The sequence below is a fragment of the Vibrio sp. B1Z05 genome, assembly GCF_052955985.1.
Window position 1 is genome coordinate 1,384,114 of sequence record NZ_CP130463.1, and the last position, 57,671, is coordinate 1,441,784.

General features: G+C 42.9%; 40 protein-coding genes and 1 pseudogene (1 of these 41 running past the window's edge). 18 read left to right on the plus strand and 23 right to left on the minus strand.

The features are described from left to right. The first annotated feature begins 413 nt into the window (after window positions 1-413). Window positions 414-1,782 (plus strand): annotated as a pseudogene (locus QV280_RS06425) (ISNCY family transposase). A gap of 227 nt (window positions 1,783-2,009) precedes the next feature. Here the strand turns inward: QV280_RS06425 and QV280_RS06430 are convergent. Both QV280_RS06430 and matP read right to left on the minus strand, forming a co-directional pair. Next, a complete protein-coding gene (locus tag QV280_RS06430; protein ID WP_152819912.1) occupies window positions 2,010-2,309 on the minus strand; it encodes a DUF3634 family protein in 300 nt (99 codons plus the stop codon). A gap of 27 nt (window positions 2,310-2,336) precedes the next feature. After that, window positions 2,337-2,786 carry a macrodomain Ter protein MatP gene (gene matP, locus QV280_RS06435; RefSeq protein ID WP_023404668.1) on the minus strand — a complete coding sequence of 150 codons (450 nt, stop codon included), beginning with the start codon at window positions 2,784-2,786 and terminating at the stop codon, window positions 2,337-2,339. A 220-nt stretch (window positions 2,787-3,006) separates the two neighbouring features. Here matP and QV280_RS06440 point away from each other — a divergent pair, with 220 nt between their 5' ends. Beyond that, window positions 3,007-4,644, plus strand: coding sequence for a S16 family serine protease (locus tag QV280_RS06440; protein ID WP_152819911.1), 1,638 nt, complete (start codon window positions 3,007-3,009; stop codon window positions 4,642-4,644). Window positions 4,645-4,711: 67 nt separating this feature from the next. Then, window positions 4,712-5,242 (plus strand): bifunctional 3-hydroxydecanoyl-ACP dehydratase/trans-2-decenoyl-ACP isomerase, encoded by a 531-nt coding sequence (gene fabA, locus QV280_RS06445; RefSeq protein WP_152819910.1) that lies wholly within the window; start codon window positions 4,712-4,714, stop codon window positions 5,240-5,242. 181 nt (window positions 5,243-5,423) lie between these two features. On the opposite strand, the gene rmf is transcribed toward fabA, so the two are convergent. The 11 genes from rmf to QV280_RS06500 all read right to left on the minus strand — a co-directional run bounded on the left by rmf (window position 5,424) and on the right by QV280_RS06500 (window position 24,465). Then, window positions 5,424-5,597 (minus strand): ribosome modulation factor, encoded by a 174-nt coding sequence (rmf, locus tag QV280_RS06450; protein WP_023404671.1) that lies wholly within the window; start codon window positions 5,595-5,597, stop codon window positions 5,424-5,426. Window positions 5,598-5,820: 223 nt separating this feature from the next. Beyond that, window positions 5,821-7,818, minus strand: coding sequence for a DUF3466 family protein (locus QV280_RS06455; protein ID WP_152819909.1), 1,998 nt, complete (start codon window positions 7,816-7,818; stop codon window positions 5,821-5,823). Window positions 7,819-7,824: 6 nt separating this feature from the next. Continuing rightward, the gene (locus QV280_RS06460; protein WP_152819908.1) at window positions 7,825-9,750 is read right to left on the minus strand and encodes an ABC transporter ATP-binding protein; all 1,926 of its coding nucleotides are present in this window, start codon (window positions 9,748-9,750) and stop codon (window positions 7,825-7,827) included. After that, entirely contained in the window at window positions 9,728-9,967 is a 240-nt protein-coding gene (locus QV280_RS06465; RefSeq protein ID WP_367869536.1) for a glutaredoxin family protein, read from the minus strand. The genes QV280_RS06460 and QV280_RS06465 overlap by 23 nt, the downstream gene beginning before the upstream one ends. Beyond that, window positions 9,964-12,105, minus strand: coding sequence for a bifunctional 23S rRNA (guanine(2069)-N(7))-methyltransferase RlmK/23S rRNA (guanine(2445)-N(2))-methyltransferase RlmL (gene rlmKL / locus QV280_RS06470; RefSeq protein WP_152819907.1), 2,142 nt, complete (start codon window positions 12,103-12,105; stop codon window positions 9,964-9,966). The genes QV280_RS06465 and rlmKL overlap by 4 nt, the downstream gene beginning before the upstream one ends. Before the next feature lie 565 nt (window positions 12,106-12,670). Beyond that, on the minus strand, window positions 12,671-13,213 hold the full coding sequence (locus QV280_RS06475) for a cell division protein ZapC (protein WP_023404676.1): 543 nt from the start codon (window positions 13,211-13,213) through the stop codon (window positions 12,671-12,673). Between the two features lie 163 nt (window positions 13,214-13,376). Next, the gene (gene pyrD / locus QV280_RS06480; protein ID WP_152819906.1) at window positions 13,377-14,387 is read right to left on the minus strand and encodes a quinone-dependent dihydroorotate dehydrogenase; all 1,011 of its coding nucleotides are present in this window, start codon (window positions 14,385-14,387) and stop codon (window positions 13,377-13,379) included. Window positions 14,388-14,432: 45 nt separating this feature from the next. After that, window positions 14,433-19,277, minus strand: a complete 4,845-nt coding sequence (locus QV280_RS06485) for an NAD-glutamate dehydrogenase (RefSeq protein ID WP_152819905.1) — start codon at window positions 19,275-19,277, stop codon at window positions 14,433-14,435. Window positions 19,278-19,619: 342 nt separating this feature from the next. Beyond that, window positions 19,620-22,223 (minus strand): aminopeptidase N, encoded by a 2,604-nt coding sequence (gene pepN / locus QV280_RS06490; protein WP_152819904.1) that lies wholly within the window; start codon window positions 22,221-22,223, stop codon window positions 19,620-19,622. A 536-nt stretch (window positions 22,224-22,759) separates the two neighbouring features. Further along, window positions 22,760-23,269: an RloB domain-containing protein gene (locus tag QV280_RS06495; protein WP_152819903.1), complete on the minus strand. Its 510-nt coding sequence runs from the start codon at window positions 23,267-23,269 to the stop codon at window positions 22,760-22,762. An 11-nt stretch (window positions 23,270-23,280) separates the two neighbouring features. Continuing rightward, complete coding sequence (locus QV280_RS06500) at window positions 23,281-24,465, minus strand: AAA family ATPase (RefSeq protein ID WP_152819902.1); 1,185 nt, start codon at window positions 24,463-24,465, stop codon at window positions 23,281-23,283. Window positions 24,466-25,015: 550 nt separating this feature from the next. On the opposite strand from QV280_RS06500, the gene QV280_RS06505 reads away from it, so the two are divergent. Both QV280_RS06505 and ltrA read left to right on the plus strand, forming a co-directional pair. Continuing rightward, complete coding sequence (locus QV280_RS06505; protein ID WP_152819901.1) at window positions 25,016-26,854, plus strand: hypothetical protein; 1,839 nt, start codon at window positions 25,016-25,018, stop codon at window positions 26,852-26,854. 774 nt (window positions 26,855-27,628) lie between these two features. After that, the gene (gene ltrA / locus QV280_RS06510; RefSeq protein ID WP_152819900.1) at window positions 27,629-29,101 is read left to right on the plus strand and encodes a group II intron reverse transcriptase/maturase; all 1,473 of its coding nucleotides are present in this window, start codon (window positions 27,629-27,631) and stop codon (window positions 29,099-29,101) included. Window positions 29,102-29,374: 273 nt separating this feature from the next. On the opposite strand, the gene QV280_RS06515 is transcribed toward ltrA, so the two are convergent. From QV280_RS06515 to QV280_RS06530, 4 genes are all read right to left on the minus strand, one after another. Further along, a complete protein-coding gene (locus QV280_RS06515; protein ID WP_023404682.1) occupies window positions 29,375-30,034 on the minus strand; it encodes a hypothetical protein in 660 nt (219 codons plus the stop codon). A 169-nt stretch (window positions 30,035-30,203) separates the two neighbouring features. After that, window positions 30,204-32,207, minus strand: coding sequence for a carboxy terminal-processing peptidase (gene prc / locus QV280_RS06520; protein ID WP_152819899.1), 2,004 nt, complete (start codon window positions 32,205-32,207; stop codon window positions 30,204-30,206). A gap of 18 nt (window positions 32,208-32,225) precedes the next feature. Beyond that, entirely contained in the window at window positions 32,226-32,855 is a 630-nt protein-coding gene (proQ, locus tag QV280_RS06525; protein WP_152819898.1) for an RNA chaperone ProQ, read from the minus strand. A 103-nt stretch (window positions 32,856-32,958) separates the two neighbouring features. Then, window positions 32,959-33,429 carry a GAF domain-containing protein gene (locus QV280_RS06530; RefSeq protein ID WP_261822417.1) on the minus strand — a complete coding sequence of 157 codons (471 nt, stop codon included), beginning with the start codon at window positions 33,427-33,429 and terminating at the stop codon, window positions 32,959-32,961. A 159-nt stretch (window positions 33,430-33,588) separates the two neighbouring features. Between QV280_RS06530 and QV280_RS06535 the strand changes: the two genes are divergently transcribed. The 3 genes from QV280_RS06535 to rsmF all read left to right on the plus strand — a co-directional run bounded on the left by QV280_RS06535 (window position 33,589) and on the right by rsmF (window position 39,161). After that, a complete protein-coding gene (locus QV280_RS06535) occupies window positions 33,589-34,965 on the plus strand; it encodes a paraquat-inducible protein A (RefSeq protein ID WP_152819897.1) in 1,377 nt (458 codons plus the stop codon). Beyond that, window positions 34,962-37,607, plus strand: coding sequence for an MlaD family protein (locus QV280_RS06540; RefSeq protein ID WP_152819896.1), 2,646 nt, complete (start codon window positions 34,962-34,964; stop codon window positions 37,605-37,607). Before QV280_RS06535 ends, QV280_RS06540 begins: the two co-directional genes overlap by 4 nt. Window positions 37,608-37,730: 123 nt before the next feature. Next, window positions 37,731-39,161, plus strand: a complete 1,431-nt coding sequence (gene rsmF, locus QV280_RS06545; protein WP_152819895.1) for a 16S rRNA (cytosine(1407)-C(5))-methyltransferase RsmF — start codon at window positions 37,731-37,733, stop codon at window positions 39,159-39,161. 201 nt (window positions 39,162-39,362) lie between these two features. Here the strand turns inward: rsmF and QV280_RS06550 are convergent, their stop codons facing one another. Together QV280_RS06550 and QV280_RS06555 are read right to left on the minus strand one after the other, a co-directional pair. Then, window positions 39,363-40,199, minus strand: a complete 837-nt coding sequence (locus QV280_RS06550; RefSeq protein ID WP_152819894.1) for a CvfB family protein — start codon at window positions 40,197-40,199, stop codon at window positions 39,363-39,365. A gap of 161 nt (window positions 40,200-40,360) precedes the next feature. Then, window positions 40,361-41,221, minus strand: coding sequence for a putative PEP-binding protein (locus QV280_RS06555; RefSeq protein ID WP_152819893.1), 861 nt, complete (start codon window positions 41,219-41,221; stop codon window positions 40,361-40,363). Between the two features lie 280 nt (window positions 41,222-41,501). On the opposite strand from QV280_RS06555, the gene QV280_RS06560 reads away from it, so the two are divergent. Both QV280_RS06560 and QV280_RS06565 read left to right on the plus strand, forming a co-directional pair. Then, window positions 41,502-42,554, plus strand: a complete 1,053-nt coding sequence (locus QV280_RS06560; RefSeq protein ID WP_152819892.1) for a 3-deoxy-7-phosphoheptulonate synthase — start codon at window positions 41,502-41,504, stop codon at window positions 42,552-42,554. A 10-nt stretch (window positions 42,555-42,564) separates the two neighbouring features. Next, window positions 42,565-43,047 carry a YajQ family cyclic di-GMP-binding protein gene (locus tag QV280_RS06565; protein ID WP_152819891.1) on the plus strand — a complete coding sequence of 161 codons (483 nt, stop codon included), beginning with the start codon at window positions 42,565-42,567 and terminating at the stop codon, window positions 43,045-43,047. Between the two features lie 112 nt (window positions 43,048-43,159). Here the strand turns inward: QV280_RS06565 and trxC are convergent, their stop codons facing one another. After that, complete coding sequence (trxC, locus tag QV280_RS06570) at window positions 43,160-43,594, minus strand: thioredoxin TrxC (protein WP_152819890.1); 435 nt, start codon at window positions 43,592-43,594, stop codon at window positions 43,160-43,162. 47 nt (window positions 43,595-43,641) lie between these two features. Next, window positions 43,642-44,604, minus strand: coding sequence for a precorrin-2 dehydrogenase/sirohydrochlorin ferrochelatase family protein (locus QV280_RS06575; protein ID WP_152819889.1), 963 nt, complete (start codon window positions 44,602-44,604; stop codon window positions 43,642-43,644). Between the two features lie 442 nt (window positions 44,605-45,046). Here QV280_RS06575 and QV280_RS06580 point away from each other — a divergent pair, with 442 nt between their 5' ends. The 6 genes from QV280_RS06580 (at window position 45,047) to QV280_RS06605 (ending at window position 50,511) form a co-directional block, all read left to right on the plus strand. Next, entirely contained in the window at window positions 45,047-46,075 is a 1,029-nt protein-coding gene (locus QV280_RS06580) for an amino acid ABC transporter substrate-binding protein (protein WP_152819888.1), read from the plus strand. A 71-nt stretch (window positions 46,076-46,146) separates the two neighbouring features. Further along, entirely contained in the window at window positions 46,147-47,349 is a 1,203-nt protein-coding gene (locus QV280_RS06585) for an amino acid ABC transporter permease (protein WP_152819887.1), read from the plus strand. A gap of 1 nt (window position 47,350) precedes the next feature. After that, on the plus strand, window positions 47,351-48,448 hold the full coding sequence (locus QV280_RS06590) for an amino acid ABC transporter permease (RefSeq protein ID WP_152819886.1): 1,098 nt from the start codon (window positions 47,351-47,353) through the stop codon (window positions 48,446-48,448). A gap of 16 nt (window positions 48,449-48,464) precedes the next feature. Further along, window positions 48,465-49,214: an amino acid ABC transporter ATP-binding protein gene (locus QV280_RS06595; RefSeq protein ID WP_023404698.1), complete on the plus strand. Its 750-nt coding sequence runs from the start codon at window positions 48,465-48,467 to the stop codon at window positions 49,212-49,214. 207 nt (window positions 49,215-49,421) lie between these two features. Beyond that, window positions 49,422-50,084, plus strand: coding sequence for a Bax inhibitor-1/YccA family protein (locus QV280_RS06600; protein WP_021713143.1), 663 nt, complete (start codon window positions 49,422-49,424; stop codon window positions 50,082-50,084). A gap of 97 nt (window positions 50,085-50,181) precedes the next feature. Further along, window positions 50,182-50,511: a TusE/DsrC/DsvC family sulfur relay protein gene (locus QV280_RS06605; protein ID WP_023404699.1), complete on the plus strand. Its 330-nt coding sequence runs from the start codon at window positions 50,182-50,184 to the stop codon at window positions 50,509-50,511. Window positions 50,512-50,572: 61 nt separating this feature from the next. On the opposite strand, the gene yccX is transcribed toward QV280_RS06605, so the two are convergent. Continuing rightward, the gene (yccX, locus tag QV280_RS06610; protein WP_023404700.1) at window positions 50,573-50,845 is read right to left on the minus strand and encodes an acylphosphatase; all 273 of its coding nucleotides are present in this window, start codon (window positions 50,843-50,845) and stop codon (window positions 50,573-50,575) included. A 151-nt stretch (window positions 50,846-50,996) separates the two neighbouring features. On the opposite strand from yccX, the gene QV280_RS06615 reads away from it, so the two are divergent. Next, window positions 50,997-52,184: a class I SAM-dependent methyltransferase gene (locus QV280_RS06615; RefSeq protein WP_023404701.1), complete on the plus strand. Its 1,188-nt coding sequence runs from the start codon at window positions 50,997-50,999 to the stop codon at window positions 52,182-52,184. 56 nt (window positions 52,185-52,240) lie between these two features. Here the strand turns inward: QV280_RS06615 and QV280_RS06620 are convergent, their stop codons facing one another. Next, complete coding sequence (locus QV280_RS06620) at window positions 52,241-57,271, minus strand: hypothetical protein (RefSeq protein ID WP_152819885.1); 5,031 nt, start codon at window positions 57,269-57,271, stop codon at window positions 52,241-52,243. Window positions 57,272-57,539: 268 nt separating this feature from the next. On the opposite strand from QV280_RS06620, the gene QV280_RS06625 reads away from it, so the two are divergent. Continuing rightward, window positions 57,540-57,671, plus strand: partial view of a TolC family outer membrane protein gene (locus QV280_RS06625; RefSeq protein ID WP_152819884.1) — the 5' portion only. 1,173 nt of this gene lie beyond the right edge of the window; only the first 132 of its 1,305 coding nucleotides appear in the window; the start codon lies at window positions 57,540-57,542; its stop codon lies beyond the right edge, outside the window.

Here is a 57,671-nt window from a genome sequence, read left to right on the forward strand (position 1 = left end):
GCAGCCAGGATTGAAGTTTGGCTCGATGACGCGTAAACGAAACATAATTAGCTTAGTGTATAAAACGCTAACACAGTGAACCAGATCAAAGGGTCACAAACAAATACCATGACTTGATAGTCAGGCCAGCTTTAAGAAAAACACATTGATATTGAATCAGTGAACCTAGTGTATAAAGAAATGACTGAGCAAACATTAAGAGAGGGGTTAAACAAGCCAAAGTCAAAGCTACAGAGATTAGATAACCGTTTCAATAAACCCTATTTAACATAATATACATAATGCGTACTTGAATTGTAAGTCCAAAGTTGTAATGTCACTTTTTATCAAAGTTAAAATGTCACTATAACTGAGTCTTGAACTATCGTTTTAATATCTGACTTAGTTTTGGAGGCTTAGGAATGTTGATAGCTATGAGTGATAATGAAATCGATCGTCTTAAAGTAATTCAAGATGTATGTGAACGCCGACTCCGCCGTATTGATGCGGCTGAACTTTTAAATCTTAGTGTTAGACAAGTTCAACGTCTGATGAATCGGCTACGCCAATATGGCGCAGCCGGTTTGTCTCATAAGTCACGAGGTAAACCCAGCAATAATAAACTCCCATCGGATTATCGAAGTTATATTTTAGATACTATTACTCAGTATTATCCTGATTTTGGTCCTTCGTTGGCTCATGAAAAATTATCTGAAATCCATAACCTCCGAGTATCTGTTGAAACTTTACGGCAATGGATGATAGCTGATGGCCTCTGGATCCCTCATTCTCAACGTAAGCCCCGAGTTTACCAACCACGTTATCGTCGAGATTGCCTTGGTGAACTAATTCAAATTGATGGCTCTCACCATGACTGGTTTGAAGGACGCAGTGATAAGTGTTGTCTTCTGGTGTTTATTGACGATGCCACTGGTCGCCTAATGAACCTTCGTTTCAGTGAACCTTCGTTTCAGTGAAACTGAGTCTGCATTTGACTATATGCTTGCGACTCGTGAATACCTGAATGAACACGGAAAACCAGTTGCGTTCTACAGCGATAAACACTCGATATTTCGTGTAAATCAAGAAAAACATAAACGTGTTGGTGAAACGCAATATGGCCGTATTCTTAGAGAGCTTGGCATTGAGTTAATATGTGCTAATAGCTCTCAAGCTAAAGGCCGTGTTGAGCGAGCTAATTTGACGCTTCAAGATCGTTTAGTTAAGGAAATGAGACTACAAGGTATTAATACCATTGAGGAAGCTAATACATGGTTGCCCTACTTTATTGACGACTTTAACCGCCGTTTTAGTAAGCCTGCAAACTACCCAAAAGACATGCACCGTAAGGTTCGCGAATCTTCTGAAGAACTTGATGATATCTTTAGTTGGCAAGAAACAAGAAAGCTCTCAAATGCACTGACATTCCAGTATGACAAGGTTGTTTACCTAATTGAAAACACTGAAGAAAACGCTCGATTGGTTCATGAAACAGTGAAAGTACTCGACTATCCAGATGGACATATTGCCATTTGTTATGGCTACAAAAAGCTTAACTTCAAAATCTTCGATAAGTTAGAAAATGTAAATCAAGCTCAAATAGTCGATAACAAACGTTTAGGCAATGTACTGAAGTTTGCTAAGCAAAAACAAGATGACTTTGATGAACAACAAAAACGCAGTAGAAGTAAAAAATCACCAAGACGAAAAGCCCAACAACGAGCTTTAAAAGAACAACTCAGGGCTATTAATCCAGTTCTAACCAATCCTGAGTTATTCAAATCCTCCAATACCAAAGAATAGTCAATCTTTAAAAAGTGACATTTCTAATTAGAAAAATAGAGGGACATTTTTAAATTGGATTGACATGAATATATTGGTTATAAATCAGTTATCTAGCTTATATCTGCCTTTGACTTATCTCTACCTTTGAAATGAACCTATTTGAGCTATGTTGTGCAGTACGTGTTATTTTTGCCTTAACTCTATACTGCACATTCGCTTCTCGTATTTTGTTCTTTTATATTCAACTAGCGTTTTTTGGTTTGAGCTTTTGCGTTTGGCAATGCGTTACGTAAAATGTGGCGCGTCTTGTTCGGTACGCTTTTTGAAAACTTCACTCGAAACTGTTTTCTTGTTTTGTAGATTTTAACTGTGCCATTAAATGGATGCTGTTTGGCTATGTCTTTGCATCTATGCAGAAACGTTTTATCTACTTCTCCGGAATGTGAAGTGACTTCACCGTCTTTAAAGACCAATTTCATTTTAGGTTTGTCGTAAAGAATGATCGCAAAAATTAATGCGGCCGCAACTAAAATGACGTACAACATGCTTATCTCCTACTTAATAGATAATGATTAGTCGGCTAAGAGTTTATTGAGATCTTCTTTAAGGAGATTCACTTTCTCGTTGGCTTTTTCGCTGCGTTGGGCTTCGCTGAGCAAGTATTCGATGGCATCTGATAAGGTGCAGCCTAATTCGTTAGCTCGATAAGAGAGTTTTTCCCAAACGCGGTAGTCTAAATCGATGGATTTCTTGCGTGTATGAACTTGCTCAGCGTTAAAATGACGCTTTCGCTTAGCTCGAATGGCTTGTTTGAGCTTATTATCAAGCTCGATGGACATATGTTTATCAATCCACTCTAAAACTTGAACCGGTTCGTGTTCAATTGCGCGCAGTAGTTCAACTGCGGCAGCATCAGCACTACTGTCAATATGGCGAGTGATTGTTTCTCCTTCTTTCCATTTTTTGACCAAGTAGTTCCATTTCCAACCACATTCTAGGTTTTCTAGCTGTTGATATTTCATGAGTCTAAAGTTAAGTCCATTCATTTAAAGGCATACGGTGACAGCGTAACCCTAGACGACGATTTTGACAATGCGATGACTTCTGATATTTGTGATAAAGCACAAAATGATGCAACGTGTCGTAAAATTGACCTTCAATAAAGCGCGAAAGCACTATTTTTCGGGTTATCTTTTATTACCTTAGGTATACTAGCGCCATAGTATATTTTAGTAAGCATTTATGAAATCCATAGATTGGCGACTCGCTACACCTCAACACGATATAGACTCAAGTCGTAGATTGTTTCAATACACTGAAACGCCTTTTATTGCATTGCAGCCACGCTTAGCGGCCACGTTAAAACGATTTGTCGTTCTCGGACAAAAAGCCCCATTGCTGGCTATCAACAGTTCAGATACTGTTTTATCACGTAAGGAAATCACATCGGTACTGTCTTCATTGACAGAATTACCTGTATTACACAGTGAAACTCTTGCAGCAGAAGAATTATTTGGTAGTTACATTGTAACAAGCTCTGGTGAGGTGCAATCGACCATAGGTTTGCTTGAGCAGCAACACAATGGTTACCTACTTATCTCAGCAAACGCTCTGTTGGTACAACCCACTACTCTACTTGCTATTCGTTCATTGCTAGCAGGCGAAGCTGTGTCACGGATCAACACTAGCAAAATGGGTTATGCACCAGATCAACGTTTTACTAGCTCAGTAAGAGTTGTGGTGGTTGGCGATCGCAGTCAACTAGCTGATCTTGATTATATAGACCCTGCGTTCTCATCTTCACACACTATGTATACTGAAGTGGAAATGGATGTACGTATTGATGCGACAACCGTTGCAGCTTATTTAGGTTATGTGGCCAGTGTAGCGCGCAGTGGCGGACTGCCTGACATGTCGGCTGGCGCTATTTATCATTTCCTGACTGCAGGTGCTCGAGTTTGTGAAGAGCAGCATTTTGTTCCACTGTCATCATCATGGATTCAATCATTACTAATTGAAGCCTCTATTGAATCCTCTTCTGATTGCATTGAATCAAAGCATATAGATGCTGCATTAGATGCGCGTTACTACCGTGAGTCGTATCTGCCTAATCGAGCGCTAGACGATATTCTCGACGGACAGGTATTGATTCAAACCGAAGGTAAACAAGTAGGTCAAGTTAATGGCCTGACCGTGGTTGATATGCCGGGACATCCGGTTTCTTACGGTGAACCTGCTCGAATTTCCTGTGTTATTCACTTTGGTGACGGCGACGTTTCAGACGTTGAGCGCAAAGCAGAACTCGGCGGCAATCTACATGCCAAAGGCATGATGATTATGCAGGCATTTCTCAGTAGCGCACTGGATTTAGATGAACCACTGCCATATTCAGCGTCAATTGTATTTGAACAATCGTATAGCGAAGTTGATGGAGATAGTGCTTCCTTGGCAGAGCTGTGTGCATTTGTCAGTGCGTTATCAGGTTATGAAATTAAGCAAAATATCGCTGTGACCGGTGCGGTTGATCAGTTTGGCCGTGTGCAAGCTGTCGGCGGACTTAATGAAAAAATTGAAGGTTTCTTCTATGTGTGCGCTCACCAAGGGTTAACGGGCGAGCAAGGTGTTATCTTACCCAAATCGAATCTACGTCATCTATCCTTACATAAAGACGTAGTTGAGGCGATAAAACAAGGCAAGTTCCATATTTGGAGCGTAGAGGATGTACATCAAGCTCTGCCTATTATCACCGGACAACAATTTAGCGGCGACTGCGAAGATACGATTCTCAACAAAATTGCAGAACGCATCGACAGGCTCAATCAGCATGATTTAGGCGAAAGTTTGCTTGAACGCTTAAAAAGAACGCTGTTTAGAGACTGATCGGAGTTGTAAGTACCATACTGCATCACATAAGATGCAGGTTCAAAAAATCTGGAGACTCAATACAATGCAACAAAAACCTTGCGATATCGCAAACTCATATGATCGTGACGACCTATTAGCATCAAGCCGTGGTGAACTATTTGGCCCTCAAGGTCCACAATTACCTGCGCCTAACATGCTGATGATGGACCGTGTGACTAAAATGTCACAAACCGAAGGTGAGTTTGGCAAAGGTCTTATTACTGCAGAATTAGATATTACTCCAGACCTATGGTTTTTCGATTGCCACTTCCCTGGTGACCCAGTAATGCCTGGTTGTCTTGGACTTGACGCTATGTGGCAACTGGTTGGTTTCTTCCTTGGCTGGATTGGTGGCGAAGGTAAAGGACGCGCACTGGGTGTTGGTGAAGTTAAATTCACTGGTCAAGTGTTGCCAGCAGCGAAAAAAGTAACGTACGAAATTCACATGAAGCGTGTTGTTAACCGTAAACTGGTTATGGGCATGGCTGACGGTCGTGTTCTGGTAGATGGCAAAGAAATCTACGTTGCAAAAGACCTTAAAGTGGGTCTATTCAAAGACACTTCTAAGTTTTAATCTCTTTAAAAAAGAGAACGTTTTGAAGCCACGATTTATATCGTGGCTTTTTTGTTTCAAGCCCTATTGAATCGTATGGTTACCGTAAGTAGTTGAAGTTGGATATTTTTTGTTTATAGTAATTTAGTTATAGTGCATTAGAGTTGTAAAAACAAACCCCAAACGGGGTCTGCTCTTCAGGTTATTTATAAAGACCGGACTCTAGGTCACCTTTCGCGTCTCTCCAACCTCCCAACCATTGTGATTTAGCGTCTGTCTGTTGATATGGGCAAGTATCACTTGAGCGACCATTAAGCCCCGCTTTGTAACCTTGGGACTGTGCTCTCTCAAGACGGTCGCGTTTTTGTCTCTTCATAGTTAAATCCTCTAACCTTTCGATAAACAAATGGGTGGATGGTTTCTTTGAACAACAAACGGCTGTTGAATTACGAAACGATTTATTGTCATACACAATGTGTGTATGCAATGCACCCTATATAAGATTCGTTCAAAAACGAGCTTTTCTCAAGGTCAAAAAAAGGACAATATCAAATTTGTGATATTGTCCTTCGATATTTATCTTAAAATCTGACGTAACGCTACTTCTTAACGCGACGACGCAAGCTTAATAATCCCAATAAGCCAATCATCCAAGGTCCTAAACTACCACCTTGGCGAGAGATCTGCTCTTCAGCTACGCTACGCGGAGTAATAGTTGCAGTTGCGGTATCATCATTAAGATCAACGGTAGGCTCTAATTTAACTGCAACAATGGTTTCAACACCTTTCCCTTCACCACAATAAGCATTATGTCCGGTATTGTCGTAACCACCGGCGCAATATAAAGCGGTGGCTGAAATCTCACCTTTGTCGTTAATATCTGATGCCGCTATGATGCGGTAATGGTTATTGGTGCCATCCACAACTTCGTCGTTGGTTAAATCATCTAACCACCAAGCGCGGTTTTCAAACAATTTACGACGAGCGTCATGGGTGCCATTAAAATCATAAGGGTTAATAAACCCACGGTGTCTACGCTGTTTACCGCCGTATTCACGCGCTGTTTCTGCATCGATAGTACCTACGATTTCATTGTAGTTATTTACCGCTTGCGCTTCACCACCAGAGCCTCTAAAGAAAATTGACTCTCCGGTATCGGCAAAGTATGTCGCCGTAGGCGTGTCTTGACTGGCATCAGCGATAAACATTCGGTTGGCTGCAGCACCGTTTTCCGGAATATAACCGCTGCGTTTTGATTCACCAATCACAAGCAAGTTGTTATTGATATCGGTCGCTTTGGTATTGGAATAGATGAAATCACTGCCGCTTTTCACTTTAGCGCCATTAATAAATACGGTTTTCCACGCTTCAGATTGCGTGATATCAAAGTCACCACTGTCTTCATCAGGAACAAAAATCGCAGCTTGCATCATTAGGTTGTTATCATCACGATCCGTGTTGTAACCCACTAAAACAGGCTTACCGTTATATTTAGTTTCTTCAGGATCGGTGCCGTCTTCATTTGCAATTAGAGTGTTATCTGGTACTACGGCGCCGCGAACACTAGACATATAAGACTTAGCATCGCGAATTCCTGAATCCTCTTCAGCCGCAGTCATATTAACCCAACTACTGACCGCAACACCTTTGTCTGGCGTAGATACATCCCAAACAAAACCTTTGGTAGAGAACGCAAAGTTCTGACAATAACTCTCCGCACCAGGATCATCGATCGCTGTACCACCAGGCATGCAGCGGCCTACATCACGACCATCAAAGTCTTTACCACCATCGTTATAATCAAATGGCGTAACTGACGCACTGCCGACTACATAGGTCTTACTATCATAAGTAAATGAATCAAATGCCATAGTACGGCCCATTTTAGTGACAATGTCACTAACAGGCTTACCGTTATTGGTTTCCGCTGGAAGTAATATGCTATCGCCAACAAAACCGCGTTCTCTAAATGCTAAACCGTAATTGCCGAAGTCGTAATAACCACTGCTGGTCGTGCCCATAACATCGCCATCAACACTGAATTTGTTGACCACAACATTATTAGAGTTAGCCACCCACGTCCCGCCACCAGGTTGATAGGTAGATGAAGGCTCGGTGGTGAATAACTGAGTAGAGGTTCCTGACGTGGTAGCGGTCGCTGCAGCATCGGTATTGCTAGTATAAACGGTTGAAAAGCCTTTCGCATTGGCTTGATAGTTACTTTGATAAAACGCTTCACGCTCGCGCTCTAAACCACCTTTATTATTGATACCGTGCCATTCACGTTCGGCCCAGTTCTCACAACTGTTGTAGCCTAACTCGCGGTAACAATAACTTTCTAGATCGGTCCAGTTCTGATAAGTGAAAGTGTTATCCACCCCAAAAGGCGCTTCGTCACGGTAAGGAATGCCGTCAGTACCGTCTCGGGTATCGCCAGCCACATTGCCGTTCTCGTCTATTGCACTGGCATAAGATTCAGCGCCAAGATTAGCTGGAACAGTCACCTGCACAACATTATAAAGGTTGGCATTAGCGCCATACGAAGCCATAACCAAACTGGCTACGGCTGTAAGTTTAAAGATACGACTACGGTTCAAAATCTGTTATTCCTGCTGCATTGCTTCAAGCTCTTCCCAGCGCTCAAATGCTATTTCTAGTTCCTGCTCCTTGGAAGCTAACTCCTCAAGCACAGGCTGTGTTTCCTCTACAGGAAGAGAGAAAAAAGCGGAGTCATTGACTCGTTCCTGTAGGCTTTCAATGTGTTCTTCAAGTTGTTCTAGAAGTTGTGGTAGCGATTCTAACTCACGTAGCAACTTATACGACAACTTTTTGCTGTTATTGCGACTTGGTTTACTACTTGATTTCTTAGTTGCTTTATCTGTAACCACTACGTCACTTTTGCTTGCCACAAATTCCTGACGAGAGGCTTTCACTTGAGCGCGCTGCTGCTGCGCATCATGGTAACCGCCAACGAACTCCTCGATACGACCATTACCTTCAAAAATCCAACTTGCCATGACTGTATTGTCGACAAACTCACGGTCGTGACTGACTAAAAGTAAAGTACCCTGATAGTTGGCAAGTAAATCTTCTAAAAGTTCCAATGTTTCGATATCTAAATCGTTGGTTGGTTCATCTAAAACCAATAAATTGTTCGATTTAAGGAAAATTCGCGCCAATAACAGACGGTTTTTCTCACCACCAGACAAGGCTTTTACCGGAGAACGCGCACGTCTTGGTGAGAATAGGAAATCTTGTAAGTAGCTGAGCGCATGACGCTCACGTCCGCCCACAGTAACCTCTTGTTTGCCGTCAGCTAAGTTATCAATTACAGTTTTTTCTGGGTCAAGCGCTTCACGGTATTGGTCAAAATAAGCAATTTCCAGCTTAGTACCACAATGCAAACGTCCTGAATCCGGTTTGATGTCGCCAAGCATCAGTTTAAGCAAAGTACTCTTACCACAACCGTTAGGTCCAATGAGTGCAACCTTATCGCCACGCATCACTGAGAAACTAAAGTCGTTAATAATCGTTTTACCATCAATGGCATAACTAATATTCTCAGCTTCAAAGACAATTTTGCCGCTGCGCGTACCATCATCGATCTGTATGTTAGCCTTGCCCTGCACTTCAATGCGATCTTTACGCTCACGACGTAATTGTTTCAGTGCTCTAACACGGCCTTCGTTACGAGTACGGCGTGCTTTGATGCCTTGACGTATCCAAGTCTCTTCTTGAGCAAGCTTTTTATCAAATTCGGCGTTTTGCGCTTCTTCAACGCGAATCGCTTCTTCTTTATCAATTAAGTATTGCTGATAGTTACCTGGGAATGAAGAAAGCTTCCCTCTATCAAGATCAACAATACGAGTCGCCATTGATTGAATAAAGCTTCTATCGTGCGAAATAAAGATGATTGAACCGCGGAAATCTTTCAAAAAGGTTTCTAGCCATTCAATGGTGGTCACATCAAGGTGGTTGGTTGGCTCATCAAGCAGCAATACATCAGGATCGCATACCAAAGCGCGCGCTAACGCCGCTTTACGTTGCCACCCACCCGATAAATCCGTCAATAAAGTGTGAGGATCTAGCGCTAAGGCTTCCAAGACATTGGTAATGCGGCTTTCAAAACGCCATGCACCGCTATGATCAAGGGTTTCTTGAACCTTAGATAAACGGTTAATGTTTTTTTCGCTTGGGTCTTCCGCCACCAGATCCAACAGATCTTGGTAGATCTTAAGCTGTTTACCGATTTCAGCTAAACCTTCAGACACGAATTCATAGACGGTGCCTTCTTGATTACGCGGTGGATCTTGTTCTAAGCGAGAGATAACCACATCTTGGGTTATCTGCATATTGCCATCGTCCATTTGCACGTTGCCCGCAATCACCTTCATTAAGGTGGATTTACCGGCGCCGTTGCGTCCCACGAGACAAACGCGTTCGTTCTCTTGTAGCTGAAAATCAGCGTTATCCAACAGAGGGATATCACCGAAAGCCAATTGACCATTATGAATGGTAAGTAATGCCATTATTGTCTAACCATTGTTGTAATTGTTGTAAATCGAAGGGCCAGTTAAGTTCTTGGTTATTATATTGAACCACAGGTATCGTGACACCGTAACGCGCAAACAGTGCGTCATCAAACACAATATCGATAGTCTGAGGTTCAATGCCAACTTGATTAAGCAAGCTATGCGCTTGCTCACAAAGATGGCACCCTTCGGTACTGTAAAGAGTTACTTTCACTCAGTATCGCCCACCAGTGATACTAACCAGCAGTTGTGGATGTGCTTATTGCGGGCAAAATCCAAAGGTAATGTTTTGTCAGAAATATTCTGTGCTTGTAAACCCAGTTCCGCTAGCCCTTGCATATCCATTTTAAACTGACGTTTATTGTTTGAGAACACAATAGTGCCCTGTGGACGCAACAAGCGTTTTAGGTGAGTCATAAGCTGAATATGGTCGCGTTGAATATCAAAGGTTTGCTTCATACGTTTTGAATTAGAAAACGTCGGTGGGTCGATAAAGATCAAATCATATTGACCCGTTGCTTTTTCAAGCCATTGTAAACAATCCGCTTGGATAAACTCGTGTTGCTTACCCTTAATGCCGTTGATGGCTAAGTTTTCTTTCGCCCAATCAAGGTAAGTGTTCGACATATCAATAGTGGTGGTCGACTTAGCGCCGCCAACCGCTGCATGTACAGTAGCACTGCCCGTATAAGCAAATAGATTTAAGAAATCACAACCTGCCGCCATTTGACCAATTTTACGACGGGTCAATTTGTGATCCAAAAACAGACCGGTATCTAAATAATCAAACAGGTTTACTTTAAGATTAACGCCATATTCAGACACTTCCATCTGATGCGATTTTTGCGCTAATTTTTGATATTGATTGGTGCCCTTTTGTCTTTGACGAACCTTCAGTACCACGTTGTTCGCTTCCACGCCAGTCACTTGAATGCTAGCGCGAATGATGTCAGTAAGACGACGTTTTGCAGTCTCAGGATCTATAGTCTTTGGCGCAGCGTATTCTTGAATTACTAGATGACCGGGATACACATCGATAGCCACATTGTAATCAGGCAAGTCCGCATCATATATACGGTAGCAGTCGAGTTGCTCGCGTTTCGCCCATTTACCAATTTTAGCGATGTTCTTCTTCAGACGGTTAGCAAAATCAGGCGCTACAACAGCTTGTGTAGGCTGTGAGTCACTGCCGTTTCCAGATGCTCGTGGCTTATCTGAAATGCCGTAGTTCTTTTGTAAACAGTTTAATGCACCGTTGTTTACTTTATATTGTTTGTCCGCACGCATGCGTAGGCAACTTAATAGCTCGTCAGAACTTGAGAAAATAGACGCATTCCAACCGCCAAACTCAGCTTTTAATTGGGCACCAAACTCGGAATACAGTGCAATCAAACCAGGCTCTGTGCTTAGTCGCTCACCGTAAGGCGGGTTACAAATAATAGAGCCTGTCCCTGCGTCTTTAGGGGCAGTAATACGAGTCGCATCACCAAGTCTAAAATCAATCAAGCCGTCAATACCGGCACGTACAGCGTTTTTCTTAGCCGTTTCCAACACTCGTGGGTCGTTATCGTAACCAATCACGGGAACTTCAAATTTGTTAATACCACGGCGGCCGACCACTTTCGCCTCAGATTTCACTTCAGTCCACAATCCGTAATCGAAGTCTTTAAGATTCTCAAGGCTCCAATTCGTGCGCGCATGCCCTGGAGCAACGTTAGCCGCCAGCATTACAGCTTCAATTAATAAGGTGCCAGAACCACACATAGGATCGATAAGTGGCGACTGTGTATCCCAACCGCTACGCATGACAATAGAAGCAGCAAGAGTTTCACGCAACGGTGCGCGACCCGCTTCGGTGCGGTAACCACGTTGGTTAAGACCTTGACCAACCATATCAATACCCAGTATCGCGTCGTCTCTGTGTAAACGAACATGAATGCGAAGATCTGGACGATCTTTGCTGATCTCAGGGCGAGGTAAGTTTGCTTTAGTGAAGGTATCCACAATTGCATCCTTAACCTTCATCGCACCATATTGACTATTGCGGATCTGGCCATTGGTGCCGTTGAAATCAACAATAATAGATTTGCCTGCATCAAAGTGGTTCTGCCAACGAATCGACATACATGATAAGTATAAATCCATGTCATCTTGACACTTAAACTCAGACAGAATTCGTACAAATCGCGATGCGGTGCGGCAAGACAAACACGCTCTATAGATCTGTTCTAGATTTGCCTCAAACCGCACGCCCGCTTGTACGGGTTTTGGGTTTTCAATTCCCAATTTATTAAGTTCTTCTACCAATAGATTTTCTAAGCCATTGGCCGTTACGGCAAGGTATTGATGCATGTTAATCACTAAGCTGCTAATAAAATGGCGTTAATTATAAACTGTAATAGTTTTAAATTCCGAAATTTCTCTATCAAAACCCTCTATTTGTTCATTTCTACAGCAAAGCTAACTGTTGGTTAACTTTCTACATCATGAATTACTCCCTTTTCATCCTTAACCAAATGAGTACCTATTTATAGGCTCGCTGGCGATAGTGAATACTTATTCAAGCTAAAATTGGTCTACACCAGCACTCCAAAAGGACTGAAAGTTACTTACAAAATAAAAGAAACAGGGAAATATATAGGGAAATCTACCTACTTTTGCGCAAAATTAAGACAGTGAAACGGAAAAAAGAATGTAAAAAATGTGCGCTTGCAACACCTGATGTCACACTAACGATGTTTAATTCAGGTAAACATTAAGAATGTGTGACTCAGACGCGTCGTCAATCACACCACTACAGCGCTGGATATGGATTCAAAAAAGAAGGAAATAGAAAAGTAACAGGTAACAAAAAGGCCGTTTTAGTGAGAACTAAAACGGCCTTTCTATATAAATTTAAGTTGTATGACGCTAACGATTAAGACACCATCTGTATCTGTGCTTGGAAGAACAGCGCATTTGCTGAGCGCATACGGTCGTGCATCACTTTGATGGGTTGACAGAATGAAAGGTGCTTGCTGCCCGATAGATAGAAATCATCACTATTCACAGAGACCACAATACTGGCAGTATCTGAGCTTTCAACAACCATAAAGTAACCCGTATTGTATTCGTTCTGCAGCTCTACAACCTCCCCCTCTTGGGGTTGATAGCCATTGGACTGAGTATCAAAAAACCAGCTTTTAGGCTGTACAGGCTTATGGAAGCGTTTAACGGCAACGGCTTTGAGTACCAGCTCAGCTTGGCGAGGGATAGAAAGTGGAAGGCCTTTTACGGAGTCTTGGAAGACATGGTAGATATCCGCATCTTCAACAGAAAATTTTTGTGGTTTAAAAGCTGATTCAATAAGCACTTTACGAGGTAAGTTAGAGCGAAATACCATCTCTTCACTTATCTCAAGCATTAGCGAGGATTGCTCCTCATCGTAGTACCAATTCCATGTATCGTTTAGCTTAAGCATAACCCTGTCCTGTCTTTAAACTCAGTTTAAGTAAGACGCTACACCATCCCTGTTTTACGGGGTCCACGTTACTTTCTGATAATTCTACTAACAGAAAACGAAAAAAAAAGGGGAAATGACTCCCCCTTTTTTACGCTAAACAATTGGTTTTACTGCAACTTGATTACAGGTTTTTCACGATATCGCGCACTAAGTTTGGTCCATGGAAAATAAAGCCTGAGTAGACTTGAACCAATTTTGCGCCTGCTTGCAGTTTTTCTTTTGCAGACACAAAAGAATCGATACCACCAACACCGATGATCGGAATATCTTCACCCAGTTCCTGATAAAGTTTCGCAACCACTTCAGTACTGCGCAGTTGCAGAGGACGACCGCTTAAACCGCCGGTTTCTTCTGCATGCTTCATGCCTTCAACAATACTACGATCCAGTGTTGTGTTCGTTGCAATAACACCATCGATAGCGTGTTTGCGCAAAGAATCACAAATCTGCACGATTTCATCATCAGTCAGATCAGGTGCAATTTTTAACGCAAGCGGTACATAGTTACCACGTAACTCATGCAACTCTGTTTGCTTGGCTTTTAAATCGCCTAGCAGTGAATCCAGTGCATCGCCGTATTGTAGCGTACGCAGATCCGGAGTATTCGGTGAAGAAATATTTACTGCAATGTAATCAGCGTACTGATAGACCTTTTCCATACAAATTAGGTAATCGCTGTTACCCTCTTCGATAGGCGTGTCTTTGTTCTTGCCGATGTTAATGCCAAGAATACAATCAAATTTTGCCTTCTTCACATTTTCCACTAAAGCATCTACACCTAGGTTATTGAAACCCATACGGTTGATAATGCCTTCAGCTTCTAGCAAACGGAACATACGAGGTTTATCGTTGCCAGGTTGAGGACGTGGCGTTACCGTCCCTACTTCTACGCAGCCAAAACCCATTGCATCAAATGCTTCAATACATTCCGCATTCTTATCAAGACCCGCGGCTAAGCCAACAGGGTTTTTAAACGTTAGGCCCATACATTCGACTGGACGATTTGGTAATTTTTGACGATAAAACAGATCTAACGGTGTACCTGTTAATTTAGGTAAATAGTTGATCGCAAGATCGTGCGCCTTTTCGGCGTTGAATTGAAATAAGCCAGTTCTGGCAAGACGGTAGAGCATTGTGCCTCCGATAAAAAAAGCCCCGTGTAAACGGGGCTGTATTATTTACTTTGTTGCTTCACAATTCAAGTTTAAAAGCATCAACTCTCTTAATGCGACAGAAAATTTAGCAAATTCATGCACATTCCCCACTTTGAACTCGTTTAAGGTGTTCTCCCAACGCTGCAATGCTAACTGGTTATTGCTGATCCAATTATCAATGGTGGCCTCTTCATCTGGCGGATTATCACCACAACCACAGTTAAGCACTTGCACAGTAAGTTGACGCTGTTGCCAGTCAAGATCTTCTCTAAAGGCCGCTCTCGCAAGTGCCTGCCAATTGTTATCCACCACCTTATTATTGATCTGATCTAAGAACCAATGCAGAGATAAGCGATCCCCTAGGTAGAAGTACATTTTAGCGGTGCGCTCAATGCTCGTTGCGCATTCTTTCGCGGCCAGAGAAATATCGTAACAACAGTACAGGCTAGACAACCTCGCCAGATAATTGGCCAGTTTTTTATCGACGCCTTGCGCTATCCATTCATCGGCCACCGTTTGATGTTGCAAGACTTCATCGGGAACTAAGAATTGATCTAACTTAGCCACGATAACGTCTACATCGGATCTAAAACGATCCACCAATTCTTTGACGCTGCTATTGTGAGAACGATTTCTTAGCATCCAACGGGTGAGACGGCGTAATGTGCGGCGAATCACAATCATCAGTTGATATTGCAAGCTAGCGTCTATGCGATTGTCGTGCTCGCGAATGCTGCTAAATACTTCTGAGAATTTGAATAGCTCTTTAGAAGCCACAAATGCGTTGGCGATATCCACTACATTGGCGCCCGTCTCTTCTTGCAGACGAGTCACAAAGTTGCATCCCATTTCATTGACAATATCATTGGCTAATGCGGTAGCAATGATCTCGGTGCGCAGTGGGTGTGAGTCCATGCTAGATTTATAGTTACGGCGTAACCTATCAGGGAAGTATTGCACTAACTGTTTGGCGTGATACGCATCTTGGGCGATAGCGTCAGTGGCAAGCTGTTCTTTTAACAGCATTTTACCATACGCCACCAGCACTGAGAGCTCTGGTCTTGATAAACCAATACCCTGCTTTTCACGCTCTTGCAGTTGTTCATCGTCGGGAATGTATTCAAGTTGACGGTCAAGATGCCCGGCTTTTTCCATGGTATGGATAAAGCGCATCTGCTCTTTCATCCCCACAATGCCTTGCTCTTCAGTGACAGAGATTGATTCTGACTGACAATAGGCGTGATGCAGAACAATCTCTGACACGTCCGCCTCCATTGAATCGAGAATTTCATTGCGCTGTTTTAACGTCAGGTCACTGTTTTGTACTAAACCATTAAGCAAGATCTTAATATTAACTTCGTTGTCGGAGCTATCCACGCCACCTACATTATCAATAAAGTCGGTATTGACGTATCCACCATTTAAGGCAAATTCAATACGGCCAAGCTGAGTTAAGCCTAAGTTGCCTCCTTCGCCGACCACTTTCGCCCGCAACTGATTGCCATTAATGCGCAAAATGTCGTTAGCGCGATCCCCAACATCGGCATGGCTTTCTTTACTGGATTTCACATAAGTGCCGATGCCACCGTTCCATAGCAAGTCAACTTGCATCATCAAAAGATGCTTGATCAAATCGTTGGGCGCTAATACATCAACCTCTATGTCTAGCATGGCTTTGATTTCAGGTGACAGGGTCACAGATTTAGCTTTGCGCGAAAACACGCCTCCGCCTGTAGAAATCAACGTCTTATCGTAATCATCCCAACCTGTACGTGGCGTATTGAACAGACGCTCACGCTCAGCGAAAGACGTTGCTGCATCTGGATTTGGATCGATAAAGATGTGTAAGTGGTTAAATGCCGCTTGCAGTAAAATATGTTTAGACAGCAACATGCCATTGCCAAATACATCTCCAGCCATGTCCCCCACACCCACAACGGTAAAATTGGTGGTTTGGCAATTAATGCCTAGCTCTCGGAAATGACGTTTTACTGACTCCCAACCACCTTTGGCGGTAATGCCCATCACTTTATGATCGTAACCATTTGATCCGCCAGAGGCGAACGCATCACCAAGCCAGAAGTTGTATTGTTGGGAAACACTGTTCGCAATATCAGAGAAGGTTGCCGTGCCCTTATCGGCGGCCACCACTAAATAAGAGTCGTCTTCATCGTGGCGCACAACATTTGCCGGCGGAACCAACTCGCCCTCAATAATGTTATCAGCGACATCTAATAGCGAACTGATAAACTTGCGATAACAACGCTGACCTTCGGCAAAAATCTCATCTCGACCTGTCATCAAGTGCTGCTTCTTACATACAAAGCCGCCTTTTGCACCCACAGGCAAAATCACCGTATTTTTTACTTGCTGCGCTTTAACTAAGCCAAGCACTTCGGTGCGAAAATCCTCTTGCCTGTCTGACCAACGTAATCCGCCGCGAGCCACTTTACCGCCGCGAAGATGCACGCCTTCCACATCGGGCGCATATACAAACATTTCAAACTCAGGCACCGGCTTAGGTATTTCAGGAATGTTTTTCGGTCTCAACTTTAATGCTAAGCAAGGTTTGCATTCCCCTTGCTCGGTTAACTGGTAGTAGTTGGTGCGCAGCGTAGCGCGAATCATCTCAACATAACGACGCACAATTCTATCGTCATCAAGGCTTTCAACTTTTTCAAGTTGCGCATTGATTTTCTCCACCACTTTCAGTTGTGAAGCTTCATCGCCTTGATTGCTTGGCAAGAAACGTTTTTCAAATAAGCTCACCAGAAAGTTAGCCAGTTTCGGATGCGCGGCTAACGTATCGCCTATGTATTGTTGGCTAAACGGAAAACCCACTTGACGCATATATTTAGCATAGGCACGTAAAATCGTTGTTTCGACACCCGTTAACCCAGCGCCAAGAATTAATCGGTTGAAACCATCGTTTTCTAACTGACCTTGCCACACTCCTGCAAACGCCTGTTGGAAACGATCGCGCACCTTATTGAAATCGACAACCGTGTTGCCTTTGTGCAACATAGAGAAGTCTAAAATCCAATACGTTTGCCCGCTTTTGGTTTCCACTTGATAAGGCGACTCACCAATAATGCGCAAGTCAAAATTCTCTAGCATGGGCATAACATCGGAGAGATGTATTGGTGAATCTTTATGGTAGAGCTTTAAGTGAACCACTTTTGAATCCATCAACTCTTCTTGAGGACGATAGAACAGCATCCCTAAAGGATTTGATTCACTCAATTGTTGTAGACGTTCAATATCTGCCACGGCCGCATTTGGTAACACAGCTTCTTGATACGAACGAGGAAATGCTTCCATGTACCCTTTTGCTAGCGGTAATCCTTGGCTTTCACCTAGACTTGATACGATCGCTTGTTTAAGACGATCTCCCCAAGTAGAAGAGGCTTCCATTAGATCTTGCTCTATGCTTTTCACATCATAATCAAGATCTTGATCATCGACTCGCACAATATAATGGGTTCGGGCTAATGGGCTTTCAGAAAAATAGGTGGTGAATTCAACCTCTTGGTCGGTATGAAAAGCGCGTTTGAAAATGCGCTGAGTTTGCCGACGAAGTTCTGTGTTGTAACGCTCTTTTGTCACATACACCATGGCACTCAAAAAACGTCCAAACGGGTCTTTGCGCACAAACAAGCGAATCATATCGCGGTCTTGCATTTGCACCACGCCCATCCCGATATGCAGCAGTTCATCTTCACTGGCTTGCAATAATTCATCACGAGGATAAGTTTCTAAAATATTATGCAACGCTTTAAACGAATACGAACCGGGTAAGAAGCCGCTGCCTTGTAAAATACGTGCCACTTTGTTTCGCACAAGAGGAATACGTTCCACGCTTTGGTTATACACCGCTGAGGTATAAAGACCGGTGAATCGATGTTCACCAATCACATTACCTTTTTTATCAAAGGTTTTAATACCAACGTAATCATTGTAAGCCGGTCGATGAATACGAGATGGACGATTGCCTTTGGTGAGTATAAGGATATAAGGCTTGGTCGCTTCTTCGCGTGCCGACTCTGAAAAATTGGTCAGCTTGGTCGCCCGCACGCGACGGGTATCAGAGAACAAACCTAAGCCTGGTTCTTCAGTGGGTTGTAATGTTAGCTCATCATTATCACCGATTAAGCGATACTCTTTATACCCCATCAAGGTGAAGTTATGATCGCCAAGCCAGTTTAAAAACTCCAATGATTCTGCAACGTGCTTTTTATCAATGCCCTTAATTTTTTCAAGCCCCTTCACTTGAGTGACCACTTTTTTAAGCACTTCACTCATCGGTTGCCAATCGCTGACTACCGAATGGGTATCCTTCATCACGCTGGCTATTTCGGCCTGCAATTCATCCATTTGCGATTGACTTGATAATCGGTCTACCTCGATGTGGAAAACCGATTGCAGCTTACCTTCTAACTCTTTGTTATTAATATCAAATACTTTGCCGTTTTGCAGGTGCAACTTCGCAGGCCCATGCAACATGATATGACTAGATAAGCCCATACGTGACAGTGTCATTTTCAGTGAGTCGACAAGGAAAGCCATGTCAGGGACGATGATTTCGACAATGGTGTGTGTTGATTGCCAGCCATTGCGACTGAGGGAGGGATTAAACACTTTTACCGATAGTTCGTCTAAGCCCTTCTCTTTTAAATGTTGCCACAAACTCACCACAGCGCCGTATAAATCAGATTCGTTTCGAGAGGCAAGATCGTCATGAGAAATATGACTAAACAAATGTTGCGCCAGTTTGGTCACAACCTGTTGATGGCTAGGATCCACTTTGTCTTTGATCAGTTGATAGACTTTTTCGAGCAAGATAGGGACTAAGGGTTCACGTGCGTTCATAGGGCAAACTCCATCTATTATTTTTTTATTGTTATATAGTTTGTTATCTAGGTAGTACCAGGTATCTGTTTCACTAGTTATAAGCACAAACCGCTGCTTATTGGCGTCATTGTAGGATTTTTATTTCACTTTAGTTACTAAAATTAAACGCTTATCTTTAAAAAAATCAGATGTGTGATGACGCTGTTAATAAACACATCTTTCCCTTGAATATAGAACAAAAAAAGGCTTAGCGTGATGCTAAGCCTTTGGTTTCATAATGATGTTAATAATATGCGATAGTGCGCAAGAGTTTATCGATGAGTATTGTTCAACTCATACCCTTTTAGCATCTATGCCCTATTACTTTAATGCGGCTTCTACTTTTTCAAATAGATCTTTCGCTAGATCTGGCGTGTCACGCAAAATCTCTAGCTCTTTACGCATCATTGCTTTACGAGTGTCATCGTAACGAGCAAATTTAAGTAACGGGTCAATCAAGCGTGACGCTACTTGCGGGTTACTGCTGTTGAGTTTTTGTAGCATCTCACCGGCAAAACGATAGCCACTACCATCAATAGCGTGCAAGCCATATGGGTTGGCGAAGAATGCGCCAATCAAGTTACGTACACGGTTAGGGTTTTGCATGCTAAAGGCGCTGTGGTTCATAGACGCTTTAACACCGGCTAGCGCATCAAGACTCGGCTTAGTCCCTTGCAACATAAACCATTTATCCATCACTAAACCGTCATGTGCCCAACGTTCGCTGTACGCATCCATTAACGTTTCACGACAAGTAAGATCACTTTGGTTTGCTGCAGACAGTGCGCCCATAGTGTCGGTCATGTTATCGCTAGCTTCAAACTGTGCTTTGGCTAACTCTTGATGTGCTGGGAGATACGACAAGTAGCTCAAGCAAGTATTGCGCAATGAACGCTTAGCAATGCTTGGATGTGAAATGTCATAGATTTCGCTGCTAAAGGATTGGTAAGTGTTCAACAGTTCACTTTCAAGGCCTGTTGCCAATGCCAGTTTCAACTCAGTTAATGCTTTTGAAATTGCATCAACGTCAATCACATCAAACCAACCGCTAACTTCGCTATGAGGTGGTAGAGTTAATGCTTCAGCAACAAAAGCGCTATCAAGGCTGGTATCTGTAAGTAATGCTCTAAACGAGTTAAGCACTTCAGCAGACAACTTAATTTCAGTGCCATTGGTAATTGCTTCTTTAATATACTGTGACATTAAGGTTTGGCCTGCATCCCAGCGAGAAACTTCGTTGGTTGCACACTTCATTAGCAAGACTAATTGCTGCTCAGTATATTGATACTCAAGTTTCACAGGAGCGGTAAATTCACGTAACAACGATGGTGTTGGCGCTTCGTCGACTTGTTCAAACACAAAACGTTGTGAGTCTTTCGTCACATGCAGCAATGTTGAATGTTCTTTGCCGCCAATGATAGGTGTGATAACGCTACCATCATTGCGGTACAGTTCTACATCAAACGGAATGTGCAGAGCTTGCTTCTCTTGCTGAGTGGCGGTTGGCGCCGTGTGCTGAGCAATGTCTAATGTGTAAGTTTTAGCTTGCGCATCATACGAATCAGTCACAGTTACTGTTGGCGTGCCTGATTGGCTGTACCACAATTTGAATTGGCTTAAGTCAACGCCAGATGCATCTTGCATTGCCGCCACAAAGTCATCACAAGTTGCAGCTGTGCCATCATGGCGTTCAAAGTACAATTTAATGCCCGCTTGGAACGCTTGCTCGCCTAGAAGTGTGTGAATCATGCGAATCACTTCACTGCCTTTTTCATACACAGTCAAAGTGTAGAAGTTGTTCATCTCAATCACTTTTTCAGGGCGAATAGGATGCGACATTGGGCTTGCATCTTCAGCAAACTGTGGACCACGAATAATGCGTACATTGTTAATGCGGTTTACAGAGCGAGAACCGAGATCACTTGAAAATTCTTGATCTCTAAATACAGTCAAACCTTCTTTAAGGCTAAGTTGGAACCAATCGCGACAAGTGACGCGGTTACCTGTCCAGTTATGGAAGTATTCGTGGCCAATCACCGCTTCAATGCCAAGGTAATCCTTGTCAGTGGCAGTAGATTGATCCGCTAGTACGAATTTAGAGTTAAAGACGTTCAAGCCTTTGTTTTCCATTGCACCCATGTTGAAGAAATCAACCGCTACAATCATGTAGATATCAAGATCGTATTCAAGGCCAAAGCGCTCTTCGTCCCATTTCATTGAGTTTTTAAGGCTGAGCATTGCATGATGTGCACGTTCAACATTGCCTTTATCAACAAAAATCTCAAGGGCCACTTCACGACCAGAACACGTGGTAAAGGTATCGATCAGTTGATCGAAGTCACCGGCAACCAATGCAAACAAGTAGCTTGGTTTTGGATGCGGGTCTTGCCATTTAACCCAGTGACGACCATTTTCAAGATCGCCCTGCGCCACTTTGTTACCGTTACTGAGTAAGAAAGGAAACTCTTGTTTGTCAGCTTCAATCGTTGTGGTGTATTTAGCCAGAACGTCAGGTCTATCTAAGAAGTAAGTAATACGTCTAAAGCCTTCTGCCTCACACTGAGTACAAAATGCGCCGTCAGACAAGTACAAACCTTCCAGTGCAGTATTTGCTGAAGGATCCACTTGTGTGGTAATTGTCAGTTCAAAGGATTGTGGCAGGTTTGAAATAGTCAAACCTTCATCAGTACGTACATAGTCAGACCAAGCATTGCCATCGACTAATACCGCTTGTAATGAAAGTTGCTCGCCAACTAATGCAAGTTCAGTTGCACCTTGGTTGGCAGTTACTTGCGAGGTTGCTGTCACCAAAGTTTCGGTGTTGTGCAATTTAAACAGCAAGTCAAGCGTGCTGATAGTATGAGAAGGCGCTGTGTAATCTTTACGATATTTGGCTACAGGCTGAGCAGAAGCTGTATCTTGCATTCGTACTTCCTTTGAATTGGGATTCTTAATGGCTTAGATTCTATTTTTATCAGCATAATTACAAGTATTCTGATGCGGTATTCACAAATCTCTGACACAAAGATTTACATTTGATGTATTTATCTTCGATCTTTAGCCGAAATTACGCTAATTTGCGCTTAAAAAACCATTAACCACACTATTAACAATGACTTTAAAAAAGACACCGAGCGGCAAGCTATTGTGCTTTCCTGTTGCTTTTACCTAACAAACGCAACTCAAACGCCTTAATGTATAGTCACGAACTCCAGACACATTAAGGCGTTTTTTCTGAGACAAAAATTTGTTCTATGACGTACTCTTCGGCACAAAGATCCAACAGGTTATTGGGCAAGACCTTGTTAGAGTACTTGCTCGAAAAAGGTTCTGTTAGATAAGAAAAAGTATCTTGTTTCTATAGAAATTTAGAACATATCCCGTAACGTTTTCCGCACCTAACTCTCGACAGTGAAGATATTACCCACTAACCCCGTTAATGGAAATTAAACTATTTGTATTTATTTTTGATTAGAGATCAACTCTCTAAGCTTAACAATCTGCTCTTTTTCAGTAGCATCCAAAACTTTTTTTGAAAATGATTTTTGATAGCTAGTCTTTTGAGTAGGGCAGCCACCAAGATAAGGTCTAAGTTTAGTTTTACAGCTGTCACCACAGGTTCCAGCCTTAACACCAAGTACATCAAGCAACATCCCCTCAAGACATACAGGTGTAGATAAAATTACTTCAATCTTATGCTTTTTCGCATACGCCCAATCTTGTTGCTGTATTACAACGTCACTATCCATCAACACATATCGTTTGTCGTAAGCGGCTTCTTGGCTCTTTTTAGCAGACATGAGAATATTTCTAGGTGACCCACCATCTGATGATTCTATTTTAACGACTTGGCCAGTTTTTCGGCCGTCATAGTTGTCTTTCATGTGATTCAAAAAAGCTCTATCATGAATACCCTCACCAACGACGATTAGTGATGTAACATTAGCCTTTCTAATTTTCTTCTTAGCCAATTTCAACACTCCTATACGTTGGGTACAGCACCTAGAGCACCAGCTTGGTACTTAGCGTAAAGGTTGTCATCAGCACGAATTCCTACCATTTCATCTAACCGCCATGCATCACTTTCAAGAGACTCTTTTTCTACAAGGTAGACTTGGTGTTTCTTGAGCATATTTAGTATTTCTGGAGTGTGGCAAGTAAAAATAATCTGTGCATCATTTTGGTTAGTCTCTTTATGCTTAAACCAATCCAGGATGACTGGGAGCATGTGAGGGTGGAGGTCGTTATCAATCTCATCTAGTATAGCAACACCACCATATTGTAATACTGGCAGTACCCTACGAAGCATTACGAAAAGAGCTTTAGTACCGCTAGACTCCTCGAATAATGGGAGTGTAAATTCACCTTTTTCGCACTTATGGAAAGCGAAAGGAAAGTCAAACTCATGTTCTTCTCCTTTTTCATCTGTAACCTTTTGCTGTTTATATTCAATATCGTGAATTCCCAAATCAAAATCAAAGACAGCTTGGTGTAATCTCTGTTTCAACTTACTATCATCTTTTAGAAATTCGGTCGCTTCTAGAATATCACCATCATTGAAATGTCTACGCCCCATCATATTCACATTGAAAATAAAGCTATTAAAGTACGTATAGAGTTCGGATGCGTTAGATACGTTTTGTTGAAATGCAGCAGAAATAACAGAGACATTACTTCTCACCTTCTTAGCTTGAGCCACTGAAAATCCGAAGCCTTTTTGCTTGTAACTGTACCCATCATCAGCTTTCTCTCTAACGAACACATACGAGTAGCTACGACTAGTTTTTTTATACAGTGATTCCAACAATACATCATTTTTTGTAACCGATAAGTTGTACTTGTACTGCTCCCCACCGAGCATAAAGTGCAACTCAAAATCAGTCGGCTTATCGGTATACAATCGGTGAGGCATGTATGGGATACTTTCAGAGGGTTTATAGTCGAACGCAGAAGTCGATATAAATGAGCTAAGGAAAGCAAGTGGACGCAACAGCTGAGTCTTACCAGCACCATTAGCCCCAACAACTGCCAATACCTTGTTTAGACGCTCACCAGATTCTAGGTTTATGTCGTAGTAGGAAGCTGATGGTTTTTTCCCAACTTCAAAAGAAACTTCTTGTTCATTGCCAAATGAGTAGAAATTTTTACAGATAAATCTTATTAACATAGAAAGACCATAATCAACATATTTTTGTTGATTATGGTCTTTCCGCGTGCACTTTTCAACTATATTAAGTGTGATTTATGCCTAGCGCTCAAGTTGTTGAATATGAATTTCTGGACTTTTGTATATATGTTATTGAGAAATACATTGACTGCCACATTTTGCAAAACGCCAGCGAAACCATACTGGCATAGCTTTTTGCAATAGATAGCCATCCTAAAATGATGTTTTCCCGTTTTTTAGTCTTACTTGTATTATAAAAAGTAGGTCAAGTGATGCTTTGGTAAAGTGTGTATTCAATCAGGCGAAACAAAGAAATGGACATAAACGTTCTAGCTTTCATGCTAGTAGCAATCATACAGGCACATCTCTGGACAGCCTAACAGCACTTTTTTACAGTTCAGTGTTAATTGTGTAAGTTGCTTTCGGGATTTACCTGTTTCTCATACCAAACCAGTGACATGGTTAACAGATTAATATTGATTTATATACCTGCTAAAAATGCGGAGTTATCATTGATCGATTACTTTACGTATTTCAGCAGGGCATTCTCATGAAGTTAAATCTTGTTCTTAACCACACAAATCAAGTCGAGCGATCAAAGTTTGTAAATTGTATCGATAAGCTATGCCAAGACAGCAAAGAAGATACCGATTTAGCCAAACAACTTGAGAAAATCGATGGCCAACTTAAAGCAGCATCAGGCAATGAAATCACGCAATTATTTAGCCTAATTCAAAATCTTTTCCAAAAACATCTAAAAGAACAAATCGCTATCGGCGGACCTCAAGTGTCTTTGCTTATTAATATCCTCGTCAGAGATGGGAATTGCATTGCTACCATTCCTTGGATTGAAAATCTTTATGCCAAAGAATATGCCGAGATTGATAAGCTAAGCCAAAGCCTCATAAAAGATATTGAAGAAAACGACTCAAGCGACTTTGAGCGATTGAATCGCCTAGATATCTACCGTGAGTGCATGAAAGCTGCATTTAACAACGATTTAAGGTCTAATCGTACTGCAAAAATATCTGAAGATGAGCGAAGCATCTTAAATGTCTTAGCTGAACGCCTTGCGCTTTCTAGAGAGGAAGTTCATGCGATTGAACACTCTGTAGACCCGATTCCAGAACTAGGTATTGAAAGTTCATTAGAGTACCTTCGAGAAAACGGTGTCATCCTTATCAACCGCCGTCGCTCTGAAATTATGATTGCCGATGAAATTATCGAATCTCTTCATGGCGTTATTGGAAAAGAGCTGCATGATAAATATGTCCTTCGCATTCTTAGGTCACTTTCTGATGCTGACCTTTCCAATATACTCAAAAACCACGGCTACAAAATTAGGGGAGTTGAGAGACAAGTTAAAATAACCACCATTGCACACTCTGGCTTATCCATCAGAAGCATTTTAATGACAGATCTCCATGCTGAAGACGCCACTCAAAATCAGAGAAAAGAACGTATCAAGCAACTCATTGAAGATATGGACCTCGATATTTCAAGAATAGGGACAAGGTTACAAGATCGCATTGACGTTTTGATTGAACACCTAAGGTCATCAGAAGAAGAAGAGTTTAACGTACTTAGTGTAAGTGGCTATAAAGAACTACTCGAAGTACTGTCTCAAAAAGAATTAAATGTTGAAGATAGGATTCGAGCAGACTTCGAAATTGAAAACAAGGAGACACTTGATCCTGAACGCCTCAAAGCACTAAGTATCACACCACTAGATATCCTTTATCTCTATAGCAATGATGAGATTAAGACTATCCGCAATGATATGAATTTACCTCGACGTGGCAACCCTAGAAGCCAAATTATCGAGAGTTTTGCCAGTGCCAATGACCGACTTATCGAAAACTATCATCTTTTGGCCTGCCGTGACCTTCAAGGACTTCAAACTGCAGGTATTGATATCAAAGAAGCTGATATCGGTGTGAAATTTGAGGAGGCGACACGTTCGATTTTAGAACAACTAGGCATGACTATTGATGAAGATTTGAGAAAAGATATCAATACAGCGAAAGACAAAGCTGACATCATCATTTCGTTAGAAAATGATGATGTCATCGTTGGTGAAGCAAAGTCATTTAAGAATGGACAGTTTTCTAAATACTCTTCAACATCTAGACAAGTTAAAGCATATGTTAAGCGCTGTGAAAGCAACGGGCATCGAGTCGCTCAAGTACTTATTGTTGCACCTGCATTTTCTGATGACTTCATTGATGCAGCTGATATGGATACCGAAATAAACATTTCTTTACTCGAAGCTGAGGGATTACAGAAAATTCTAGCCGCTTTTAAACAGCGTAGAAACCCTAACTTTTCACCTAAATTATTGACCAAAGGTGGGCTACTAAAAGCTGACTTGATCTCAAAATCAATCTAAATATTGTTTATTTTCCGTCGAGACCTAGAGGATGCTGCTAGGTCTTTAATTTATCGATCATTTTCAATTCTTGATGAACTATTGCCATAGGGTTCACCTTCGCTAAGTATAGTATTGAAGCATATGGTAAAGCCTGAAAAAACTAGGCACTTGACTGGCATTAGGAAAAGTTAGTCAAATCATTGTAAGAAACTTCGGGGCGTGCGACGTGAAGTCGTATGAAGCGCTGTTCACCGCTTAATGTATGAACCATCTGTATCACCAGATGAACCTAGGAGCCTGAATAAAGTAGCGGCTCTGACAATGTAACGAAGAACGGGGTCATGCCGTTCGGGATTTGAATCGTGAGAGGACGATCCTCCTGATAACCACAATCGGGTGAGTGCTAGGTAGTCAGCATGATGAACATATGTGAATCCGCTCAAGGCGCGTTATGTTTGCAAACAGCGGAAGTGGTTAATACGCTGTAGCCAAAAAGGCACGAGAGTCGGAAAGAGATTGCCCCATGCTCTTTCGTGATCATTGAACTCTCCGCACCATAGCGGGCATCTAAACTGACATTGCGTGACATACGGAACACGGTAAGCCTGTATCACTCCCTCTGGGAAAGCCTCTGTGGCCGATAGTGATGCAGGTATAGGAGGTTGGAAAAAGCGAAGGCTGCATTGTAACGATGCAGATACAGGCTTGTGCCTGATCATGAAAGTGAGCCCACTTCCAACTGGTCTCTCGTTGCGAGAGAGTTTGAATAACTTTATTAAGGAAGAAAAGCAAATGATGATTTCGAATGAGATTAGTGCATCTTCTGACAATGCACTGTGGCAATCCATTAACTGGAAGACCGTAGAGGCGAACGTCTTAAAGCTTCAAATGCGTATCGCAAAGGCAACTAGAGACGGTAAACATGGCAAAGCAAAAGCATTGCAGTGGATACTGACTCACTCTCGCTCAGCTAAACTTCTTGCTGTTAAGCGAGTCTCTCAAAATAAAGGCAGTAAAACGCCTGGAATAGACGGCGTTGTCTGGAACACAGACACGCGTCGTATGAAAGCAGTAAATCAACTGAGTCGGAAAGCTTATCAAGCGAAACCACTCAGGCGTATCTATATCCCAAAAAAGAATGGCAAACTTCGACCTCTGGGCATTCCATGCATGATAGATAGAGCACAACAAGCACTACACCTATTATCGCTAGAGCCCATATCAGAAACAATTGCCGACCCTAATAGTTATGGCTTTAGAGCAAATCGTAGCACGGCTGACGCTGTCGACCAGTGCTTCAAGTGTTTAGCTTTAAAGAAATCGGCTAAATGGGTTCTTGAAGGAGATATTAAAGCTTGCTTCGACAAAGTCGGGCATCAATGGCTTATGGATAACATTGCCATGGATAAACGAATGCTGGAGCAGTGGCTAAAGTCTGGATTTGTAGATAAAGGGCTATTTTACGACACCGATGAAGGCACACCGCAAGGCGGGATCATTTCCCCAACCTTGATGTTGATGACGTTATCGGGGCTCGAACAGCGCGTTAAGTCTACCGCTCTTATGAAAGGATCAAGAGCCAACTTTATTGGTTACGCCGACGATTTCGTCGTCACTTGCGCTTCAAAGGAAGTGCTCGAGAACGATATCAAACCGTTGATTGCTGATTTCTTAGCGGAAAGAGGCTTAACATTATCCGAAGAGAAAACGCACATTACTCATATCAACGATGGCTTTGACTTTCTTGGGTTCAACCATAGGAAGTATAAAGGAAAACTGCTCATTAAGCCGAGTAAATCCAATACGTTGATGTTCTTAAGCAACCTGCGTGAACTCATCAAAAAGCACGTAACCCTTCCAGTGAATGATCTTATCAAACTGATAAATCCGAAACTCAGGGGATGGTCGAACTATTATCGACACTGCGTGGCTAAACAGGTATTCGGATATATAGGTCACAAGCTATTCCATACGTTATGGCACTGGGCTAAAAGGCGTCATCCAACAAAGTCTAAAACTTGGATCGCCCTAAAATACTTCATCAACCGAAAAGGCCAGTGGCAGTTTCACGGTTGGCGGAAGATCATGGATATGGATTGCCAGTTCAATCTCTTCCAAATAGCCAAAGTGCCAATAGAAAGGCATGTAAAAATCCGAAGTGCAGTGACACCATTTGACCCTCAATACCAAGAATACTTGGCTAAAAGGAAGTCAAAAAGGCTAGCTCGTAACTCTTGGAACGAACCTGCTCCGACTGCTTTATAAGTTGCTGGGTATCATTTGATGCCTTTGTGGAGGCTTGAGCCTAGTGCAGTGAAAGTTGCACGCTGGGTTCTTAGGGAGACGGCACTTGGTAACAAGTGTCGTCCACCCGACAGAATGAGTTTGCCAACAACAAACTTTAAACCTAAGCCCCGTTAGTAATAGCACCACCAAAGCGCAATGCCTAGACCGAGTGGCACCTTTATAAATACTATTACGCTAGCGTAACGAGTGATGATGATTCAGAACAAACTAAAATCGACGGGCCAACTTTAATTAACGCACCCTTGCCAGCTCAGCATACATATCTGTACCCGCCCCCGACAACGTTAAGATGTCATCTTGCAGATTGTAACTGGATTGGGTTTCGCCGTTTTCGTAGAGCAAAACAATATGCTCGTCTTCAATATAATAAATGCCCCGCTTTATCGACTCTTGACCATCAATACCACTGGATCGTGACATGAACACAAAATCTGGCTGTAAAACAAGATCCAGTTTTTGCACATTACTGGCCAGTAAATCATCACCGGATAATGTTTGACTCGACCATACCCCCGCTAATGGCGTTGATAATGCTTTGTAAAACGTAATGCCATTTAAATTGAGACGGTTGTGTGTAGTCGTATAGGCATAAACTTGTGGCGTTGGTGTATCTAAACCCAAAATAATGCTGTCATTACTGGCGTTATACGTGCCTTGCCAATGCTCTACTGAATAATCTCGCTTTTGAATATCAATAGAAAACGAATAATTAGAGCTTAAACGCAAACGAATCGCCAAAAAGTCTTCTTGGTTAGAATCGGGTTCAGTATTAGAGATATACCACTCACCAAGGATAAACGGATAATCGAAACTGGCTTCTGGGTTGTTATCAGCACTGACCTTAAACGGCAGCAACAGCATCATGATTAACACCAATAATAATTTTTTCATCACAATCCCCAACTTGCGTTCACTTAATAAGCTTAGAGCGAGTTAGGAAAATATGCGAAAAATTTGATCTCTCTCACACTGAATTTGTGCATCGCATAATTCACAGACACAAAAAAAGTGGCCTAAAGCCACTTTTTAATTTTACGTTGTACTACCCGTTAAACACGAATTAGTTTGCTGTATCCGACAACATATCTACCATGACAGCAACTGACTCATCAAGATAAGCATCTGGCGCTTTATAGTCCTTTGGAACATCGTCTAAAGACTTAAAGGCTTTTTCACCAAGGGATTTCTGGCGAGTGTTGATTCGCTGTAAACGCTCTTGGTCTCGTTTATCCGATTCTTGTTGGCGTGTCTTCAAGTTTAAAGACAGTTCATTAGAATCTTTCTCTTCTTTATAACGAGCGATGTCTTCTTTAATGAAACCAAACTCAATGTCTTTTTGCACACGTTGTTCATGTTGCGCAGTCAACTGCTTAACAAGAGCTGTGTCATCAGTCATTGTGTTGTATTTAGCCGGCTCAATACTGTCCCATGGCAACGCATTGTCTTCAACGCTCTCGCCCGTTTCAGCAGGATCAATCGGTGTTGGATATTGAATATCTGGGATCACACCTTTGTTTTGAGTACTGCCACCGTCAATTCGATAGAATTTCTGGATAGTGTATTGCACATACCCTAATTCATTGTCGAACAAATCGTAGATATGATTTAACGAGCGGTGTTGCTGCACTGTACCTTTACCAAAGGAATTCTCACCAAGAATGATCGCTCGGCCGTAATCTTGCATAGCAGCGGCAAAGATTTCAGAGGCAGATGCACTGTAGCGGTTAATCAGTACCGTCATCGGGCCGTCATAACTGATCAGATTATCGTTATCAGAATTCACATTAATGCGACCGTAACTGTCACGTACTTGCACCACTGGGCCACTAGTAATAAATAGGCCAGATAGCGCGGTTGCTTCGGTTAACGCACCGCCACCGTTGTTACGCAGATCAACAATGATGCCATCCACGTTTTTGGCTTTAAGCTCTGTAATCAGCTTATCGGTATCTTTAGATAAACCAACATAGAAGCTAGGCACTTCAAGTACACCAAACTTTTTGCCGTCTTTTTCAATCACTTCAGATTTAACTGCGCGATCTTCTAAGCGAACTTTGTCACGAACAATAGTGACTTCACGGCTTTTCGCATCTTTACCTTCAGGCAAAATCTGCAAAATGACTTTGGTGCCTTTTGGACCTTTGATCAGCTCAACGACGTCATCTAAACGCCAACCGATCACATCAACAATCTCTTTGCCTTCTTGACCTACGCCAATAATGCGATCGCCATCGTTCAACTCTTTACTTTTTGCAGCAGGTCCACCAGCGACAAGTGAGCGAATCACCGTATAGTCGTCGGTCATTTGCAACACAGCGCCAATCCCTTCTAAAGAAAGGTTCATTTCCGCTTGGAATGAGTCGGCATTACGAGGAGATAGATAACTAGTATGCGGGTCTACTTGGCGAGCGAAGGCGTTCATATACAGCTGAAAAACATCTTCACTGTGAGATTGAGAGATTCGTTTCATGGCGTTGTTATAACGCTTAGTCAGTATCTCTTTGATCTCAGGCCATTTTTTATCTGTCAGAGCTAAGTTTAACGCATCGTATTTAACGCGCTTGCGCCACAGATCGTTAATTTCTTTTTCATCAACAGGCCAAGCTTCTTTGCTGCGGTCTAACTCTATCGATTCATCCACATCAAACTTAATTTCGTGGTCGAGTAAAGAAAGCGCGTAGCGATAACGTTCAAAGCGTTTACGCATTGCAATGTTATAAAGCTCAAAAGCAATGGTGTTATCACCAGCAACGAGTGCTTCATCAAGCTGAGTGCGCTCTGTTTTGAAACCGTCGACTTCTGATTGAGTAAAGAGATTGCGACTAAAATCTAGCATATTGAGATATCGATCAAATATCTCGGCTGAGAATTGGTCATCAAGCTTAAATTGCTTGTAGTGAGAACGAGTAAAACGAGAAGTGACTCGTTTTGCAGCCGTTTGGTGTTGAAGCTCTGGGGTGAGAACCGGTAAATCTTTTACCGATAGGTTTGCTTCAACAGCCTGTGCAGACGCAGCTAGCATAACGCTAGCTGCAATCAGCGTAATCTTTGAACGCATTTTCATTCGCAGGATAAGCTCCTTTTAGGCGCGAAGATGCTCCGCCTTAACGACCATTTGTAGGCCATTATTGAGTTGCACTCGCACATCATCCTTGTTGACTTCAACGATGGTCGCAGCCATGTTGCCTTTACCCATATTCACATTTACATTATTACCAACAGTGATTTCATCGCTGTTCAATGTACGTGTTTCAACTGGGGCTTTCTTAGCTTGCTCAACTCGTGGTTTAGGTTTACGAGCTGGTGCGGCTTTTTTAGCTTGAGCACGTTTTGCTTTTTGCTCTTCACGAGCTTTATCAGCTTGCTCTTTTCTGCGAGCTGCTACGCGAGCTTTGCTTTCAGCAAGAGCTTGTTGCGCATGATCCACATGTTCTTGTTCTAGTACGCCACAGTCGTTGCCATCTAGGTCAACACGTACCGCACCAGTTTTGACGCCATGAAGGTAACGCCAAGAAGAAGTGTATTGTCTTAGCGCTGCTCTAAGTTGAGTCTTGCTCACTTTCGCATCTTCACTTAAACGTTCTGCTAAATCTTGAAAAATACCAATTTTCAGAGGTTTAGCTTCGCCTTCTAAAGTAAAGCACTTAGGGAAGCATTCAGCAATGTACGCAATCACTTCTTTGCTGGTTTTTAATTTTTCGGTGTTTTCCATGCGGGTTCCTGATTAAACGCGACTTTGTGCGCGAGATTCTCAATAATATTCTGCGCTATTATAAAGAGATGCCAAGTAAAAACCACACCCGAGTGTTATTTTACTAAGAGTTAATTGCTTTATTGAGCAATTTTTCGACCATATCCATCAATAAAACTAGCCCTTGCTCATCAATTTCACTAAATCGACCGTGTTTAGGGCTGTCGATGTCTAATACGCCATACACCTCACCATTGATTGAAAACGGAATAACAATCTCGGAATTACTGGCTGCATCACAGGCAATATGACCTTCAAATGCGTGTACATCTTCAATGCGCTGTACTGTATTGGTTGCAGCTGCGGTGCCACATACCCCTTTACCCCAATTAATTCGAATGCAGGCTGGGTTGCCTTGGAATGGGCCTAAAACCAACTGATCGTTTTCTTTAAGATAAAAGCCTACCCAATTAATATCGGACAATTCCATATTAAGTACAGCGCTGATGTTCGCAAGATTCGCAATTATATTTGTTTCATCGCCAATTAACGCTTCAACCTGTTGTATAACCCTTTGGTAGTCTTTAATATTCACTTAATCACCTATTTTGAAATTGTAACCAAACCTTTGTATACGCTTCTCTGTTGAATTCAAAGTTCGATATTGCGTATATACTGCAAACTGTAACTCATAAATCGTTGAATCTAAACTGACTATGACAATAAACATTCAAAGTAAGTTACTAAAATCGCAATGAGCTCTTCTAAGCATTCACCGCTAAGCCAGGATGAACACTATTCAAGTTCGCAGCTAAGAGTTTGCCAAGGTTGTGGCATCACGGTAGCGGCGCCCCCGATTGCGGATAATCAAAATGCCTATTGTCCACGTTGCGATACGCAACTTTATCGTGGGCACCGTCACACCTGCTCGGGAGATGTGGCACTCGCCATTGTCGGCTTAATGCTATTTATTCCCGTGGTTTTCTTCCCATTCTTATCAATACGTTTATTCGGTGAGCACATTGACGCCACCTTATTACAAGGTGTGGTACTGCTAGTAGATGAAGGGTTTACCTTTGTTGGCTTATTAGTGCTGTTTTGTAGCTTTTTAGTACCCATAACGCTGTGCGTGAGCGTTATCACCGCCAATCTTGCCCTCAAATGGCAACATTATTCGTTAATGCGCTGGAGCATGTTCGGGGTTTATCATTTAAAACACTGGATGATGATTGATGTTTATATCGTCAGTATTGCTATTTGCTGCTTTAAGCTCACCGATTATAGCGACCTTATCTTTGGCTTATCGCTACCAGTTTTAGGCGTATTACAACTGGTGTGTCTTGCCATAGTGATACGCGTGAGCCCGAGAAAATATTGGCAAAGCTTTGATCAGACCTTAGCGGTTGAGCGCCCTAGCCTGCCAAAACTGCAAATGGGTCAGATAAACCGCCATTTGCAAGATTGCCCGCAGTGTCACCTAGTACAGCAAACATCACAAGCACAACAAACGAGCCAACGCTGTATTCGCTGTCATCAACCCATTACCTTTAATGAAAGTCGATCGCTACAGGCGACTTGGGCATTTCTTATTGTGGCTACCATCGCCTTAATCCCAGCTAACGTGGTGCCTATTTCGATATTGTTTGCCAATGGCGCAAGAATCGAGGACACCATTTTTTCTGGCGTCATTTCACTGATTAACAACGACATGCTGGTGATTGCCATCATAATTTTCGTCGCCAGTATCGTAGTGCCTGTGGCTAAGATATTGGGGATTTTATATTTACTGTTATGTATCCATTTCAAACGCACTGTCTTTCATAGACAACGTATGATGCTGTTTTACATCGTTAAATGGATAGGAAAATGGTCAATGGTCGACCTTTTTGTGATGTCTATTATGCTTACACTAGTGGATCGCGGACAAATATTGAACTTTACCCCAGGTTATGGCGCAGTAGCCTTTGGCGTTGTCGTCATCTTTACCATGCTCGCAACCGATGCATTAAATCCAAAATTAATATGGAAAAACCATAACGTTACAAACCTTGGCGATAAAAGCCCTAGCGATAAAAAAACTAGCGATAGCCACTCAACTCAATCTAATTCAACTGGTGATACTTTTTCATGACCGAGCCAACCCACTCTTCGTTGCCGTCTCCTAAAGTTAAGCGTTCAACGGGACTCTCACCGCTTTGGGCGCTGCCCATCATTGCCTTACTATTGGGCGGATGGCTAATGTACAAAAGCATTAGCGAATCAGGGCAACATATCCGTATTCACTTTTCTAACGCGCAAGGCTTAATTGCCGGACGCACCACACTGCGCTTCCAAGGCTTAGAAGTGGGCATGGTCAGAAAACTGGAATTAGCGCCAAATCTGGACGGTATTTACGTTGATGCCGAGCTCTACCCCAATGCTAAACAATTGTTAGGCGAAGATACTAAGTTTTGGCTAGTAAAACCTACGGCTAGTCTTTCCGGTGTGTCAGGGTTAGATGCGTTAGTGTCGGGCAATTACATCGCCATACAAAGCGCGACTATTGGGTTTAATAAAGTGCCGCTCTCATACAACGCTCTGCCAAAAGCGCCACAAGATTTACACAGCGGCAATATTGAAGGTTTGCGACTGACCTTGCGCAGTAAAGATTTAGGCTCGGTCAATGTCGGCTCTAAAATCCTGTTTAGAAAAATCCCGATTGGTGAGATCTACAGTTTTAACCTTGATCAAGAAGGCAAGTCTGTCATTTTACGTGCGCTGATTGATGAAGAGTATGAACACATAATTACCAGCGAAAGCCGCTTTTGGAATGTCTCTGGCATTAATGCCAAAGTGGGCTTTGATGGCGTTGATGTCAGCGTCGAGAGTTTAGCGGCCCTTATTGGCGGAGGCATAGCGGTCGATTCTCCTGCTCGCGGACACAAAGTGGATTCGGATACTGAATTTAGACTCTACCCAGATCTTGCCACCGCAGGACGAGGCATTCCTATCTCAATCACTCTACCCGATGACAACAACATCAATCCGTCAGGCGCGCCGTTGATTTATCGCGGTATTGAGATTGGTCAAATTACCAACATCAGATTAAGCAAAGACCGAGCCGACATCGTAGCGCAAGCCACTATAGAGCCTGCCTATCACGATCTTTTAAATTCAGGCTCACAGTTTTTGTTAGAAGAAGCCTCCCTTTCCCTGAGCGGCATCGATAACCTAGGCAACTTTGTCACCGGCAACTTTCTCACCTTGTTACCCGGTGAAGGTGAAGCCTCTCGCTCCTTTAAAGCCGTTAAACAAGATGAACTGAACGTGCAAGACAGCAGTAATGTGGCGCTGTCTTTAATGGCAAAAAACAGTTTCGGTCTCAATAGCGGCTCTGCCGTGCTATACCAAGGTATTCAAGTTGGGCACGTTACGTCGTCACAACTACAAAAAGAAGGCGTTAAAATTAACGTCCTAATTGACGCCAAATATCGCGATTTGATTCGCTCTAAAAACCGATTTTACTTCTCAAGTGGCGTTTCAGCGAGTTTGGACGCAGGCGCGTTAAATGTGGATATTCCACCTATCCAACACTTACTGGCTGGCAGTATTAGCTTTATTCAAGACGGCAAGCCATCAATTAATTCTAGCTACGCCCTGTATGACAATGAATCGTTAGCCCAATTGGCTCTTGATAGTGCATCAGGTCATCAAATCCTATCCCTTATTTCAAGTGAGCTGCCTCCGGTTAACGTTGGAAGCCCAGTGTTCTATCGCAACTTAGTTGTTGGGCAAGTGCTCGATTATGAGCTTGGACATTCGGGCATGGAAGTATCGATTAAACTGGATAGCCAATATCGGCATTTAATTAAAGCCGATACCGTATTTTGGAACCATTCAGGGGTTGATATAAAAGCAGGGTTAACCGGAGTCTCAGTAAAAGCGGCGCCATTAACCCGACTAATACAAGGCGGCATCGCCTTTGATAGCATCGCAGGCGTTGAAAATAAACTCAGTCATCACTACAAACTCTACCCTGATCAGGATGCAGCGCGCCACTTCGGTAAAATCATTCGCCTAAACGCCACTGAAAACTCATCCATCACTACAGGCAGTAAAATTAAATACCAAGGCGTCGATGTGGGTGAAGTGACCGTAGTTTCACCTCTTTTCGAGAAACAAGGCGTGGAAGTGCTGGCCCGTATTTACCCAAAATATGTGGATAAAGTGGCGGTTAAAGGCTCTACCTTTTGGGTAGTGAGCCCGGAAGTGAGCTTGTCTGGGGTGAAGAATTTAGCCAGCGCTTTAATACCAAGTATCGAAGTGAACCCTGCCCGCAACAAGCAGCGACAAGACAACTTTACCCTCTATCAGCAAAAACCCGGTAAACAAACGGTTCGTTTTTATCTACAAAGTAAAGTCAAAGGCTCTATTGCGCCAAACACTCCGATTTTATATCGCGAAATACCCGTGGGATTGGTCAGTGATGTTCGCCTTGGTGATTTGGCCGACCGAGTGATCATCAGCATAGATATTGATAAAGATTATGCGTATTTGATTCGAGAAAACTCACTATTTTGGAATGTCTCAGGTTTAGATATTTCTGTCGGGCTTAGCGGCGCAAAAGTAAAAGCAGGTACGGTGGAAAGCTTATTAAAAGGCGGCATTGCATTTTCGACTCCCGAAGCCTCGTCTTTATCGGCTATTGCCAAGCCTGAACGCTCATTTTATCTATACGCAACCGCAGAGCCTGAATGGTTAGAATGGCGCACTGTCATTCCTAAACCGCACTAACGCAGGATTAATAGCGCTCAACTCAAGCAATATAAAGCGTTAAAGGCCACTCTTTAACGCTTTCATCCCACCGTCAGCATTGCTACACTTCCCTTGCTCGCTCCCCTCAACAGGAATTCCACCTTGCATCAGAACGTATATATCCCAGATGAGTTTATTGAACTTATCGCGCAACAAATGCCTAGTCACCTTAAGTTAGACGAACTGCTTGAGGCTTGCAGACGCCCTTTAAAGCGCAGTATTCGAGTGAATACCTTAAAAATATCGGTTGAAGAATTTACACAACAAGCCACTGAAATGGGTTGGACACTGACACCGGTTCCTTGGTGTGCTGAGGGTTTTTGGCTTGACGATGTAGATGAGTCTTCCACCTCACTGGGTAACACCAGTCAGCATCTTGCTGGGTTATTTTACATTCAAGAAGCCAGTTCAATGATGCCCGTTACCGCCTTATTCGAGCAACTTGATGTCAATGAAGAATTTCGTGTACTGGATATGGCGGCCGCTCCTGGCTCGAAAACCACACAAATTGCTAGCCATATTGGTAAAGATGGCTTAGTGATTGCCAACGAGTTTTCCGCTAGCCGAGTAAAGATTTTATTTGGCAACCTGATGCGTTGTGGCGTCGGCAACATGGCGATGACCAACTTTGATGCTCGCGTGTTTGGCTCTTGGCTTCCTGAAACCTTTGATGCAATTTTACTGGATGCGCCCTGCTCAGGCGAAGGCTCATTAAGAAAAGACGCTGATGCAATGAAAAACTGGAGTTTATCCTCGGTTGAAGAAATTGCCAGCACCCAAAAAGATCTTATAGAAAGTGCCTTCCACGCGCTAAAACCTAACGGAACCTTGGTCTATTCAACTTGTACTTTAAACCTGCAAGAAAACCAACAAGTGGTGCAACACCTATTAGACACCTTTGCTGATTGCATTGAAGTAGAACCGTTACAACAGTTATTTGATGGAGCTGAGCTCTCTGCTACTGAAGAAGGTTATCTGCACGTTTACCCACAAGTTTATGATTGCGAAGGCTTCTTTATCGCCCGATTTAAAAAGACAGCTTCAGTGACTGCCCCTGCCGTTAAAAAACGCTTGGGTAAGTTTCCTTTCCAATTGTTATCAGCAAAAGAATGTGACAACGTAACAAAGTTGTTATCCACGACACTAGGCATTACTATCCCAAGCAGTTTTTCACTTTGGCAACGTGACAACGAAGTATGGCTATTCCCAAAATTAATTGAGCCCTTATTGGGTCAAATGCGCTTTCAACGTATAGGCATAAAACTTGCCGAAGCACATAAGAAAGGCTATCGCTGGCAACATCAAGGCGTAGTCGCCATGAGTGAGCACAACGAAACAAACGCTATCGATTTAACGTTGGAAGAAGCACGTGAATGGTATATGGGTCGAGACATTCGTCCATTACAAAGTAGTGGCAAAGGCGAAATCTTAGTGCGTTATGATAATGTCACGATAGGTTTAGGCAAATGGGTAGGCAATAGGGTTAAAAATGGATTACCACGAGAAATGGTAAGAGATAATAATCTTTTCTAATTCAGACAGATGTTATCAATTAGTGCCGAGTGCGGCTATGCGTTATGGCAAGACGCGCTCGGTGTACTAAACTTAGAGGAATAACGCGATTAGCGCAGGCTCTCAAGAAGAGCCATTCCCCTAAGCCTAGGTGAGGATAACCTAGGCTATTTTTTTTGCTTTTAATAAGCGACTTTCAATTGCTGATTTAATTCAATACGCTTATTTAACGCGGTGAATACCGTCAGCTTCAATGGTGATATGCCCTGCTTTGTATAGACCACCAATGGTTTTCTTAAACGTGCCTTTACTGGTGCGGAACACTTTAAAGATAGCGTCGGGTGTCGACTTATCATTTAGTGGCAAGAAACCGTCTTTCTTATCCAGCAGGTCTAAAATCTTCTCACTAAGATCATCCATCTTAGCCACGCCAATCTTTTGTAGTGATAAATCAATTTTACCGTCTTCACGCACTTGTTTGATGTAACCTTTTAGGCGCTTACCAATAAACAGCTTACCAATCACATCAGAGCTAAAGATCATGCCCCAATGCTCACCGTTAATAATTGCTTTGTAACCTAAGTCACTTCGCTCGGCGATAAGCAACTCAACTTGTTGATTTGATTTATAATGTTGCGGCGTCTTATCTAACCACTTGTTGAACTTAGTGGTGCCTACGATACGGCCACTTGCATTGTCCGTATAAACGTACACTAAGATAGTTTGGCCTTCATTGAAACGCGCACGCTGTTCGCTGTAAGGGATCAATAGATCTTTTTTCTCAATGCCCCAGTTTACGAATGCGCCAGTGCTGTTGATGCTAGTGATTTCCATCAAACCCCACTCGCCCACTTGGGCAATTGGTTTTTCGCGGGTAGCGCACAATGCGTTATCTGAATCAAAGTACAGGAATACGTTAATAGATTGACCAACTTCAGGCTCGTCACTGAGTTGTTTTTTAGGAAGTAGCACACTCCCATAATCAAATGCGTCTAGAAAAACGCCAAAGTCAGTGATTTGGATAATTGTAAGTGCGTTAAGTTGGCCAATTTTTATCATTTTTTTACTCGTATTAGTCGATATCGCGACGATTGTATTGCCTTAGTTACACAATACAAAGCCTTTTCTGGACTTTATTGATAGAACCTAGCTAACACTATGGCCAATGATTTGCTCACACAAATCATTGGCGCATGTTAAACCCGTTCAGCGCTCAGTAATTAATCGACGTTAATAATGTCGCATTGAGGGTATTCAAGTAAAAATTCTTGTAGCTTAGTATTTTCTGCAAGCGCTTCAGTCAGCACAATAGAAGATTTACGCGCTGCATTGGCTTGGGTTAATACTTGAGCTAGCAGTCCTAGCACAGCTTCATTTTGTACATTGTAGCCAGTAGATACCGCTTCATTATTGCGATCAATACCCAAAGTCAGCTGGGTTAGAGAAGCCAAATCCACACACACGCCATCAAAGTATTTCAGCAAACGTTCAGAAAGAAGTACCGCTGATGGTGTATCTGCGCCAAACAGCACTTTTAAGCCGTTTAATCCACGAGGAAGACCTTGCTCTGCTAATCGGTCGATAACCTTAGCCGCATCGCTTAGACTGCGTACAAACGGTACTACGACTTCTACGTTAATCTCTTTTTCACGCAGCGCTTTGATAAACTGACATTCCAAAGCAAAACTTGGCTTGTAAAAATCCGAGGCATAACGAGAAACGCCACGCGCACCTAACATAGGGTTGGTTTCACACTCTTCTAAACTGCCCGCAATTAGCGCCGAGAAAGAACTGCTGTCACAGTTGCTCAGTTGTACGCGAACACGTTTGTATTGAGCCAGTTCAAGTTCAGTTGCCGTTTCATTTAGCACTTCTTGATAAAACTCAGTCAGATCTTGTCCATTGACTACAGCATCCAATGCCATTTGATCAGCATCACTTAGCGTTAAGTCACTACCAATCAGTGCAGGGTGAAAAAACATTCGTTCTTGAATGACATCACCGATTGACAGTAATACGTGCTCAGCACCCTCATTGCGTTGTTGCAACGAGTTGCCCAAAAGTAATTCCGAATTTGGCATTTGCGTCCTACCTAGACTCTAGTTGTTATTAAAATCAAAATACCACCACCGATTAATGTTTCAAATAGCCAATTGATAAAATCTGCCAAGAAAATGATCGATTCGAGCTCTATCCGCTTATCTAGTGTGCAAAAAGGTAAACAACCCTGTTTTAAGAACAAATAATGAACAGTTATTTAGCTATGGCGGTTAATTTTATTGATTTTAAACGTTGAAGTTTATTCCAACTGATAATTCCGCTATCTTTAGCACAATTTCGAAAGAAGAAGATCTTAAAATTATGTCACTTAAAACCGATGAATTGCGTACCCAACCTCTTGGGCCAATGCCAACGCCTGCAGAATTATCTAATTTACACCCTCTGACGCCAGAGCTTGCTGTTTCAATTAGAGAATCCCGCCAGCAAATTGAACGTATTTTAGATGGTGAAGACAAACGATGCCTAGTTATTGTTGGACCTTGTTCAATCCATGATACTGAAGCTGCACTTGATTACGCTCGCAGACTTGCCGCGCTACAAGAGCAATATAAAGATCAACTATTTATAGTGATGCGTACCTACTTTGAAAAGCCGCGCACCATCATAGGTTGGAAAGGCTTAATTACTGATCCAAATCTGGATGGCTCATACGCCCTTGAAGCAGGCCTACACAAAGCTCGCCAACTGCTGGTCGATATCAATAATCTTGGTCTACCTACCGCCACTGAATTTTTGGATATGGTAACCGGACAATACATTACTGACCTTATCTCGTGGGGCGCTATTGGCGCTCGTACTACCGAATCACAAATTCACCGAGAAATGGCTTCGGCTCTGTCATGCCCTGTAGGCTTTAAAAACGGCACCAACGGTAGCGTAAAAATTGCCATTGATGCAGTGCGTGCTTCAAAAGCATCGCATTACTTCTATTCGCCAGATAAAAATGGCCGTATGACGGTGTATCGCACATCAGGTAACCCACACGGCCACATTATCTTGCGTGGTGGTGACACTGGCCCTAACTTTGATCAGGCATCAATAGAAAAAGCGTGCCATGCACTAGGCGAAGTGGGCTTACCGCAACGTTTAATCGTTGATTTTAGCCACGCTAACTGCCAAAAACAGCACCGCAAACAATTAGACGTTGCCAAAGAGATTGCCTCACAAATTAAATCTGGCAGTCAATATGTGGCAGGTATCATGGCTGAGAGCTTTATCGAAGAAGGCAATCAACCAATGGACGACCTAAACGCATTACAATACGGCAAATCCATTACCGACCCTTGTTTGGGTTGGGAGCACACGATTGAAATGCTTGATATTCTAGCAGACGCTGTTAAAACACAACTTTAAGGAGAATTAGATGCCTTCATTTGACATTGTTTCCGAAGTCGAAACCGTCGACATTCGTCACGCGGTAGAAAACGCAAACCGTGAAATCGCTACCCGTTTTGATTTTAGGGGTGTTCAAGCCAGTTTTGAATATAAAGACGAAACTGTAAAACTCAGCGCTGAAGCGGATTTTCAATTAAAACAAATGCGCGATATTTTACGTGGTAACCTAACTAAACGCAGTGTTGACGTAAACACTATGGATGCGCAAAAACCTGATGCATCAGGTAAAAACTGGTATCAAACGGTTCTCTTTAAACAAGGCATTGATAAAGAGATGGCTAAGAAATTAGTGAAAACCATCAAAGACGCTAAGTTGAAAGTACAAGCCAGTATTCAAGGCGAAAAAGTGCGTATCACAGGTAAAAAGCGTGATGATTTACAATCGGCTATCGCATTAATTAAAAGCTCGGATTTGGGACAACCTTTCCAATACGAAAACTTTAGAGACTAACTCTAAAACTTACTGAGCTTTAAAAAACGAGGGAAATTAATCCCTCGTTTTTTTATGCCTGCTATTTTTGTATCTACTTTTTTTGTATCGGCTATGGCTACGGCATTGTTATTTAATTATTGATAGCTTGATTTAGCCACTGCTCAAATTGAGATTTAGGTAGAGCGCCGTTCACTGAATCCACTACTTTGCCTTCTTTAAACACCATGACAGTAGGAATACTGCGGATCCCATATTGCGCGCCCAATGCTTGCTGAGATTCCGTATCGATTTTAACAAAGCGTAATTGCCCTGCTCGCTCAGTTGCAACCGCTGAGAACACAGGCGCAAAGCCGACACATGGATTGCACCAAGGTGCCCAGAAATCCACTACAACAGGCACTTTACTATTGATCAGCGTGGCAAAATTATCACTGGTGCCTTCAATCGGTGCCCCGTCAAGCAGTTGGGTTTGGCATTTTCCGCACTTTGGGCTCTCAGAGACTCGCTCTGTTGGAACGCGGTTTAAACCATGACACGATGGACAACGAGTTTTAAACGATGACATATTTTCCTCGATTGGTTATTTTTCTGGTTAACAGTGCAACAATAAACTTACTTTTGTTCTAGCGGCTGACGCGCATAAGAAAGTACCTCAACAGTGCCACAGCACAGTGATAATTCAGACTGTAAAGCTTTGCTCATAGACGGCAATAACACCACTACCGCACTATTATTGTTTTGCTCTTTTTCTAACAAGACTTTTAACTCCGACACCTCTTTCCAACTCTCACGCTGCGCATCACGGCGAGAACTGTCTATATATACAGTACCTATAGATTGATGATACAAAACCATTTCTGATGCCTGCATCAAGCGCAGTGCTTTTAAGGTTAGCATTTCAAAATCGTTGCCCGTTTCAATCCAAGTGACCGAATAAGCAGGTTCAAAATTATGCTCGTCGAGCATTTGTTCGTAACACGATTGCAGTGAATGAGTTGAAGTCGCCGCCTTCACCCTATTATCTTCGAAAAAGCATTCCCAAAACAAACGTCTTTGAGTGACATCGGATAATTTGGATTTGATATCATTGCGTTTACTGGTGGCAAAATCGGCCAGTAAACCCAGATTTTGTGGCAATACAGCCTCAAAGGTGCGTCTTAAGTTACGGATAAGAACTGGAGAGCCGCCACCACTAGAAAAGGCGACTTGTATTCGTCCTCTGGTGATCATTGAAGGGGTAATGAAATCACAATGCTCAGTGTCGTCCACAACATTAACCATAATGCCAGCTAATTTGGCGTCACGATGCACGCGATGGTTAAGTTCAGGGTTATCTGTGGTCGCCCAAATTTGCACGAACTCATCAATTAAATGCTCTTGATAAAAGCCTTTGATCCAGCTGATTTTCTTATCTTGCGCTAATGTCGCTAAAAACGGCTCAAGCCTTGGAGATACCACAGAAACATACGCTCCCGCCTTCAACAAACTTTCAATTTTTCGACTGGCGACTTCCCCACCACCCACCACCAGCACCGGCTTATGAAGTAAATCGTAATATAGAGGGAAATAACGCATTCTCGTCCTTTTCTGTTAACAAAATCATCCGTTGAAATTCACTAAATTGGTGCAGTACATTGCCAGTAAAAACTTTTGCTCAGCTAATTACTCTGATATTCACTCTTAACTGGTGAATTCAGTATGCTTTGAGCATAAAAGCAGTGATAACAACTGCCTTTATGAAATATCACATGTAATCTAACTGATTAACCAAAGTTAAACAATGCTGCACTATTTACAAACTAGCAACATTTAGTCATTCTAGAGTAGTGAATTAGGTGTACCTCATAATTTGCAATTAATTGAGATACTTAGAAACCTAAACTACTTTGTATTAGGGCAAGGAAAATATGCCCCAATTTGGTGATTCATACAATCGATTTTACATTCAATGTAAAGATGCAAACCACGATGAATCATGCATCACCACCCATGGACTATACAGAAAGGAAACAAATAGATGGCGAATAAACTCACAATTCTAGCTTCCGTAGTAGCTGCTTCAACTGCTGTAATGGCCACTTCAGCCTCAGCAGCCGATAGCACGCTAGACAAAGTTTTAGCATCTGGCTCACTCACCTGTGGTGTGAGTACTGGCCTGCCAGGCTTTTCTAACCCTAACTCTAAGGGACAATGGGAAGGGATTGATGTTGAATATTGTCAAGCAGTGGCAGCTGCTGTGCTTGGTGACAAAACAAAAGTGAAATATGTTCCTCTAACCGCAAAAGAGCGTTTCACTGCCCTACAATCTGGTGAAATTGATGTATTGTCACGTAACACTACGTGGACACAACATCGTGATACCGCGCTTGGTCTGAACTTTGTCGGCGTAAACTACTACGATGGACAAGGCTTTATGGTTAAAAAAGACCTAGGCGTAATGAGTGCTAAAGAACTTGACGGCGCGGCTGTTTGTGTTCAATCAGGTACTACCACAGAGCTAAACCTTGCCGATTACTTCCGCGCTAGTGGCATGAAGTACAAGCCAGTGGTATTTGATACAGCGGCACAAACATCGGCAGGTTTCGACGCTGGTCGCTGTGACGTTCTTACCACTGACCAATCTGGACTTTACGCGCTGCGCCTAAATCTTAAAGACCCTTCTTCTGCGGTCGTATTGCCAGAAATTATTTCTAAAGAGCCTTTAGGCCCTGTTGTTCGTCAAGGCGACGACAAGTGGTTTAACGTGGCGAAGTGGACACTAAATGCGATGATCAATGCCGAAGAATATGGCATCACATCGAAAAATGCCGATGAAATGTTGAAATCATCAGATCCAAACGTAAAACGTATTCTAGGTGTTGATGGACCAAAAGGTACTGCTTTAGGTCTTAAAGACGACTGGGGCTACCAAGTCATTAAACAAGTGGGTAACTACGGTGAGAGTTTTGAGCGCACTGTAGGTACAGGTTCACCTCTACAAATTACTCGTGGTGTAAACGCACTATGGAATGCAGGTGGCTTTATGTACGCGCCTCCAATGCGCTAATCCTGTCTTTGTAACCTAAGGGTGGCCTCGCCGCCCTTTTGTTTAAATGGATTTAATTAAAGGTTAGTTGTATGACCCCACCAAAAATAACCCCAACTGAACCCAGTTCAGGAAACAAGAGCTCAAACCTTCTGTATAACCCGACCTTTCGCGCCGTCGCCTTTCAGGTCATCGCTGTATTAGGTCTAGTTTGGTTTTTCTACACCATTGTCAACAATGCTTTGAGCAACCTTGACGCACGTGGTATTGCAACCGGATTCGATTTTCTTTCCAAAGAAGCCGGATTTGGTATTGGTCTTCACCTTGTCGATTACGATGAAACGTACAGTTATGGACGCACTTTCGTCGTCGGTCTATTAAATACCGCGCTAGTTTCAGCGTTAGGTATTGTATTTGCAACCATCCTTGGCTTTATCATGGGTATTGCCCGCTTATCCAGTAATTGGTTGGTCAGTCGCCTAGCGGCAATTTACATCGAAGTGTTCCGTAATATCCCGTTATTACTGCAAATTTTCTTCTGGTATTTTGCGGTATTGCAGGCACTGCCTTCTCCACGTCAAAGTTTAAGTTTAGGTGAAGCGGTCTTCTTGAACGTTCGCGGTCTATTTTTCCCCGCGCCCGTGTTTAATGAAGGCAGCTCATTGGTTGTCGCAGCCTTTGCCTTGGCCGTTATAGCCTCAGTTGTGATTGCTATTTGGGCGAAAAACAAACAGAAACTCACAGGACAACAAACACCTGTTGGTCGTATCTCCCTTGCTCTAATCCTTGGCCTAACCGCTATTACCTACTTTATGACAGGTATGCCTATTACCGCTGAGTTCCCCGAATTAAAAGGGTTTAACTTCAGAGGTGGCATAAGCATTATTCCTGAACTAGCGGCATTAACATTAGCGCTGAGTATTTATACCGCCTCATTTATCGCGGAGATTGTGCGCTCAGGTATTAACGCGGTTAGTCATGGGCAAACAGAAGCGGCAATGTCATTAGGTTTACCTCGCAGTCGCACTTTGCGCCTAGTGGTCATTCCTCAAGCACTGCGAATCATTATTCCGCCTTTAACCAGTCAATACTTGAACTTGACCAAAAACTCCTCCCTTGCGATGGCCATTGGTTACCCTGATTTGGTATCGGTTTTTGCCGGTACAACGTTAAACCAAACCGGACAAGCGATAGAGATTATTGCAATGACAATGGGCGTTTACCTCACCTTGAGTCTGCTGACTTCTCTTGTGATGAATATCTACAACAAGAAAGTTGCATTGGTGGAGAGATAATATGAGTACACATCAATTTCAACCCGATCTGCCACCACCGTCAAACTCTGTCGGTGTCGTTGGGTGGATGAAGAAAAATCTGTTTAGCACCCCGCTAAATTCGATTGTTTCTATTATTTTGGCCTATATCGCGTTTCTGTTAATCAGCCAGACCATCAGTTGGGCGTTTATCAATGCCGATTGGATTGGCACAACCCGTGATGACTGCACCAGTGCAGGTGCATGCTGGGTGTTTATTAGTGTTCGCTGGGAACAATTCATGTATGGGTTTTACCCAGAAGCTGAATTGTGGCGCCCGCGCCTATTTTACGCCACATTGGCAATTTTCATTGCGGCGTTAATATATGAAAAAACTCCGAAACGCACTTGGATATGGCTATTTTTCGTCAATATCTATCCATTTATTATTGCCGTTTTATTGTACGGCGGTGTATTTGGCTTAGAAGTCGTTGAAACCCATAAATGGGGTGGCTTGTTAGTTACACTGATTATCGCTTTAGTCGGTATCGTGGTATCACTACCTATTGGTGTGATATTAGCCCTAGGTCGACGCTCTGAAATGCCTATCATACGCAGTATGTGTACTGTATATATCGAAGTATGGCGTGGCGTACCACTGATTACCGTACTCTTTATGGCCTCGGTCATGTTGCCCCTGTTTCTTTCCGAGGGTATGCAAACCGATAAGCTCATTCGTGCGCTGGTGGGTGTGGTGCTATTTAGCGCCGCTTATATGGCAGAAGTGGTTCGCGGCGGCTTGCAAGCAATCCCAAGCGGACAATATGAAGCCGCAGACGCGTTAGGGCTCTCATATTGGAAGAAAATGCGTTTAATCATTCTTCCACAAGCGCTTAAAATCACCATTCCATCGATTGTGAATACTTTTATTGGCTTATTTAAAGACACCAGTTTAGTACTCATTATCGGTATGTTTGATGTACTGGGTATTGGTCAATCAGCGAATACTGACCCTGAATGGCTAGGTTTTGCTATCGAAAGTTATGTATTTGTCGCGTTAGTGTTCTGGGTATTTTGTTTTGGCATGTCGAGGTATTCGATATGGCTAGAGAACAAACTTCACACCGGTCACAAACGATAATTATCAAGGACGTATTATGACGCAACAACAAGATTACATGATCCAATTAGAGGACATGAACAAGTGGTACGGTGAGTTTCACGTACTAAAGAACATCAACCTAAGCGTTAAAAAAGGCGAAAAGATCGTAATTTGTGGCCCTTCTGGCTCAGGTAAATCAACGATGATTCGTTGTATTAACCGTTTGGAAGAGCATCAAAAAGGCCATATTTTTGTTTCTGGTACTGAACTGACTGAAGATCTTAAAAACATCGAAGCGGTTCGCCGAGAAGTGGGCATGTGTTTTCAGCACTTCAACTTATTCCCGCACCTTACCGTGCTAGAAAACTGCACTCTTGCGCCAATTTGGGTGAAAAAAATGCCTAAAGAAGAAGCTGATGCTGTGGCGATGAAGTATTTAGAGCGCGTAAAAATCCCAGATCAAGCGGATAAATACCCAGGCCAATTGTCTGGTGGACAACAGCAACGTGTGGCGATTGCACGCTCTTTGTGTATGAACCCTCAAGTGATGCTGTTTGATGAGCCAACCTCTGCGCTCGACCCTGAAATGGTACGTGAAGTGCTGGATGTAATGGTTGAGCTGGCTGATGAAGGGATGACCATGCTGTGTGTGACCCATGAAATGGGCTTTGCCAAAGAGGTGGCCGATAGAGTGATCTTTATGGATGCGGGCGAAATCATTGAAGAAAATAATCCAATCGATTTCTTTGAAAACCCGCAGTCAGATCGCACTCAGAACTTCTTATCGCAAATATTGCACCACTAATTCAATATTTGACGTAAAATAAAGGGTAGCACTGCTGCCCTTTTTTACGTGAATAGAGAAGCCGTTTACCGTTAGTTACACTTTACGGTTCACTCGGTAACACAATTTGCTTACTATCAGGGGGGCGTAGGCGAACGCTGTACTTGAAAAATTGAACTTTTCGCCACATATATATACTAATTATTTAAAGGTCTTTTGAGGAACACTATGAACAGTCCATTGGTATCACGCACTCGCACCCAAGAAAGTGTGCTGCAAACCAACAAGGTTTTGCGTAACACCTATTTCTTGTTATCACTAACATTGCTTTGGTCTGCTGTAGTAGCGGGCGTTTCTATGGCTATGAACCTACCCCGTCCAGGCCTAATCATCATGCTAGTTGGTTTCTACGGTCTACTGTTCTTAACTGAAAAGAACCGTAACAACAGCATGGGCTTAGTTTTCACTTTCCTATTCACCGGCTTCTTAGGCTATACCACAGGTCCAATCCTAAACATGTACATTGGTGCAGGTATGGGTGACACCATTGTGACCGCACTTGGTGGCACAGCACTGGCCTTTATGAGCGCATCAGCTTACGCACTAACCACTAAACGTGACCTATCTTTCCTAGGTGGCCTATTAATGGCTGGTTTTGTGGTTCTTTTAATCGGTATGGTAGCGAACATCTTCCTACAAATGCCTATGATTCACCTAGCAATGAGCGGCATGTTTGTATTGTTCTCAACTGGTGCAATCTTGCTAACAACACAGCAAATCGTTCGCGGTGGTGAGACTAACTACATCTCGGCAACAATCACCCTATACGTTTCAATCTACAACCTATTCATCAGCCTACTTAGTATCCTAGGTATCATGAATAACGATTAATATTGATTAATCTTTGCCTTATTAAGCCCGCACTAGTTGCGGGCTTTTTATTTTTTAATGATAATTCAAGCAATGATGTATCACTTAGGAACAGGCTATGTTTGAATTCAACGGCAAAAACATAGAAACAGACGCTCAAGGCTATCTACTTAATTTTAAAGATTGGGAAGAAGGCATGATTGCGATTTTAGCAGAGCAAGAAGGCATTGAGCTTACCCCTGCGCATCTAGAGGTTGTACACTTTGTGCGAGACTTCTACTTAGAATTTAACACCTCGCCTGCGGTGCGCATGCTAGTCAAAGCCATCGAAAAAGCGCACGGCCCAGAAAAAGGCAACAGCAAATACCTTTTCAAACTGTTTAAACAAGGCCCAGCGAAGCAAGCAACTAAACTGGCGGGTTTACCTAAACCTGCAAAATGTTTGTAAGAGTGCTTGGGTTTGGTTTGGTTTGGTTTGGTTTGGTTTGGCAGCGCTTTGTATTGAGCACCTATAAAATATCAAAGCCTGCGTAATGCTTAAATTCTGCCTCAGATGCGATGCAACTTTCCACTGAGGCCGTTCTTGGCCCTACTTTTAACCACTGTGCCAACTGCTCGACTTGCTCCTTTGCGCCGCACGCGAACACTTCCACACTGCCATCATTTAAATTCTTCGCATATCCCGTTAAACCAAGCTTTAAACCTTGATGGGCGGTGTGATAACGAAAACCAACCATTTGCACTGTGCCTGAGACTAGAAATTTTCGGCAAACTGATGACATAACTGCTCCTTGCTTCTGTTAAACAGACTGGTGAAATAGACAGGTAAAACAAACTTATTTGCAATGATGACAAGTATAATCGTTTCTAATTTGCTTTTACTGAGTTGTTACACGACAATGTCACAAAATTTTCTTTGAGACTTACATTTTTATGAGCGCATCTATCAAACTAGCGAAAGGCCGAGACAAATCTGTCCGTCGTCGTCACCCTTGGATTTTTTCTAGAGGTATTGAAACGGTTACCGGCGATCCACAACTGGGTGATACGGTAGATGTGTTTGCACACAATGGTCAATGGTTAGCAAAAGCCGCCTACTCTCCTAACTCGCAAATCCGCGCTCGCATTTGGAGCTTTACCAAAAAAGAGATCGACACGGCATTCTTTATTGAGCGCATTCAACAAGCGCAAATGCTAAGAGAAGAATGCATCGCCCAAGGTGCGCTGACTGGCTACCGCTTGATTGCCGCTGAGTCAGACTCAATGCCCGGCGTAACCATAGATAAGTATCAAGATTACTTGGTTTGTCAGCTTTTAAGCGCGGGCGCAGAAAAACAAAAACAACACATTGTTGAAGCGCTCAAACACTGCTTCCCTGAGTGCTCTATTTACGAGCGCTCCGATGTTGCCGTGCGTAAAAAAGAAGGCTTAGAAGAAACTACCGGGCTATTGCATGGCACTGAGCCTAACGAACCTATCGTGATTGAAGAAAATGGCGTTAAAATTCAAGTTGATATTAAAACAGGTCATAAGACAGGCTTTTATCTTGATCAACGTGACAGCCGTCAACACTCAATGAAATACGTTAAAGGTAAGCAAGTTTTAAACTGCTTCTCGTACACTGGCGGGTTTGGTCTATACGCGCTTAAAGCAGGCGCTGAGCGTGTTATCAATGTGGACGTATCACAACCGGCACTTGATATCGCAAAACAAAATGCAGAGCTCAATGGCTTTAACATCAAAAAAGCGGTATTTCTGAATGCAGATGTATTTAAAATACTGCGTGAATATCGTGACCAAGGTACTCAGTTTGACGTAGTTATCATGGATCCACCGAAAATGGTTAGCTCGAAGAGCAACCTAACCAGTGGCGCTCGTGGTTATAAAGATCTCAATATGCTGGCTATCCAAATACTCAAACCTGGTGGCACTTTGCTGACTTATTCTTGCTCAGGGCTAATGGAGTCAGGTTTATTCCAAAAAATTATTGCCGATGCTGCGCTAGATGCCGGTCGTGAAGTGAAATTTGTGGAATCCTTTACTCAAGCAAGCGATCACTTGTTTGATACGGCTTACCCGGAAGGTTTATACCTGAAAGGTTTCGCGGCAAAAGTCGTTTAACGCATAAAATTAAAGGCCTGCTCCTGATAAAAAGTGCAGGTCTTTATTTTCAATCATTACATGTCATTCGCTTTTACAATCAGCTGATTTAAGATCTCTGACGCATCAAAACTGCCATTATTGGCAATTGAATCTCCAAGCTGCTCTCTTGCATCCTGAATGACGATAGTTTGTGTGCCACCTTCATGATCTATACCTAAAGTGACATCATCTCCTACCACATTAACCTCAATTTTATTGAGTAGTTCATCAATACTGTCGCTTTGAGTTGGCTCTAAAATATCATTGAGCACAATACCGTCTTCACCGACCGAAAAATCTTGGATTAGGTCGGTACTATTATCGAGTATCTCACTTTTCCAAATGAAGTTGTCTTGCTCTGATGTGCCTTGCAAAATATCATCACCTAAGCCTGCCATGATTTCATTAACAGAATCAGTAAACACTCTATTTTGTGCAATCACTGGGCCATCAATAATGGTCACATCAATTTCATCTTGTGACTCTTTCGGCGAGCCAATACTTGCCTCAACAAGATGCAAAGTAAACGTCTCTTCATCTTCAATCTGACTATCTGCGCTTGCGGCTACTTCAATAGAAAGTAAGCCGTCATCAGAATTTCCGCGGCCCACCACGATTTCAGAGCCAGATACATTTTGTACGGTGACTTCTATCTCGCCATCACTATTTACCAAAGAGTTGTAGGTGTAATCAGCTGAAGTACTAAGGTTTAACTCAAAATCTTGCGCTGTTAGCCCTTCACTAAACCCAATCAAGGCAAACGTAAATGTAAGTGATGCGCCAGAGGCAAGCCTTACTGTTCCCCCTTCCAGAAGTTTAATTGCTATTGGGCCACTGATTTGTCCTTCGGTCACAGACAAGCCATTTTTTGGGGTTAATCCCCATGCTCCGTTATTATCATTGTCATTGTCACCATCGTCACCGTCTTCTGGGTCTAAAACGGGCTCAGAATAAATAACCAATGGTAAAACGATGGACTTGCTCGCGCTATCACCGTTGCTATTTTCAGTTGCGGTTGCGGTCACCTCAACTGAATAATGTCCCGCTTCAGGTACGTTTGCTTTTAAACTCGATAGTTCAAAACCCGATACATCGGCCTTACCGTCACTACCAACAAGATAAGAGTTACCTAAATCATCTTTTATTAGCGTCCCTTCTACCAGACCGCTTAATTCAACAGTGAGTGATTCACTACCATCAGTATCGTTTAAGCTTGCGCTGATATCCCATAGTTCAACGAAAGTATCTACCTCACCAAAGGCATCACTCGATTCTAAAATAAGGTTATCAATCAATGCACCATAGCTATTAGAGTCTGTCGATTGAAGTAATAGGCGGTAACTACCTTCACTATCGGAGGGTAATGAGAGCTGAATATCTCTTTCCCAACTGTTATCTGTTGGCCTAAATTCATACAAGGTTACGGCTTGCTCCATAACTGGTTGGCCTTGTTCATCCAGTTTTACCCAAATGACATCTAAATCGCTGTCACCGTTAGCCCAACGACGCGCAGCAACATCAAAGGTGAAACTGTAATAACGCCCTTCTGTGACCTGAATATCGGTAAATATTGAGTTATCACCTCTATCTCCTTCGATCTCCATTACCAAATTAGTTTTGCTCGCCCCTTTGCGGTAAACGGACTCTTTACCGATTTCAACTTTGTTGTCGTCGTTGGCATACCAAGTCCCTAATGTATTTTCACCAAACACATCACTTATATCGATATTTGAACTCCAATTGCGTCTTCCTAGATCTGTATCCTGAAAATCAATAGACGCTTCAGTTTTGTCGTTCGCCACTAACAGATTCGGCATATCCGCTACAGCGGCAATATCAATCGATAAACTCTCTGTGCTGCTTTCTTTATCGCCATCACTGACAGAAAATAAAAACGACGCGTAATCTGATTTGAGATTGCCAAGGCCAGACACATCAAAATCGTCATCGCCCGATTCATTCTCATCCGGAACAAATCTAAATTCTCCTGCAACAATCTTGGTACTTAATATCGAATCGCCGACGCTGACATCAGACCATTCTCCTTCGATGTAAATTTGAAGCACGCCATCGAGAGGCAATGATTTAACCACAACTGACAGGCTGTCTTGCGAAGTGTCCGCATCATTTGCTCCGAAATCAGCCCATTGAAATATAACAGCACTATCTTCCAGACAACTCACTGACCCGCTGCTCGCTATCGGGGCATCATTGATAGTCATCAAGGCCGTGTCTGTGGTTGTTGCTTTGTTTCCATCAATATCGATACTGTTTGCTGTAACGGTTAATACACCTTCATCTAAACCAGCGACGTCAATATTGGTCACCGTGTAATACCCCATATCATTTAATGATATCTGGGAAGCTTGGATAACGATTTGATTGTTACTACTGTCCGTTATAATGAGTGACTCTAGCGCTTTACCACCTTCACCTAAGTATCCGCTGATAGTTGCAGTTTCAGTTTCACCGTTGATCACTTCTTCGCCGTTGTTATCGGTTAAAGCAACCGATGGCGGCGTGATGTCCATGCCTTCGTCATCGCTGTCGCCGCCATAGGTGTAATCTTTCTCGGCGGTGTCGCTGACCATAGCGGTATTGCCATCAGTATCAATGCTGTTGGCTGTTACGGTCAGTTTGCCATCGGCGAGTTCGTCTACATTGATGTTGGTGACGGTGTAGTTGCCATTGCCGTCAAATTGGATATCTTCTGCTGGGATAACCAGTTCTTTACCGTTCACATCAGTAATGATTAATGATTCGAGGGATGTACTGCCTTCGCCAAGGTAACCGGTGATCGTGCCCGTTTCACCCTCACCGTTGATCACTTCTTCGCCGTTGTTATCGGTTAAAGCAACCGATGGTGGCGTGATGTCTATGCCTTCATCATCGCTGTCGCCGCCATAGGTGTAATCTTTCTCGGCGGTGTCCGTGACCATCGCGGTATTGCCATCAGCATCAATGCTGTTGGCTGTTACGGTCAGTTTGCCATCGGCGAGTTCGTCTACATTAATGTTGGTGACGGTATAGTTGCCATTGCCGTCAAATTGGATATCTTCAGGTGGGATCACCAGTTCTTTGCCGTTAACATCAGTAATGATTAATGATTCAAGGGATGTATTGCCTTCGCCAAGGTAGCCGGTGATCGTGCCCGTTTCACCTTCACCGTTGATCACTTCTTCGCCGTTGTTATCGGTTAAAGCAACCGATGGCGGTGTGATGTCTGTGCCTTCATCATCGGTGTCGCCGCCATAGGTGTAATCTTTTTCGGCGGTGTCGCTGACCATAGCGGTATTGCCATCAGCATCAATGCTGTTGGCTGTTACGGTCAGTTTGCCATCGGCGAGTTCGTCTACATTGATGTTGGTGACGGTATAGTTGCCGTTGCCGTCAAATTGGATATCTTCTGCTGGGATAACCAGTTCTTTACCGTTCACATCAGTAATGATTAATGATTCAAGGGTTGTGTTGCCTTCACCAAGGTAGCCTGTGATCGTGCCCGTTTCACCCTCACCGTTAATGACTTCTTCGCCGTTGTTATCGGTTAAAGCAACCGATGGCGGCGTAATGTCCGTGCCTTCATCATCGGTGTCGCCGCCATAGGTGTAATCTTTTTCGGCGGTGTCGCTGACCATAGCGGTATTGCCATCAGCATCAATGCTGTTGGCTGTTACGGTCAGTTTGCCATCGGCGAGTTCGTCTACATTGATGTTGTTGACGGTGTAATTGCCATTGCCGTCATACTGGATATCTTCAGGTGGGATAACCAATTCTTTACCGTTCACATCAGTAATGATTAATGATTCAAGGGATGTATTGCCTTCGCCAAGGTAGCCTGTGATCGTGCCCGTTTCACCCTCACCGTTGATGACTTCTTCGCCGTTGTTATCGGTTAAAGCAACCGATGGCAGCGTGATGTCTGTGCCTTCATCATCGGTGTCATCACCATAGGTGTAATCTTTTTCGGCGGTGTCGCTGACCATAGCGGTATTGCCATCAGCATCAATGCTGTTGGCTGTTACGGTCAGTTTGCCATCGGCGAGTTCGTCTACATTGATGTTGGTGACGGTGTAATTGCCGTTGCCGTCAAATTGGATATCTTCTGCTGGGATAACCAGTTCTTTATCGTTCACATCAGTAATGATTAATGATTCAAGGGATGTATTGCCTTCGCCAAGGTAGCCTGTGATCGTGCCCGTTTCACCCTCACCGTTGATGACTTCTTCGCCGTTGTTATCGGTCAACGACACTTCCGGTTGTGTTACACCGTCACTATTAAAATCATCGCCATAGGTAAAGTCTTTCTCAACCGAATCACTAACTTCAACAATGTTTCCGTTCCCGTCAGTGCTGATAGCAATAACCGTTAATTCACCATCCTCTAGCATGCCAACATCAACACCTTCAATTGTGTATTGCCCGTTTTCATCAATCCTTATCAAGGATACATCGATGATAATTTGCGTATCGTTAACATCGGAAATAATTAATGAATCCAAACCAGTGGCACCACCTGCGACAACGCCATTAATGGTCGCAGTTTCACCTTCTCCATTTATCACTTCTTCGCCGTTATTATCAGAAATCGATACACTACCTTGCGATAAAACTGTAACGACTTGCTCAACAAACTGAGCGATCGCATCAGCTTGTTCAAAAGTAAATGAGGAGGGAAATACACCTTCGGTTTGAAAGTCAGTTACGGCAATAGTTTGTGCTCCATCTCTGGCAACAGCACCTGTGGTTGTCAAGCTTGAACCATCTTCTTCTTCGGAGAGTAACTCATCTTGCGGGTTAGTATCCCTGTCTTGATTTAATGCATTTACTACACCTTGAATACCTGCTTGAGCATTCACTGAGTCCACGCTGCCCTGATTGGCAATAGAGACACGCAACTCACTCACAATATCTTCGGGAACAATCAGTGGATTACTGCCAACAGAAACGATGACATCTCCTTCTTGGGGGATATAACCTTGCGCTGCAACTTTAAGGTTGCCTTGTGCATCGATGATTAACCAGGCGTCACCAAATACAACGTCGTTAGCAAATGAGATACTGTCCATGTGTACTCCTTGGCCCAATTTATATTGTGGCCTGTATTTATCAGTTAGATCTTCCTTTCTATGGTTAAATTTTACACTACTTTTCAAGTTAGCAAGGTGTTAAAAATAAACACCAAACTAATCATCAATTTATAAACATTTGAGTGACAAATGCATTGTAATTATTTTGTTATTAACTATTATATACTTAGCAACCAAAGTGACATATTGATGCATCATGATGAGCTCAAGTTTGGTTAAAAAGTAACGGAATACTAGGGAGCATACCTTGAAAAGGATTAAGCTAAGCGCCATCGCTCTAGCTAGCATGCTGTGCAATCCAGCCTCAGCCCAGTCGTTAGAGCAAGCCATTTCGCACACTCTGAAAACGAATCCGACCGTAAAAAGTTCGTATAACGAT

Coding starts and splice junctions, on each gene's coding strand:
- QV280_RS06430 (WP_152819912.1), bottom strand. CDS start 2,309: ATGTTGTACGTCATTTTAGTTGCGGCCGCATTAATTTTTGCGATCATT.
- matP (WP_023404668.1), bottom strand. CDS start 2,786: ATGAAATATCAACAGCTAGAAAACCTAGAATGTGGTTGGAAATGGAAC.
- QV280_RS06440 (WP_152819911.1), top strand. CDS start 3,007: ATGAAATCCATAGATTGGCGACTCGCTACACCTCAACACGATATAGAC.
- fabA (WP_152819910.1), top strand. CDS start 4,712: ATGCAACAAAAACCTTGCGATATCGCAAACTCATATGATCGTGACGAC.
- rmf (WP_023404671.1), bottom strand. CDS start 5,597: ATGAAGAGACAAAAACGCGACCGTCTTGAGAGAGCACAGTCCCAAGGT.
- QV280_RS06460 (WP_152819908.1), bottom strand. CDS start 9,750: ATGGCATTACTTACCATTCATAATGGTCAATTGGCTTTCGGTGATATC.
- rlmKL (WP_152819907.1), bottom strand. CDS start 12,105: ATGCATCAATACCTTGCCGTAACGGCCAATGGCTTAGAAAATCTATTG.
- QV280_RS06475 (WP_023404676.1), bottom strand. CDS start 13,213: ATGCTTAAGCTAAACGATACATGGAATTGGTACTACGATGAGGAGCAA.
- pyrD (WP_152819906.1), bottom strand. CDS start 14,387: ATGCTCTACCGTCTTGCCAGAACTGGCTTATTTCAATTCAACGCCGAA.
- QV280_RS06485 (WP_152819905.1), bottom strand. CDS start 19,277: ATGAACGCACGTGAACCCTTAGTCCCTATCTTGCTCGAAAAAGTCTAT.
- pepN (WP_152819904.1), bottom strand. CDS start 22,223: ATGCAAGATACAGCTTCTGCTCAGCCTGTAGCCAAATATCGTAAAGAT.
- QV280_RS06500 (WP_152819902.1), bottom strand. CDS start 24,465: ATGTTAATAAGATTTATCTGTAAAAATTTCTACTCATTTGGCAATGAA.
- QV280_RS06505 (WP_152819901.1), top strand. CDS start 25,016: ATGAAGTTAAATCTTGTTCTTAACCACACAAATCAAGTCGAGCGATCA.
- ltrA (WP_152819900.1), top strand. CDS start 27,629: ATGATGATTTCGAATGAGATTAGTGCATCTTCTGACAATGCACTGTGG.
- QV280_RS06515 (WP_023404682.1), bottom strand. CDS start 30,034: ATGAAAAAATTATTATTGGTGTTAATCATGATGCTGTTGCTGCCGTTT.
- prc (WP_152819899.1), bottom strand. CDS start 32,207: ATGAAAATGCGTTCAAAGATTACGCTGATTGCAGCTAGCGTTATGCTA.
- proQ (WP_152819898.1), bottom strand. CDS start 32,855: ATGGAAAACACCGAAAAATTAAAAACCAGCAAAGAAGTGATTGCGTAC.
- QV280_RS06535 (WP_152819897.1), top strand. CDS start 33,589: ATGAGCTCTTCTAAGCATTCACCGCTAAGCCAGGATGAACACTATTCA.
- QV280_RS06540 (WP_152819896.1), top strand. CDS start 34,962: ATGACCGAGCCAACCCACTCTTCGTTGCCGTCTCCTAAAGTTAAGCGT.
- QV280_RS06550 (WP_152819894.1), bottom strand. CDS start 40,199: ATGATAAAAATTGGCCAACTTAACGCACTTACAATTATCCAAATCACT.
- QV280_RS06555 (WP_152819893.1), bottom strand. CDS start 41,221: ATGCCAAATTCGGAATTACTTTTGGGCAACTCGTTGCAACAACGCAAT.
- QV280_RS06560 (WP_152819892.1), top strand. CDS start 41,502: ATGTCACTTAAAACCGATGAATTGCGTACCCAACCTCTTGGGCCAATG.
- QV280_RS06565 (WP_152819891.1), top strand. CDS start 42,565: ATGCCTTCATTTGACATTGTTTCCGAAGTCGAAACCGTCGACATTCGT.
- trxC (WP_152819890.1), bottom strand. CDS start 43,594: ATGTCATCGTTTAAAACTCGTTGTCCATCGTGTCATGGTTTAAACCGC.
- QV280_RS06575 (WP_152819889.1), bottom strand. CDS start 44,604: ATGCGTTATTTCCCTCTATATTACGATTTACTTCATAAGCCGGTGCTG.
- QV280_RS06580 (WP_152819888.1), top strand. CDS start 45,047: ATGGCGAATAAACTCACAATTCTAGCTTCCGTAGTAGCTGCTTCAACT.
- QV280_RS06585 (WP_152819887.1), top strand. CDS start 46,147: ATGACCCCACCAAAAATAACCCCAACTGAACCCAGTTCAGGAAACAAG.
- QV280_RS06590 (WP_152819886.1), top strand. CDS start 47,351: ATGAGTACACATCAATTTCAACCCGATCTGCCACCACCGTCAAACTCT.
- QV280_RS06595 (WP_023404698.1), top strand. CDS start 48,465: ATGACGCAACAACAAGATTACATGATCCAATTAGAGGACATGAACAAG.
- QV280_RS06600 (WP_021713143.1), top strand. CDS start 49,422: ATGAACAGTCCATTGGTATCACGCACTCGCACCCAAGAAAGTGTGCTG.
- QV280_RS06605 (WP_023404699.1), top strand. CDS start 50,182: ATGTTTGAATTCAACGGCAAAAACATAGAAACAGACGCTCAAGGCTAT.
- yccX (WP_023404700.1), bottom strand. CDS start 50,845: ATGTCATCAGTTTGCCGAAAATTTCTAGTCTCAGGCACAGTGCAAATG.
- QV280_RS06615 (WP_023404701.1), top strand. CDS start 50,997: ATGAGCGCATCTATCAAACTAGCGAAAGGCCGAGACAAATCTGTCCGT.
- QV280_RS06620 (WP_152819885.1), bottom strand. CDS start 57,271: ATGGACAGTATCTCATTTGCTAACGACGTTGTATTTGGTGACGCCTGG.